Source organism: Myxococcus sp. CA033 (assembly GCF_013336625.1).
Classification (GTDB): Bacteria; Myxococcota; Myxococcia; order Myxococcales; family Myxococcaceae; genus Myxococcus; species Myxococcus llanfairpwllgwyngyllgogerychwyrndrobwllllantysiliogogogochensis.
The window spans coordinates 227,218-270,388 of sequence record NZ_JABUMU010000013.1 but is presented as its reverse complement, the minus strand read 5'-3'; the positions used below and the strand labels follow the sequence as shown (position 1 = coordinate 270,388).

Below are 43,171 nucleotides of genomic sequence, written 5' to 3'. Positions count from 1 at the left end.
GGGAGAACGTGAAGCGCTACGCGAAGTCGAAGGCGGTGACGGAGTACGTGGAGCTCAAGGGCCGCTCGCACTACACCGTGGCGCAGCCGGGCTGGGAGGCCGTCGCGGACCTCGCCCTCAACTGGGCCACCGAGCACGCCACCGTCCGGAGCTGAGTCGTTGTTTCGATATCGCGCAACTGGGGAGGCTCAGGACGACGCGAAGAGCGCGTCCCAGTCCGGGCCACCCAGTCGGGACACGAGCGCCTCCATGTTCGCGCGAGTCGTCTCGGCCAGCACGTAGTCGAACCTGAAGCCACAGGCTCCGAAGTCACAGGGCTCCAGGTCCTGGATTCGAGTCGGGCATCCTCGAGACCCGGTGCAGGTCGACTGGCGCGCGGGACAGAGCGCTCGCTTCGACAGCACCGCCATCCGGAGGAAGGTCTTGAAGTCCTCGGGTGAGCGGAACACCTGGCGGGCCTCGCCGCCCGGCCCTCCGACTCCGGGTGGATGGAAGCCCGCGCCACTCGTCGTGCCGAGCGTGACGAGCACGGACTCCGCCGTCAGTCGCAGCGTCCTCGGCGGAGACGACGGGGGTGTCTTGAAGACACACCGCAGGCCCGACTTCATCGGAGCCGTCTCGTCCTCCACGACTTCCAGATGAGACAGCACGTTGCCTTGTGCCGTGAAGTCCTGCGTCTCCGTCCCGTTTGCATCTTCCAAACGGAGACACCGCTCCTGTGCTTCGAGCCTCGCCTTGAACGCCTCGAAGACTGACACGGCCTGGCGCTTCCGGTGCTCGGCCACTCGCGCGGCATCGGTCCGTGACTGGGGCTCCGTCACCGACACGTCCGCATCGTTCAGCGCGGGCCCCGCCTGAGACTTCCTCGTCGCGGTGTCCTTCTCGAGGAAGCCCACTCGAATCACCTCGTCTGTTTCCTGGTCGTGTGCCGCCTGCGCGGACTTCAACAACTCAGCGATGAGGTGACGCCTTCTCACGGGTATCGCGTCCTCGGAGAGTCGCAGCACGGGCGACGCCGCATCTTCCTCATGCAGCGCGACTCGGTTGGACTGGTTCTTCTTCTCGGGAGGCGCGTCGTCAGAGCGTCTCGGTGCGGGAGAGGACTCCGCTCCCTCCTCGTGCGGTGCGATTCGGAAGTGCGCGTTGTAGAGCCCCGGCGCTATCGCGCTCAGGTGAAGGGACTTCGTTCCCCGCGCGGCCTCTTCCGGAGAGTGGCCTGTCTCCGTGCTGAGGGGGAACATCGCCACGCGCCAGTGCTTGCACTTCGGACAGGACACATCCACGCCCGGAAATGGCCAGTCCCTCGGTGGCACGTGCACGCGGTCCTCCAGCACCGCGTCCACATACGCCTGCGCGTCCTCCAGGTTCTCCTCGCGCAAGCCCTCCGCATCGAGCAGGGGCCGCTCCGCATCCACGAGCAGCGCCGGGTCATAGAGCACGAGCAGCAGGTCCTCGAACCCCGGGGCCACGCCGCGCTCCCGACGCAGTCCCACGAGCTGAAGCGCCAGGGGCGTCGTCCGCGAGAACTCCAGCGCCTCGTCACCCTTCAAGTGGAACCGTCGGTTCCCCGGGTCCGCCTTCCCCTGCCTGCGCAGGCTCGCACTCACGTACTGCCGCAGCAGTCCCACCGCGCAGTCCGTACACTGCGCTTCTCTCAGCGTCGCGTGGTGCGCCTCTCGCTCCGGCGCCGTCGCCACCGCGACCTTCTTCGGAGATTCCGCTTCCGCCCCGCCCCGCCTCTTCGCCGCCTTCGCCGTCATGCCTCAGCTCCCGTGCAACGCTTCGAGCCTTGTCGACGTCTCCGCGTCCAACCGACCCGTGACGGCCAGGCCATTGCGGTGCTGGAAGGCTCGAAGCGCGCTGCGCAGCTCCAGCGTCATCCGCCCCGTCGGCGCCAGCGCGTACCCCAGGTTGATGAGCCGGGCCTCCGCCCCCGCGACACCGTCATCCGGCACGTCGTGCATGGGACGCAGCGTGCCCAGCTCCAGCTCCCACCACTGGTCCTCACACTCCAGCTCGGCACGACTCGCGCTGAGCGGAACACGCTGCACCAGGAGGCCGTTTCCGTCCGTCTCCCCCTCCACCACCCGGGGACCGAACAACAACAGATAAGGCCTGCTCGCGAGCGGTGCGCCCACGTCGTCTCGCAACTCGAGCCGCAGATAGCGGGCACTCGCATTGACAGTGAGAGAGCGCGGCAACCCTTCACAGAGCGGCATCAACGAGGGGCGCGGCTCCGGGATGAACACCGTGTCCCCGGGATAGAGCACGCTCGGATTGGGCCGCTTGCGACGCAGCTCCGCATTGGCCGGATGCTCGTAGACCTGCCGGTAGTCCAGGATTCCGTAGCGCCGTGCGACCAGCAACATGCACTCGCCACGTCGAATGACATGGGTGGTGGACATGGTCTTCCCCCTCGTCGATGAAAGAGCCCCAACTCCCTCACCGTCCAGGAACGCTAGTCGAGGCTCCGCATTTCGCGGCATGCACCTCAGGGCATAGCGGCTTCCCCTTCCTTCCACTCGGCCGTCACCGGTTCGCCGCGCCGCGCCAGAGTGTCCGTCGCGCGCTACTTCTTCGCGTCGCTCAGCCTCGCCGCCTGTGTCAGCAGATAGTTCCGCTCCGGCAGACTCGTGGTGCGCGCCGCGGCCTTCCGGTAGTGCTCCACCGCCGCCTCGTGCTTCCCCGCTCGCTCCAACAGGTGCGCGCGGACCGCATCGAGCCGATGGCTCCCCTCCAGCCGCCCCTCCTCATCCAGCCCCTTCACCAGCACCAACCCCGCCTCCGGCCCCAGCACCATCGCCGTCGCGATGGCGTGGTTGAGCGCCACCACCGGGTTGTCGGACAGGCGCATCAACACGCCGTAGAGCGCCAGCACTTGCGGCCAGTCCGTGTCCTCCGCGCGCGCCGCTTCGTCATGCACGGCCGCGATGGCCGCCTGCACCTGGTACATCCCCAGCGAGCCCTTCGACAGCGTCGCGGAGATGAGCGCGATTCCCTCGGTAATCATCCTCGCGTCCCACAGCGTCCGGTCCTGCACGTCGAGCGGAATCAACTCACCCGCCGCCCCCGTCCTCGCCTTCCGGCGCGCGTCCGTGAGCAGCATCAACGCGAGGAGCCCCGCCACCTCGCCGTCCTCGGGCAGCAGCGTGTGCAACAAGCGCGTCAGGCGAATCGCCTCGCCCGACAGGTCCGTGCGATGCAGCTCCGGACCGGACGTCGCCGTGTAGCCCTCGTTGAAGATGAGGTAGAGCACGTGCAGCACCGTGCCCAATCGCTGCGCGGTCTCTTCCGGCGTGGGCTTCTGGAACGGCACCCCTGAGCTCTTGATGGTCTGCTTGGCGCGGCTGATTCGCTGCGCCATCGTCGATTCGGGGACGAGGAACGCCTTGGCGATTTCGGCCGTCGTCAAGCCGCCCACCGCGCGCAACGTCAGCGCAATCGCGGACGTCGTCGACAGCGCCGGGTGACAGCACATGAACAGCAACACGAGCGCATCGTCCCGCCCCAGCGCCTCGTCGCTGTCCAGCGAGAGCACGAGCTGCAGCTCCGGCGGCACCAGGCTGACGACCAGCTCCTCGCGGTGGCGACGTGCCGCCTCCGCACGCACATGGTCTGTGATGCGCCGCGAGGCGACCTGAATCAGCCACGCGCGCGGGTCGTCCGGCACGCCCTCGCGAGGCCACTGCAGGGCCGCCGCGAGCAGCGCTTCCTGGACCGCGTCCTCCGAGGCTCCGAAGTCTCGAAACCGCCGGATGACCGCGCCCAGCACCCGCGGCGCATGCTCGCGCAGCAGGTGCTCGATTTGGACGTGCTCCGCGACCCCCATCACGCGATGTCGGGAGGGGGACCGCTCATCACCTGCCGCACTTCAATCGACAGGTTGAGCGGCTTGCCACCAGGTCCGGGCGCGGCGGAGGCCTCGGCGGCGATGGCATAGGCGCGCTCGGGGTTCTCCACCTCGACAATCCAGTAGCCCGCGAGGAACTCCTTTGACTCCGGGAACACGCCATCGGTGATGGGCTTGCCATCCGCCCCGGCCCGCACGCTCTTCGCCTGGTCGGGTCCGGCGAGGCCCTCGGCGCCCAGCAGCTCGCCCGAGGCGCCGAGCTTCTTCGCGAAGCCCTTCATGAACGCGATGTGCGCCTGGAGGTCCTTCTGCGGCCAGCTGGCGACCTGGTACGCCCCGCCGGTCGGGGTGTTCATCATGAGCATGTACTTCATGGGTGGCTCCCTCTTTCTCTTGGCACCGCGCCCCTCCATTGGAGCGCGTTCATCGAAATGTCGGAGCCAGGAGCGAGGTCTCGACATCGTCGATGACGATATTCGACCGACCTCCCGGGTCGGCGAACAACCGTGCGCGATTCCACGGGAAATGCGCGGCGCGTCGAAGGCCCACGCGCCGCGCGAGGCGTGGTGATTCAGAGCACCTTGCCGGGGTTGAGGATGCCCAGTGGATCCATCGCCCCCTTGATGCGGCGGTGCAGCCGCAGCCCCTCCTCCCCCAGCTGCCGGCCCAGGAAGGGCTGCTTCAGCGCGCCCACTCCGTGCTCGCCGGTGATGGTGCCGCCCAAATCGAGCGCCGCGCCGAGGATGTCGTCGAACGCCCCGCGCGCCCGCTCCAGCGCCGCCGCGTCCTGGCGGTCGAAGACGACGGTGGGGTGCATGTTCCCATCACCCGCGTGACCGAAGGTGCCGACGAGGACACCCCGGTCGGCGGCGATGCGCTCGACGGCGGCGAACAGCTCCGGGATTCGCGACAGCGGCACGCCCACGTCATCCAGCAGCGTGGCGCCCTGCCGCTCCAGCGCCGGGTACGCGAGGCGGCGCGCGGTGAGGAGCAGCTCCCCCTCGGCTTCATCCGAGGTGTGCATGACGAAGGTCGCCCCGGTGGCCTCGCAGCAGCTCGCCATGGCCTCGATTTCCGCCACGCCCTGCTCGCCGCCCGCGTCCGAGCGCGCGAGGAGGAACGCCGCCGCGTCCACGTCCAGACCCAGGGGTTTGTAGGCCTCCACGGCGCGGCACGTGGCCTGGTCCATCAGCTCCAGCATCGACGGACGCGTGCGCGCCATGATGTCCGTGACGGCCGCGCCCGCGCTCGCGAGCGTGGGGAAGGTGGCCACCAGCGTCGTCGCCTTGGGCGGCTTGGGGCGCAGCTTGAGCGTCGCCTCGGTGATGACGCCCAGCGTGCCTTCCGAGCCGACGAACAGACGCGTCAGGTCATAGCCCGCGACGTTCTTCACCGTGCGCCCGCCTGTGCGCACCAAGGAGCCATCCGCGAGGACGACCTCGAGTCCGAGCACCGCGTCCCCCGTCACGCCGTACTTCACGCAGCACAGTCCGCCCGCGTTGGTGGCGAGGTTGCCGCCCAGGCTGGAGAACTCCCAGCTCGCCGGGTCCGGCGAGTACCAGAGCCCGTGCGCGGCGGCGGCGGCCTTCACCTCCGCGTTCAGCACACCGGGCTGCACGACGGCGAGCATCCCCTTCGCGTCGACCTCCAGCACGCGGTTCATCCGCATCAACGACAGGACGATGCACCCATCGAGCGCGTTCGCTCCGCCAGACAGCCCCGAGCCCGCGCCCCGAGGCACCACGGGGACTCGACGTGCCGAGGCGATGCGCAGCACCGCGCGCACATCCTCCGTGCACGTCGCGCGCACGAGGACCTGGGGCATGCCCGCGGGGGCCCACTCAGCCTGGTCCCTCCGGTGCGCGTCGAGCACGTCCGCGTCCGTGACGAGCGCCTCGGCGGGAAGCACCGCCGCCAACTCTCGCAGCAAGGCTCCGTTCCCACCGGTCGTCATGGGGCAACCTCCTGGAGTGGGGACGTGAGCGCGCGTCCTCGCGAGGCAATCTCGGCACTCATGAGGCTGCCCTCACGGCGATGAGTTGACTGACGCAGCGAGGTTGCCTTCCCACCGGTCGTCATGGGGCAACCGCCTGGCGCGGCGTGGGCGTGAAATCACACGCGCCCTGGCCGCTCATCGCGCGGCCTCCGCCGGCACCGAGACGGACGCGCGGTAGAACCCCACGATGTGCTCGCGCAGCAGCGCCGCCGCGCCCGCCGCGTCACCTCGCTCCACCGCGTCGAGCATCGTCGCGTGCTCATCCGCGAGCCGCTGGAGCACTCCCGGTCCCTCCGTCCCCAACGCGTCGAGCAGGTGCCTCGCCATCGCGTCGCGCAGCGCGAGCATCACCAGGTGCATGGCCCGATTGCCCGACGCCGCCACCAGCTCCACGTGGAAGCGCACGTCGGCCTCATGGAAGGACTCCGCGGTGACACCCGGCCGCCGCATCTCCTCCAGCGCCGCTCTCGCGGCCTCCAGGTGCGTCCGGTCCGCCCGCCGCGCCGCCCGCTCCAGCGCCGCCGCCTCCAATACACACCGCAGGTCGACCAGATCCTCCAGTGACGCCAGCCGCAGCCGCACCACGTGCGTCAGCGCCTCGCTCAGCAGGCCGCTCGCCGCCCGAGCCACCAGCGCCTTCCCCCGCCCCACCACCAACCCCTGCGCCTGGAGCGCCCGGAGCGCCTCGCGCACCGAGGCCCGGCTCACCCCGAACTGCTCCGCCAGCTCCCGCTCCGGGGGCAGCGCGTCCCCAGGCGGCATCCCTCCACTGAGGATGGCCTCCCGAATCCGCTCCGCCACCTGGAGATACAAGGGGTTACGAACCACCGCCTGGAACGTCCGTCCGGAAACCATGACGGACAGACTACCTGATTGACTGATGGTCAGACCAGCGGAGACGATGGAGCGGTCGTTCGTTGAGACCCCAATGGAGGTGACACCCATGGCCAAGGTCCTGATGCTCGCAGGCGACGCGGCGGAGTCCCTGGAGGTGATGTACCCGTACCAGCGACTGCTGGAGGAGGGTTACGAGGTCCACCTCGCGGCCCCGTCGAAGAAGAAGCTCCAGTTCGTGGTGCATGACTTCGTGGACGGCTTCGACACGTACACGGAGAAGCCCGGCTACACGTGGCAGGCGGACCTGGCCTTCTCCGAGGTGAAGCCGGCCGACTATGTCGCGCTCGTCATCCCCGGCGGCCGAGCCCCCGAGTACATCCGCAACGACGCCGATTGTCAGCGCATCGTCCGGCACTTCTTCGACAAGAACCAACCCGTGGCCCACATCTGCCACGGCCCGCTGCTGCTCACCGCGGCCGGCGTCCTCAAGGGCCGCAAGAGCGCCGCGTACCCCGCACTGAAGCTCGACGTGCGGGACGCCGGCGCGGAGTTCATCGACTCCGCCGCCGTCGTCGACGGGAACATGGTCTCCGCCCGCGCCTGGCCGGACCATCCGGCCTGGATGCGCGAGTTCATGAAGATTCTGCGCGCCAAGGCCCCCGCGGCCTGATCCGCCGTCCACGCGTGGCCCCTGAAGCGAAGCCGCCTGGCGGGTAGCGCGTGAAGGCCTCCACAGTGGGGGCCTTCTTTGTTTGAGGAGGGCGGGTGAACCGGACACGGCCGCTCTCTCATCAAGCATCCGTCGTAATTATTTCTTGTCTGAACCGGCTTTTTCTAACGATTTCGACAGAAAATAACGCAGTCATGGGCTAAAGCCCTCGGAACTATCGAGCTCCGCAGTGCGCCTGTCCTGCAATCAAGTGCAGGCAACAGGCCCTCAAACCGAGGAGAGAGGGACAGGAGGGGTCCGCGATGTTGCCGGGAAAAGGCAGCCCCATCGGGTACGCGAAGGTCATCGCGGATCATGATCTCGAGGTGCTACCGCCCCATCAGCTTTCATCCTGCGCGGCGGTCGCGGGCAAGCAAATGCAGAGCAGCGATGGGCGCGAGTTCGTCACCTACCCGAACCCGTACAATCCAGGGCCCGCGATTTGCGACCAACTGGAGTTCGCGCTCAAACACGAAGGCATCTCCCTGGAGATTCTCGCCGCGTTGTTCCGAGCGGTGAAGCAGGGGCCTTTCGAGGACGAGCTGACCTACCACATCCAGGCACGCCCCACGGGGCAGAACACCCGGCGACTGTGGTTCCTCTATGAGTTCCTCACGGAGCGGCGTCTTCCCCTGGAGGATGTGAGCCAGGGCAACTACGTCGAACTGCTCGACCCCAAGCGCTACTACACCGCCCGGCCCATCAACAGCCGGCGACATCGCGTGCGCGACAACCTGCTGGGCGACGTGAACTTCTGTCCCTTGGTGCGGCGAACCTCCGTCCTCCAAGAGTTCGAGGCGAAACAGCTCGCGAGCGAGGCCGTGCGCATCGTGGAGTCCTACGACGAGGACGCGCTCCATCGTGCTGTCGACTACCTCTACACCAAGGAGACCCGCTCCTCTTTCGACATCGAGCGGGAGGAACCCAGCCAGAAGCGCGCCGCGCGGTTTGTCTCCCTCTTGCGTGAGATTCCCTCCTGGGACTCCCTGAGCAAGGCCGCGCTGGTCCAGATGCAGAACGTGATTGTGGAGGACCGCTTCGGGGAGCGGAGTTACCGCGCGGAGCAGAACTATGTGGGTGAGTCCGTCGGCGTGGGACTGCGTCAACACGTCCACTTCGTTCCGCCACAGCCCAAGATGGTCCCCCGACTGATGCGAGGACTGCTCTCCTCATTGGAGCGGATGACGGATTCCGCAGTGGACCCCATCGTTCATGCGGCCGCCATCTCCTTTGGCTTCGTCTTCATCCACCCCTTCGAGGATGGCAACGGACGACTCCATAGACTGCTCATCCACTACATCCTCTCCCGGGCGGAGTTCACTCCCAAGGGGCTCATCTTCCCCATCTCCGCGATCATGTTGCAGAGGCGAGGGCAGTACGACGCCTGCCTTGAGTCCTTCTCCAAACCCCTCATGAAGCTCGTCGACTACACCGTGGACGAGATGGGGCGCCTCTCCGTGAAAGGAAAGACAAGCGGCTTCTACCGCTACGTCGACTTCACGCGCATGGCGGAGGACCTCTACCGGTGGACTGAAGAAACCATCCGCACGGAGTTCCGCGACGAACTGGACTTCATCGTCCGCTACCGTGAAGCCCGCGAAAAGCTCGATGGCATCGTCGAACTGCCGGACACGGCGCGCAATCGCTTCGTCCAGTTCTGCCTCCAGAATGGAGGCCACTTGTCCAAAGGCAAGCGGACCAAATACTTCAGTGCCTTGAGTGACGACGAAGTACGGGCACTGGAGAAGGTCGTTCAGAAACACCTCATGCCTCGCACGAGGACCCGCCCGGGTTGAGCACCTGGTGAAGGTTCGCGTGCACCCCAGAGGGCATCGAGTCACTCCACCCGAACGGCTAGCGCGACTGTCCGTCGTGCTTCTGGCGATGGATGCGGCGGTTGAGCTGGTTCTGCTCGCGCTGGATGCTCGCGCGCTCCCGGACATCGAGGCGGCCGTCATCCGCTCGCGCCGCACGGATGTCCCGCCGGAGCTCGCGGTGCTGGGACTGGAGCCGCACCGCCTCGCGGCCCGTGAGTTCTCCACTCTTCACGCCCTGGACGATGCGCGCCTGCTGGCGCACCTGCCGACGGTCCGCCTTCGCCGCGCTCGCGGGCAGCGCCAACAACAACCCCAGCACCAGCGTCCCCACGGTCCACACGTTCCGCTTCATGGCTCATCTCCAGCGTCAGGCCGGTCAGGCCGGCTCATCGGGTCTGGAGGTACGAACCCGGGTCCCCGCGAAAAGTCGCGGGGCACCTCGGCACGGCCTTGCTCTCACGAGTGCTACCCTCGCCCGCCCCAGCCATGGCCGAGGACTCACCCAGCCCGCCCGCGCGGCGAGATTCGTCATCCGACGACGACCTCCACATCTCCCTCCCCCGACTCCTCGTCATCCGCGTCTGGAGCCTGGGCCTGGAAGGGGTGAACCGGCTGGGGGATTTTCTCGTGCTCGCGTGGCGCCCCCGGCTCCTGCTCGCCTGGCTGCGACTGTGGCTGCGCGAGGTGCTCGTCTCGCCCTACCGCCCGCGTCGCTCCTTCGAGTTGATCCGCGTCCTGCGCGCAAGCCACCAGGACTTCCACGAGCTGATGTACGGCGAGACGCCCGTGCACACCGCGCTGTCGCTCTTCCGGAAAGCCGGGCTGACGAAGGGCTCCCGGCTGGTGGACGTGGGCGCGGGACGCGGGCGGGCCCTGCTCGCCGCGCGCTGGCTGGGCGCGGAGGCCCTGGGCCTCGAACTGCTCGAACAACACGTCGCGCTCGCCTCGGGGCCCCTGGCCAGGACGGGCGCGGTGCTGCGGCAGGCGGACGCCACCCAGGCGGACCTTTCGCTCGGCGACGCCACCCACGTCTTCATCAACTGGACGGCCTTCTCTCCAGACACCCGGGCCCGGCTCGGCACCCGCCTGCTCGCCTGCCGCCCCGGCACCCGCGTCCTCACCGTCACCCGCCCCGTGGAGGCCAAGGGCTTCACCGTCCTCTCCCGCCACCGCGCCCTCTTCACCTGGGGCCTCGAGTCCGTGTGGATTCACGAAGTCCAAGGAGCTGGCACTGCGGGGCCCGGCGCCGCGCTTTGAGATGCAAACACTCCCTCCCCCAGCGTGAGCGCATCCGACGCAACGGTGGCTTCCGCTCGTGACGGCTCCATGCCTAGGCTCGCCGGCTCGATGCCGGTGGGACGGGTGGGCTCCTCCGGCCCCTTCCCCTCACCGAATGAATCAAGTCCCCAGGCCCTCGGGCCCGGGGCACAGAGGAGCAGACTCACATGAAGGCATGGATGGCCGTGGCGATGCTGGCGGTGGTTCCCCTCGTCGGATGCGGTGGTTCGCGCGAGCTGAACCGCGCGAAAGTCGAAGTGAACGTGCTGCGCAAGGACAAGGAGACGCTGAGCGCGGAGAACGAGGCGCTCAAGACGAAGGTCGGCGAGTTGGAGGGTGAGCTGGCCAACGTGTCGAAGGAGCGCGACGAGCTGAAGGTCGCCGCCGAGCAGGCCGCGGCCGCCGCCCCCGCCGCCGTCCCCGCGTCCGGCAAGAAGCGCAAGAAGTAGCCCTGAAGGTGATGCCGATGACCGGGACGCGCACCACGGCGGTCCATGTGCACGAAGGCTGTGACGTGTACGTGGGCCGGGCCTTCCGCGCGTGGGCGAAGCCGAGCCCCACCAACCCCGTGCCCGGTCGTTTCGGCAACCCGTTCAAACCCGGAGGCGTCGGCACTCCGGGCGCCATGCTGAAGAAGTACTTCGTCCCCTGGCTCGGCGCGCTGCCGGAGACCGAGCAGCAGCAGGTCCGCGAAGAGGCCCTGCGTCGCATGGGCCCGGACGTGGACGCGTTCGAGTCCTTCCGCTGGTACCTGGACTTGCGCACCCGTCACGACGCCGCCTGGCGCGAGGACGTGCTCGCGCTGCGGGGCCAGCGGCTGGGCTGCTGGTGCAAGCCCGGCCCTTGTCACGCCGACGTGCTGGTGTCCTGGCTGGACTCGCGGCGCTGACGGCCAGAGGCACTCAGAACAAAGAGCGCAGCCACGCGCGCCAGCCCACCACCGCGCGCACCCGGGCCACCGCGTCGCGATGCGCCCTGCGCGCCAACGCATGCGAGTGGAAGCCCTCCATGCCCTGCTCGGCCATAGCCAACGCAGCGCGCGCCGCGCGGGCCCCCGACTTCCGCGCGGTTTGCACCGTCCTGGCCAGCCCGAGGGCGAGCTTGAGCAGGCCATCCGTGGGCACGTGCGTCACGTCCAGCAGCGCCGCGTCCAACAAGGCTTCGGGGTCATCCCGCAGCGACGTGAAGAAGGCATGCCACACCTTCATGTGCCCGCTCGTGGGCTCCTCCGGCAGCGCCAATCCCAAAGCCAGTGCCGCCTCGGCGTCCTCGCGGCGTCCGTGCTCGTAGCAGGCCACCAGCACGTTCATCATCATCCAGGGACGCAGCTCGTCGGCGGGCTGCTCGCGCCAGTCGCGCAGCCAACGCCATGCCCGCGCCCGGCGCTGCTGCTTCATCAGCGCATAACCCACGGCGCCCCAGGTTCGCGAATGCGAGCGCAGCGGGGTTGCGTACAGGAAGACGAACAGCGCCAGCAGGACGGTGCGCCCCAGCTCACCCAGTCGCTCCACGTACACCGCCAGGGCCTCGACGCCCACGGCGCTCTCCGAGGCCAGCGTGTGCAGTCTTCCCCACACCCTCCAGGTCCACGTCCGCTCCGCGTGCTGGAGACTCCAGGCTCGCGCGAGCACCTCCGAGGTCTCGCCTCCACGCGCCGCCATCGCCGCGTCCACCGCGCGCTCCATCACCGAGCCCCAGCCTCGTGAGCGCATGGCCTCCGTGCAGCGCTCCATCGCCCAGGTGCTGTCCCCCACCACCGCCAACGTCTGCTCCACATGGCGCGCGGCCGCCTTCGCGTCGCCCCGGGCACACGCCAGCCGCACCTCGCGCGCGGCCACCAACACTTCCGGGGCATGTCCCCGCGCCGCCTCCAGCGCCCGCGCCGCCTCGTCCAGCTGGCCCTGCTCCAGTCGCACGTCGAAGAGGTGCGTCGCGGCATAGGCGTAGTCCGGCGCCAGCTCCAGCGCGCGCTCCCATCCGGCGATGGCGCTCTTCAAATCGCCCGCCTTCGCGCGCACGTCGGCCAGCCGCGCGTGCGCCACCGGGTCCTCGGGGCCCAGCTCCACCAGTGCCTCCCGCGCCTTCGTGAGGAGGGCGTCGTCCTCGAGCGACTGCGCCCACTCGCCCAGCGTCTGCCAACCCCAGCCGTAGCGAGGCGCCTCCGCGAGCACGGCCTCCATCGCCGTCACCGCGTCACGCTGCGCGCCCTTCTCGAAGAGCACCCACGCGGCCCGGCCACGCAGCGCCAAGGGAGGCTCGCCGCCGTAGGCCGCCGGAGCGCAGGCCGCCAGCGCATCGTCCAGTCGCCCCGCCTCGACGAGCATCCGTGCCCGCGCGTCGTGCGCGTCATCCATGCGAGGGGAAGACTCCAGCGCTCCGTCGAGCAGCGCCAATCGCTCCTCGCGCGTGGCCTCCCCTGCTTCCTCCAGCAGCTCCGCGAGCGCCAGCCGCGCCATGGGGTCCGGCAGGGGGCCCTCGCAGAGCTCCCGCGCGAAGGCCACCGCGTCCGCCTGCCGCTCCAGTTCCTCCGACCACTCCTGCAGCCGCGCCCAGCCCCACCCGTACGTCGGGTCCAACCGCAGCGATTCGAAGAGGCGCTCCAGCGCCAGGTCATGCTCCTCCGAGCGCCACAGCAGGTCCGCCAGGAACCCCCGCGTCATGCCATCACGCGGATTCTCGCGGCCCACGCGCTCCAGCACCTCGCGCGCCTGGGCCACCTCGCCCACGCGCTCCAGCAGCTCCGACAGCTCGCACGCCGGACGCGTCCAGCCCGGCGAGTGCCGACACGCCGCCTCCAGCGCCTCACGCTCACCCGCGTCGTCCTCGCGTGCCCGGTGGACCAGCGCGCGCTCCAGCCACACCGGCGCCAGCATCGCGAAGCGCGTGGTGGCCTGCTCCGCCACGCGCGCCGCCTCGTCCAGGTCCCGCGCGCGCAGCAACTGACGCAGCCGCGCCACCCACGCCTCCCAGCAGTCGGGGTGGCGCTGGAGCAGGCCCTCCAGACAGGCCCCCAGCTCCTCGGTCGACAGCACGTCGCCCGCCACCTTCTCGAAGGCCAGCACCGAGTCATCGAGCTGCGCCATGCCCTCCAGCGACTCGCGCACGAAGGCCAGCGAGGCTCGCCGCGCCTCGGGCGTCGTCGCCAGTGCCATCAGCGCGTGCATCCCGGGCCGGGAGGGTTGAATCCTCAGGGACTCGCGGTAGGCGACCTCCGCCTCGGCGTTGCGTCCACACGCCTCCAGAATCTGTCCTCGGCAGTAGTGCAGCGACGGGTGGCGCGGCTCCAGCGCCTCCGCGCGCACCAGCTCCTCCAGCGCCTCCTCGCGGCGTCCCTGGTCCGACAACATCGACGCGCGCTCGCGCCGGGCCCACGCGTCCTCCGGGTGCGCGGACAGGAAGGCCTCCAGTGCATCGAAGGCCGCCGACGGCGCGTGCTCCCGAGTCCACGCGACGCGCAGTTGCAGCAGGCCCGCGTGAAGAGGGAAGCGCGCGCACACCGCATCCAGGTGCGCCTTCGCCTCCGGAGCACGGCCCAGGTCGGTGAGCAACCGCACCCGCTCCCGGTGCGCATCCGAGGGCAGCGGCTCGCGTGCGAGCACCTGCTCCCAATGCCCCAGCGACACCGCGAGCTCTCCGCGCGCGGACGAAAGGATGGCGGCGGCACGGTGCCACGCCACGTCCCGCACCCGGCCCTCCGCCGAGCGCAGGTGACGCGACGCCGCCTCCTCGTTGCCCAGGCGCGAGTGCATCTCCGCGGCGAAGAGGGCCAGCTCTCCATCCTCGGGCCGCAGCGAGCACGCCTGCTCCAGCAACTCGAGCGCCTCCAGCGGCCGGCTCAGCTCCTCCAGCGCGCGGCACAGCGTGCGCGCGGGCGCGGCGTTGCGCGCACCGAAGCGCTGGAAGCGGTCCGTCACGAAGTCCAGCGCGCGCGCCGTCTCTCCTCGCGCCTGGGCCGCCACGAAATAGCTCCAGGCATACCCTTCACTCAGCTTCTCCAGGCACGCCGCCGCGCGGTACAGCCGCAGCGCCTGGTCCCGACGGAGCTGGGAGTCACGCAGCTGTGCCAGCGAGCGATACGTGGGCGCGAAGGTGGGGTGCATGCGCAAGGTGCGAGCCAGCAGTCGCTCCGCCTCGGCCTCCTCGCGCGCGTCTGTCATCAGCTCGGCCGCCAGCGCATGCCACAGGATGGGGTGCGCCTTCTTCTCCCGAGCGCGCTCGCGCAGCACGCCAAGCAGCTCCTCGCGGCGGCCCAGTTCGTTCAGGCAGCCCAGCCACGACATCAGGTAGTTGAGGTTGTCGGGGTACGCCTCGCGCAGCCCGCTCAGCGCCGCCAGCGCGTCCAGCGTGCTGTCGTCGTAGCCGGCCAGCGCGCGCTTCGCCTGCCACGTCAGCCGGTGCCCGGGCGCGTCGCGCTCCATCGACTCCAGCACGCCCGTCGCCGCCGTCCGGTCATTCGCCACCAGCGCCGCGTCCATCTGGTGGAGCGCGTCGTACAGCGAGGCCTCCGGCAGCTCCACCGCGTCCAGCCGCGCGGTCTGCGCCACGGGCACCAGCGCCATGCCGCGCGGGCCGCAGGAGGCGTAGTGCGCCAGCGCCTTCTCCGTGTCGAACTCCACGAGGTGGCGCGTGGACGGGTCTCTCACCAGCAGCGTGCCCCGGCGCTCGTCGTAGCCCACCACGGCCTGCAGGTGGCTGTTGCCCGGCTCCTGCGTGGTGAGCGTGAAGGCGATGCCCTGGTCCAGGAGCGCGCGGGCGCTGTCCCAGGTGACGCGGAACTCGCGCACGTGCCAGCCCGTGGTCGCCGCCCAGTGGCGCTCCTGGTACGCGGGCGTCCCGTCGTAGCAGATGGACTCCGCCACCTGCAGGTGCTCCACCGGCACGTCCCACAGCGCCGCCACCGAGGCCAACGTCGCGGGCGCACACGTCTTGTGATGCTGCCGCACGAAGCGCACGGGCAACAGCCGCCGACGGCCCTCCGTGCTCGCCGCCATCCGCTCCGCCACCTGGGCGTGGAAGGGAGAGCCACTCAATTGGGCCAGGTCGATGGCCCGTTGCACATCCCCGCGCAGGTAGGCCGTGTCCGAGCACATGGACATCAGCATCGAGAAGTTCTTCGACTCCAGCCTCGGCGCCAGCAGCAACGCGCGCTCCCAGCTCGCCCAGGCATCGTCGTACAGGCCCAGCTCTTCCTGGAGCCGCGCGAGCTGTCCCGACACCGCCGAGCACTCCAGCCGCTGTGACGCCGTCGACAGCAACTCCAGCGCCTCCGCGTCCTGCCCCAGGTGGGTGAGGAGGCTCCCCGCCGAGTGCACGGCCGGGCGATAGAAGGGGTGCAGCGAGAGCGAATACCGCACCGCCTCGAGCGCCTCTTCACGCCGGTCCTGTTCCTCCAGGAGCGATGCGCGCACCACGTGGACCCAGGGATGTTCGGGGACGAGGGTGAGCGCTTCCTTCACCCAGCGCTCGGCGTCCTCGAAGTCGCGCAGGACGACGAGCGCCTCCGCGCGGGCGAGCAGCAGATCCGCGCGCTGCTCCAGCGAAGCGGACTCCAGGTCCACCGCGCCCTCCAGGAAGTCCAGCACGGCCAGCGGGCCCTTGCGGCGCGCGAGCAGCGCCGAGAAGTAGTAGCGGGCCTCCGCGTGATTCGGCGACTCGCGGAAGGCGCGCGTCCACTGGAGACAGGCCGCGCGCGAGGCGCCGAGCTGGTGCAACAGTCGCCCCGCCAGCACCCGCGCCCGAGGCCCCGTCCACTGCTCCAGGGGCACGCCCGCTTCGGTCAGCCGGTGCGCCTGGACATAGAGGCCCTGCTCGTAGAGGTCCCGCACCCGCGCATACAGGTCGGGCGTCACGGACTCGATGGGCGGATTCGAGAGGAAGAGAGGGGCCGGCGAGAGGACGGAGGACGGAGATGGATCAGGGCGCATCGGCGGGTCAGGACGCCGCGAGGATGACCGCCTGACAGCGACCTCCCAACCCTCCCAGCGCCCTCGACATCCTAGCCCCGTCCGTCATGTCGGGGGGCATGGCCCGACCTGTCGGAAGCCATGTCGGAGGCCCCATCGCCCGAGGATTCCCTGGGAATCCAGGCGCCATCCCACACCCGACGTCACACCGGGATGTCCTTCCACGGCCGGATGGACAGCGAGGCGCGGAACGTCTCGATGATGAGGTTCATCTCCCACGGCGTGCGCGTGTCCTTCAGCGCATCCAGGTACAGACAGCGCCGCGCCACGGGCGTCAAATCGAACGCCCAGTACATGCTCATCAGCGGGTTGATCCACAGCGTGCTGCCCTGGGTGCGCTGCGTGCGATGCACGTCGCCATAGTCCCCCTCCAGCGCCGACACCACGGAGAGCGAGACGATGCTCGGCGAGCGGGACATCTGCTCACAGACGTAGCCCACGGCTTCCTTGTACAGCGCCACCTCCGGCATCGCCTCCAGGAGCGCGGTGACACCCAGGTAGCCACCCTCCTTGCTCAGCGCCGCCACCGCCTCCAGGAAGTGCGCATGGCAGACGCCATGGTGGGTATCCACCCCGAAGCCCAGGCACACCACCAGCTTGTCGCGCACCGGCAGCGCATGCACCGCCCCCAGGCTCGCGATGTCCTCCTGCGGCGTGCCCAGGCCGACCTCGTCCCCGCGCATCAGGATGTCCGTGCCCCCATCCACCAGCACCACCGCATCGAACCCCAGGTGCGCGTGCAGCGTGGCATACGCCTCCCGCAGCGGCGCCATCCCGGTCTGCTCGAAGCAATAGAGGGGCACCTGCTCACCCCGGCGCTCGAACCAGCGCGCCAGCCACCCCTCGGGGAAGTAGTACCCCCGCCCCTCGGTGGAGGCGTCCACCCGGAACACGCCGGGCACCGGCCGCGCACACTCCAGCTCCTCCAGCCGCGTGAAGCTGAGGTTCGCCAGCGTCACCTTCTTCCCCAGCGCGCGCAGCCGGAAGTACAGCGGCAGCCCGCTGAACACGTCGAAGCCACCCCCACCGCCCGCGATGAGCACGTGACGGGCCGACGCGAGCCGCTCCAACAGGGGCGAAGTGAACAAGTCCATGGGGCGAAGTCCTTTCCCGAAGCACCGCCAATACCGCGCTTACGGCGCCATCCCGGCCGCTCCGGTATATAGCGCCGCCATGTCCACCCTCATCCTCAGCGCGAAAGAGCTGCGCGGCCTCTACACCGTCGAGCTCGGCCTGGACGCCGTCGAGCGGGCCTTCCGGGCCCACGGTCGTGGCGAGTCGCTCATGCCTCCCAAGGTGTACCTCTCCCTGCCGCAGTACGACGGCGACTTCCGCGCCATGCCGGCGTTCCTCGACGGCGCCGCGGGCGTGAAGTGGGTCAACGCCCATCCCCAGAACCCCAAGAAGCACGGCCTGCCCACCGTGCGCGCCCTCTACATCCTCAGCGACCCGGACACCGCGTCCCCGCTCGCCATCCTCGACGGCACGCTGCTCACCGCCTGGCGCACCGGCGCCGCTGGCGGCGTCGCATCCAAGTTCCTCGCGAAGCCCAAGCCCCGCACCCTCGGCCTCGTCGGCTGTGGCGTGCAGGCCCGCGTCCTCATCGACGCGCACCGCGCCATCTTCGGCGAGCTGGAGCTGCTCCTGGCCGACGTCTCGGAGGTCTCCGCCAAGGCCCTCCAGGCCGAGAAGGGTGGCCGCGTGGTCAGCCTCCAGGAAGCCTCCGGCGCGGACATCGTCTGCACCTCCACGCCCTCGCGCACCCCCGTGGTGAAGCGCGAGTGGCTCAAGCCCGGCGCGCACATCAACGCGATGGGCGCGGATGCCCCCGGCAAGCAGGAGCTGGATCCGCGCATCCTCACCGAGGGCCGCGTCTTCATCGACGACACCGACCAGGCCCTCCACTCCGGCGAGGTCAACGTCCCCCTGCATGACGGCCTGCTGCGCGCCGAGCAGATCGCCGGCACCCTCGGAGAGGTCGTCGCCGGCAAGAAGCCCGGCCGCGCCGGAGACGAAGTCACCATCTTCGACTCCACCGGCCTCGCGCTCCAGGACGTCGCCCTCGCCCGCGCCCTCTACGACGTCGCGCGGACCCGAGGCGTCGGCCAGACGCTCGACATCGTCGGCGGCTGAGCCTCGACCGACTCACGGCCCCCTGCGCGCGAGCCTCTGCATCCAGGCTCGCTTCCGCGGGCTCGCGGCGCGGGGCGGCTGGGATGACGCCCGGCTCGGGCTGAACACCCGCCCCACCGTCGGCGCCACCCTCGCCTTCGGCCTGGGACAACCCCACCAGACGCCCGAGTCACCCGCCTCCCACGCTCCCGGGTCTTTCACGACCACAGGCGATGCACGGCCCTCTCATAGAGGGTGGGTGTCACTCAAAACCCCGTTATCACTGGGACTGTCCGAATTTCGGCTACTGGACAATTTCAGCAACCTTGCAGTATTTCACGAATACGCGCTGCCTGTGGGGGGGCCACTCACTCTTTGGACACACCCGTTCGGACAGGAACCCTGGAGGGATTCCGGCTCCGGAACGGCACGGCCACGTCCCAGAGCCCCGAAAGGTGTCGCGCACGGCGCCAATGGCTGGCGCCAGCCATCCACCTCTTCGGAGCACCATGTCTTCCCTTGCTACCTCGTCGCGGCGTCCCGCGCGGCGGCCGGCCCTGTTGGGCCTGCTGACGCTCGTCGTCGCCTTCTTGTCCGCGCCCGCGTCGGCGCAGACGCAGACCAACACCCAGTCCACCCAGCGCGCCATCAACTTCCTGAGCGCGGACGTGTCCAACTGGGTCACCGCCAACGGCTGCGCGGCCTGTCACCGCGTGGGCGCCACGACGTTCGGCATCGCCGCGGCGCGCGCCAACGGCTACGACATGAACGTCGTCGCCTCCAACGGCCGGACGAACCAGTTCAACCTGGAGTTCCTCGGCCAGCGCATCAAGAACGAGCAGCTCGCCAACGGCTCGTGGATTCACGAGGGCGCCTCGTTCCGCAACGAGAAGACGTCCTACGCCACGTTCGGCCTGGCCGGGTATGACCAGAACGTCTCCACGCAGTACAGCGCGACGCTGGTGGCCGCGGCCAACTGGGCGCTCGCCACGCAGGAGGCCAGTGGCCGGTGGGCGTCTGACCACGCCAGCTTCCCGGTGGACCACGGCAGCCTGCCCACCACCGCGCGCATCATGACGGGCATCGCCCAGGCGAAGCAGCGCGTGGACCCGGCCAGGGCCGCCGCATACCAGGCCGCGCTGGACCGCTCCGCCGCGTACATCCGGGCCAACCTGGACAACGGCGACACGTCCGCCACCGGCAACGGCATGCCGTACACCTTCCAGGTCGCCTGGGCCGTGGTGGGCCTGAAGGCCGCGGGCCCCGGCCCGGCCAACGCGAACGTCACCGCCATCAACACCCTGGCCAACCGGCTGCTCACCCGCGTCTCGCCCGGCAACCCGGGCTGGGGAGACTTGCCCAACGCCGCCGCCAACGACGTGGCCACCGGCAGCGCCATCTACGCGCTGTGCCTCGCCGGCCGCGAGCCCGCCACGGACCCGCGCGTGCGCAGCAGCATCGAGTGGCTGAAGACGCGCCAGTCCGCCGACGGCAGCTGGCGCACCGGCTCCGCGACGTTCGACATCCCCACCACCTTCGCGTCGCTGGGTCTGTCCTGCTACGGCGACTTCAGCGTGCACGTCACCGTGGTGGGCGCGGCCCGCAAGGAGCTGGTCATCGGCTCGCAGCAGGCACAGCAGGTCACCTTCACGTTCAACGTGAAGAACCACGGCTATCAGGCGGACACCTATACGCTGAGCACCACGGGCGGCCTGCCCGGCTGGACGTCGTTCCCCACGCCCGTCAGCCTGTTCCTGGCTGCGGGTGACGAGAGCACCGTCACCGTCACCGTCACCGCGCCCGCGGGCCTGATTCCCGCGCTCACGTCGGAGTTCACGCTGGTCGCCGCCTCGGGTGGCGCGCCGGGCGTGTCCGGTTCGGCCCGCGTCAACGCGTACACCCCGCCGCTGCCTCCCGTCACCGGCCTGCCCACCGTCACCACCATCCAGGCGCCCGCCGTCAACGCGCACATCACCATTGGCACGGGCAATGTGCTGTCCGCGCGCGTGCGTGACTCGAACAACCTGCCCGTCGTCGGTCCCAACCGCGGCGTCGTCACCTTCTACGTCGCGGGCGTGCCCGTGGGCGGAGACGCGGACGTGGATGGCGATGGACTCTTCACCTTCAACTGGGTGCCGCCCACCGACACGTGGACGGTGACGGGCTCGCAGGACTTCCGCGCGGTGTACTCGGGCGTGGAGCTGGCGCCGCCCCTGGCCAACCTGCTGGGCAGCACCGACGCGCGCACCGTCATCATCGACGCGTTCCCGCATGACACGCCGTCGGTCACCATCGGCAACCCGCCGGCCTTCACGCAGGAGACGACGCTGGACATCTGGGGCTATGCCACGCCGCGCGCGCCCGGCGCCGTCATCACCTACGCCGCCTTCATCATCAACGGCGCGACGACCATCCCCCTCACGCCCGGCAACGGTGGCCTCATCTACACCACCATCACCCTGACCGAAGGCCCCAACATCATCCAGCTCACCGCGCGCGACAGCTTCGGTGGCGTCACCACCAAGCAGGTCAACCTCACGGTGGACCGCGTGCCGCCCGTCCTCACCATCCTGGCGCCCACCAACGGCGCGGCGCTCAGCGGACTGAACGTCACGGTGACGTCGTCGGTTCAGGACCAGACGCCGGTGCGCGTGGAGACGCAGTGGGTGGCCACGTCGCTCCTGGAGTTCGGCAACGGCACGGTGGAGCACACGGTGCCGATGAACTACGGCGACCAGGTCATCCTGGTGCGCGCCACGGACAGCGCCTTCAACGTGACGGAGAAGCTGGTGTTCATCTGGGTGGACCCGGGCTCGCCCGTGGTGAGCACCAACCCGGCGGACAACCAGCTCTACGGCCCGCTGGCGAACAACGCCCTGACGTACACCGTCAACGTCCAGTCGCTCTCCGCGACGACGGTGCGCATCAACGGCGGCGCGCCCATCGCGGTGGGACGCGGCGGCGGAGCGGTGCAGACGACGCTCACCCTCAGCCCGGGCGTCAACAACCTCTCCATCGTCACCCTGAGCGAGACGGGCGTCTCCTCCACCCTCACGCGTCGGGTGAACTACGACGTGCAGGCCCCCACCGCCACGCTGCTCGCGCCCACCACGGGCAGCACCGTCAGCGGCACCATCACCCTGCGCGCTCGCGTCACCGACAACTTCGGCCCGGTGTCCAACATCGGCTTCAGCCGCGACATGTCCGGCATCCGCCAGGGCACGCTCCAGCCGGACGGCAACTGGACGGCGCTGCTCGACACCACGGAGTTGCTGGACGGCGCGCACACCATCGACGTGTGGATGAGCGACGGCGTGGGCAACTCCACCGTCCAGCGCTTCAACTTCTTCGTCGACAACTGATGCACCTCCCCGCGCTCGGGGTGGCCTCGAAGGACGGAGGCCCTCCCGGGCGACGGGGTCGTCGTTTCACCCCCTCAGGCCAACAGGTCGGCCAGCGCCGTGTGGCCCTTCTGACGGGCCCGCGTCCCGTTGGAAGCGCGCATGCACTCCTCGCGCTCCCGGAAACCCGAGGACATTCGCCCGGGTGCGCGTGCTCCGCATCCAGGTTCGCGAGAACCCGAGAACCTCTGGGGACAAGAGGACAGGCGGCCCGCCTCGAGTGATGGGCAGACGAGTCCACGGGCGCGGAGCCTGGACGCCAGGGTGCCTAGGTTGGACACGCGTGGGCCCTCCGCGCGACACCCCGCCAGACCCCGAGGTTGGACCTCCCGGCGTGAACGTCACGCGCAAGTTCCACCACTCCGTCGCGGACTACCTGCGCGACCTCACCCGGGTGGAGAAGCGCTTCTGGGTGCTGGTGGTGGCGGTGGGTCTCATCGCGGGGCTGGGCGCGGTGGGGTTGCTCAAGGTGCTGCGCTTCACCCAGGAGCTCTTCTGGCGGAGCGCATCGGAGGACTTCCTGTCCGGAGTCGCGGCGGCGCCCACGTGGCGGCGTCTGCTCATTCCCGTGCTCGGCGGCGCGCTGGTGACGTTGTTGTCGCTCCTCGTCGGCCAGCCGCTGCGGGGCCATGGCACCGCGGGCATCATCGAGTCCATCTGGGTGCGCTCGGGACGACTGCCCCTGCCGCGCGCGCTGTTGCGCGGGTTCGTCTCCATCCTCGCCGTGGCCATGGGTGCGCCCCTGGGCCGTGAGGGCGCGCTGCTGTCCACGGGCGCGGCGAGCGGCTCGTCGCTCGCCCGGTGGCTCCGGTTGGGTCCGGGACAGGCTCGCCTGCTGGTGGCGTGCGGGGCTTCGGCCGGCATGGCCTCCGCGTACAACGTGCCCATCGGCGCGGCCCTCTTCGGGCTGGAGGTGCTGCTGGGCAGCTTCGCGCTGGAGCTGTTCGGCCCCATCGTCGTCTCCTGCGTGGTGGCCACGCTCGTCTCGCGCCTGCTCATCGCGGACCACCCCAGCTACGTCATCCCCGACTATGCGCTCCTGCACCCGCGCGAGCTGCTCCTGGCGGTGGTGCTGGGCGCGGTGCTCGGCGTCGCCTCCGCGTTCTACGTGCGGGGCGTCAACGTGATGTCGGATTTGCTGGACCGCGCCGCGTCGTGGCTCGCGCCGTTCCTGCCGCTGCTGGCGATGACGTTCGTGGGAATCACAGCGGTGTGGCTGCCCCAGTTGCTGGGAAACGGCTACGACGCGGTGAACTCGGCGCTGCTGGGGCGACTGCCCTTCGCGCTGCTGCTCGTGTTGCCCCTGGCGAAGCTCGCGCTGACGTCGCTGTGCGCGGGCGCGGGGGTGCCAGGCGGACTCTTCACGCCGTCGCTGTTCTACGGCGCGCTGCTGGGCGGCGCCTTCGGGATGATGGCCGAGCGGCTGCTTCCCGGCGGTGCCCCCAGTGGGGCGTATGCGCTGCTGGGCATGGGGGCGGTGCTGGCGGGGACGACGCATGCGTCGGTGTCCGCGGTGCTGCTCATCTTCGAGATGACCGGTGACTATCCGCTGGTGTTGCCGCTGATGCTCAGCGCGGTGGTGGCCGCCGCCGTCAGCCGGCGACTGGAGCCCGAGTCGCTCTACACATCCGTGCTCAACCGTCGCAACGTGCGCATGCCGGCCACCATCCCCCATTGGCTGCGACAGGAGGGCGCGCGGGCGTTGCTGAAGCCCGTGAGCCAGCGCGTATCGCCCTCGGCGCCGTTCCAGGAAGTGGTCGCGTTGCTGCTGGAGGCACCCGCGGGGGAGGACCTCTACGTCACGGATGAAGAGGGCCGGTACCGGGGCATGCTGGTGCTGGATGCACTCAAGGGGCATGTGCCGGACCACGCGCTGCTCCAGGCGACCATCGCCGAGGACGTCATGGACACGCAGGTGCAGCCCATCACACCCGAGCTGTCGCTGGGAGAGGTGGCCTCCCGGTTCGCGCGGACGGCGCTCGAGCGGCTGCCCGTGGTGGACGGCGGCCGTCGGCTGCTCGGAACCATCTCCAAGAGAGACGTGTTGAGCCAGGGTACTTTCTGAGGTCGAGGGCCCCCCGTGGACGAGCCAAAGGGACTGCGCGGACCCGCACGCGCGTGGAGCATCGTCGTGATGTCCCTGCTGTGCATCGTGCTGGGCACCGTGTTGCTGCGCGAGCCCACGCCCGCCGCGCCCCGGAACGCACCCCGCGTCGAGGAGCCCACCGAGGCACCGCCCCCGCTCACGCCCGAGGAGCGCCGCTCCATGTACCGCGCATGGCCCCTGTTCGAGGGCTGGCCGCTGCCCCAGCTTCCGGCCGGCGACCTGGAGCCGGAGCAGCCGTCGCGGCCCGCGCCACGTGAGGACGAGTCACCCGCTCGAAAGACCGGGGAATGACGGAGCCTCGCGAGCCGAAACGAAAGCCGCTCCAACTCCACGCGAGGGAGAAGCAGCTCGCCCGCTCTCCGACCCTGGCGCCGAGCCCAGGGCCTAGGGCTCGTTTCACAATGACTGTCATTCGGGATTCCACGGACTCGATGACACGACTCGTGGATTCCTCTCTCCAGCCCCGGCGCTGACACTCCTTCCTGTTTTCAGACATGCGTCATCCACGCTCTGAGCACGGCGCGACTTCACGTTCCGCCCTCTCGCGCGGAGGGGCGCGGACACTCGTGTGGCTTTGTTTGTGATGAGGCCCGCACGCGCGATGATTCATCTCAGGCGCCAAGGCACCTGGGCGTGAAACACGCGCGGTCCGGCCCATGGGTACACACGTCCGATGCTCTTCCGCGCGCTCTCGCTTCGTCCTGTCTCGTCCGCCTCGCTGGGGCTCGTGCTCATGCTGCTGTTGTCCGTCACGTCGGCGCGCGCGGCCACCAACGCGGAGGCGGCGCAGAAGGCGCTCGACTTCGTCAGCGCGGACGCGGTGGGGTGGTCGGGCATCTTCGGCTGCACCGCCTGTCACCGGCATGGCGCGGCCCTCTACGGCCTGGCCCACGCGGGCGCCTCTGGCTTCGACCTGGAGGCCGTCACGCGCAACGGCCGCACCAACCGCGAGAACATGGAGACGATGGCGCGGGACCTCCAGGCGCAGCAGGAGCCCGACGGCTCGTGGATTCACGAGCGCATCCACTACCGCAACGCGCGCTCCAGCTACTCGGCCTTCGGGCTCGCCGGCTACGACGCGAAGGTGGGCACGCGCTACACGGAGGCGCTGGTGCGCGCGGCCGACTGGGCGGTGAGCACCCAGGAGCTGAGTGGCCGGTGGGTGGAGGACTTCCCCTTCGAGCCCGTGGGTGCCTCCAACATGGGCATCACCGCGCGGCTGATGACCGCCGTGGCCCAGGCTCGCGAGCGCGTGGACCCGGCCAGGGCCGCGCGCTACCAGGAGTCGCTGCAACGCGCCGCCGCGTACATCCGCGCGCACCTGGACGACATGACCGACGGGCCGCTGGAGGACAGCCAGCGCTACACGTTCCAGGTGGCCTGGGCCGCCGTGGGCATGAAGGTCGCCGGCCCTGGTGAGCAGGGCGAGAACACCGCCGCGCTCGACTCGCTGGCCTCGCGACTGCGCGCGACGAGGGCCCTGGGTGATGCACCGGGCTGGGGCAACCTGGACGGCGCACCCGCGGACGAGACGTCCACCAGTCTGGCGCTGTACGCGCTGTGCCTCGCGGGCCGCAAACCGGGCGCGGATGGACGGATGACCCAGGCGCTCGACTGGCTCAAGTCGCGACAGGCCGAGGACGGGAGCTGGGGCGTGGGCACGCGCTATCCGGACATCCCCACCACCTTCGGCGCGCTCGCGCTCGCGTGCTTCGGGGACTACAGCGTCAGCGTCGCCGTGGACGGCGCTCCGAGCAGGCCACTGGAGCAGGACCTGCCGCGAGTCCAGAGCGCCACGTACACGCTCACCGTGCGCAACCATGGCTACAAGGCGGACACGTACACGCTCGACACGCAGGGTGGGCTGACGGGGTGGACGGCGACGATTGACCCCACCACGTTGGAGCTGGGCCCCGACGCCGAGGCCACCGTCACGCTCACCGTGTCCGCGCCTCCGGGGCTCGCGCCGTCCCTCTCGTCGGGCGTCATGGTGGTGGCCGCGTCGGACAGCACGCACGGCGTGAAGGGCTCCGTGCTCGTCACCACGTACACGAATCCGCCGCCGCCCACGCAGGGCCTGCCGACCACCACCACCGTGGAGTCACCCGTGGACGGACAGCTCACGGTGGCGCTGGACAACGTGCTCTCCGCGCGAGTGACAGGTGAGGACGGCTGGGAGGCGCGAGGCCCGGGTCTGGGTGTGGTGAGTTTCATGGTGGCGGGTGTCACCGTGGGCGCGGACAACGACGCGGATGGAGACGGCGTGTACTCGCTCGTGTGGCGACCGCGTGCGACGTGGGACGTGCTGGGGGCCTCAGATGTGCGCGCGGTGTACTCGGGCGTGACGCTCCAGCCGATGCGGGACAACCGACTGGGCAGCTCCTCCTCGCGCGCGGTGGAGATTCTGCCGTCGCCCTATCCGAGGCCCTCGGTGACGCTGTGCGGACTGCCTGGCTTCACGAGTGATACCTCCGTGGGCGTGTGTGGCTTCGTGACGGCCCTGGCCCCGGGTGCCTCCATCGAGTCCGCGGCCTTCCTCCTCCACGGCGAGCGATACCCGGTGGTGCCGGACTTCAGCGGCGGCTTCGTGTGGACCGAGCTTCCGCTGCGCGACGGAGCGAACGTCATCCGGCTGGTCGCCATGGACACGCTGGGCGGACAGGCGAGCCAGGAGGCAACGGTGATGGTGGATGCCACCGCGCCCGAAATCACGGTGCTCTCGCCCGAGGAGGACTCGACGCTGGCGGACGGACAGGTGGAGGTCCGCGTGGTGGTGCGTGACTGGTCGCCGGTGCGCGTGGAGACGAACTGGATTCACGTCACCGACCTTCCCGCGGGCGGTGGCGCGGTGACGCACACGGTGGGGCTCGCTCAGGGGGCGAATGACGTCCTGATTCGCGCGACGGACGCGGTGGGCCATGTGACGGAGCGAGTGGTGCGCGTCTGGGTGGATGCGCAGGCGCCGTGGGTGGCCACGGGACTTCCGGACGGGTGGCTCGTGGGGCCGCAGCCCGATGACGTCCTGGCCTACGACCTCGGCGTGTACGCGGAGTCGGCGACCCAGGTGGAGGTGAGCCCTGGTGGAGGCATGTACTCGTTGCCGCGCGGGGGTGGCGGAGTGCGGGCGCTGCTGCCCCTGAGGCAGGGTGACAACGTGTTCACGCTGACCGTGACGAACGAGGCGGGCCTGCGCACGACGCTCACTCGCACGGTGCGCTACGACAACGCGCCTCCCGTGGCGGAGCTGCTGATTCCCCAGGCGGAGGGGACGTACAGCGGCGTGGTGACGTTGACGGCGAGCGTGACGGACGCGGTCAGCGGCGTGCGGAGCGTGGCCTTCACACGAGACGGCTCGGGCATTCGCGGCGCGACGCTGAACGCGGAGGGCCTGTGGACCGCGGAGCTGGACACGCGCGAGCTGATGGACGGCGCGCACACCGTGGAGGTCTGGCTGGAGGACCCCGCGGGGAACTTCGCCCTCCAGACGTTCCCCCTCTTCACGCACAACGCGCCATAACGCACGAGCACATGGCTAGGGACGGGTCCGAGACAGCCGGCGCATCAGCTCCGAGTGCGCGGGGTGCTCGGACACCAGCGACTCCGGGGTCGGCATCTCCCAGTCGGAGAAGTCGAAGCCCGGGGCCACCGTGCAGCCCACCAGCGAGTACGCGCCCCGAGACTCCCCTGCCTGCAACACGCCCGCGGGGACGACGACTTGAGGCTGCTCGCCCTTCGTCACGTCGCGCCCCAGCACCACTGTCTCCAGCCGTCCGTCCTCGCCCACGAGGTACAGCGCGAGCGGCGCTCCTTCGTAGAAGTGCCACACCTCGTCGGAGGTGACGCTGTGCCAGGCGGCGAAGGTATCCTGCGTCAGCAGGTAGTAGATGGCCGTGCCCGCGGAGCGAGTCCCCCGAGGGGTCTCCACCTTCAGCGCCGCGCGGTACGTCTCCTTGTAGAAACCACCCTCGGGATGCGGCACGAGGCCCAGCCCGCGAATCAGCTCGTCGACCATGGGCGCAGTCTACGCGCCGTCAGCGAGGCAGCGGGGTGGCGACGTAGTCCGTCCCGTTGGCCGCGTGGCATCCATGACAGGTGTCGTGTCCCCGGCCGTAGTAATTGTCGTCGTAGTCCGGCCCGAAGCCCTCGTAGAAGACCCAGGTGTTCTTGCCCGAGCCCTCGGACACCTTCACGTCGAGCGCGTGCCCTCGCACCGTCTTCCCGTCGGACTCGAAGAGCTCCTTCACCGTGATGCTGCCCACCGGGTGCGTGGGGTTCCCCGCCTCCATCGACTGCGCCAGCATCGGGTTGAAGAACACGCGGACCTTGTCCCCGTGGGAGTTCACGGACTTGCGCGGCGCGGGCTCGGCGAGCCACTCCCGGTAGAGCCCCTGCCGCACGAAGGCGGTGATGCCCGCCTCCGACGTGTCCAGTTCCCCGACCACGCCCAGCCCTTCATCCACGGAGGAGGACGGACCACAGGCGGTCAGCAGCAGGAGCACGGCGCACGGCGCGAAGCACAGTCGCACAGGGGGACCTCGTCACGTGATGGCGGGCCATGGGCCCACCCGATGGGTGTCGTTCCCCGCTACGTCGGCGCGCGTCCCGTGGTTACAGCCCGGAGGTGCATGGATTCCAGGAGGGTCCTCCGTCCCCCAAGCGCGAGACCCTACCTGTTCCATCTTCCAACGTGGGGTCACCCTGTTAGGTTGTAACCCAGGAGGTCGTCACCCATTGTTCCAACCCAACCCCCGGGTCCTGTCGATGATTGCCCCCTTCTCCCGCCTCGCGTGCCCTCACCTGGAACGGTCGATGCGTCCGCTGTGCGACGCGTCCGCCAGGAGGACTCTCGCGAGGCACGGATGCACCCACGAGCACACCGCGTCGAGGGATGACGTGGACGCGTCCCTCACGAGGCACGACCGGAGCGCGGGGTCCAGGCGTCTCGGACGCACCACCGTCACGGTGCTCCGGGGGTCGCCATGATGACGGGCCATCCGCTCGCGCTGCGTCCGGGGATGAAGGTGGGCCCCTGGCGTGTCCTCGCTCGGCTCGGCCAGGGCTCCTTCGGCGCGGTGTTCCAGGTGGAGCACGGCGGGCGACTGCATGCGCTCAAGTTCGCGCTGCGCGGGCCGGGCAGTGACGACCTGGACCGCACGGACGCACGGGCCATCCGGGAGCTGGCGTGTCTGCTCCATGCCGTGCACCCCCATGTCGTGCGCGTCTGGGCCCACGGGCGCTGGCCAGATGCGCGGACGGGCTACCACTACGTCGTCCTCGACTACGTGGAGGGCGCCACGCTGGCCGCCTGGGTGAAGCGCGAGGCCCCCTCCGCGCGCCGCGTGGCGCGCCTGTTCTCCCGACTCGCACTGACGCTCCAGGAACTCCACGCGCGCAGCGTCTTCCACCGCGACCTCAAGCCGTCCAACATCCTGGTGCGCGCCATCGATGACTCCCCGGTCCTGGTGGACTTCGGCAGCGCGAACCACGCCGAGTCCCTGCCACTCACCGAAGGTCCCCTCCCTCCAGGCACGCCCCAGTACCGCAGCCCGGAAGCCCTGCGCTTCCACCGCGAGCACCACTCCCAGAAGAGCGCTCGCTATGCCTTCCGCGCCACGGATGACCTCTACGCCCTGGGCGTGACGCTCCACGAGGTCCTCACGGGAACACCCGCCTTCTCGCTCACGCTCCCACGCGAGGTGCTGGCCGAGCACATCGAGACGCGCATGCCGCCACCGGCCTCCACGCTGAACGAGCACGTCCCCCTCGCACTGGAGGCCATCACCCAGCGGCTGCTCCGCAAGCGTCCCGAAGAACGGTTCCCGGATGGCGGCGCGCTGCACGATGCGCTCGAAACGGCGCTGCGCGCGGCGACGCTCGACTGGGACAGGCCCCTGTTCTCACGACCACCTCCCGAGAAGAACGCGACGGACTCCCGACGCGCCCCGGGTGATTCCTCCACCCTTGGCCCCTGGCCCACACCCCTGATCCACAGGCCCCCGAGGAGGCTGACACCTCCAGGAGGCTCCCGTTCCCAGGCGAGGCCCACGTCCTCATCCGGAGGAGGCGCGCGGGCGCATCCCCGGGAGGCCCTGCCCCGCAAGGCACGCCGAGAACTCCGCATCACGCTGAGCCCCTGGATGGTGGGCGCGTGGGTCGTGTTGATCCTCCTGCTGGGGTGGGCGCTCTCGGCCCTGCGCTGCGCACCGGAGGCCGCCCTCTCTGGGACGATGAGCCCCGACAAGGTGCTCGTGGCATCACCCGTCCCGAGGTGAGTCACCCCAGCGGGCACGTCGGTGGATCCTCCGCACGAACCGGTCGGATCCACACGGACTCCAGCGGACCTCCGAACCTCGCGGCCCACGAGCCCAGGACACAGCCCCCGCGCTCACGGCGCCGGGGCCCGGTGCCTCACTTCTTCTTCTGCTGCATCGCCGAGGCGACCAGGTTCATCAGCTTGAGCTGCACCGGGGACAGCTTGCGCAGGTTGCGCATCAGCCGCCGCATCTCCGGCGTGTCATCCTCGCGAGACTTGCTGCCCGCCTTGTCCTTCGCGGGCGGCGGCGCGGCCAGGTCATCACCCAACCCCAGCAGTTGGTGGGGCGGCACATTCAGCACCACGCACAGTCGCCGCAGGTTCTGCACGCTGGGGAGCATGTGACCTCGCTCCAGGCGGCCGTACACCTCCGACGCCATCCCAATCCGCTCCGCCACATCGGCCTGCGTCAGGCCCATCCGCACCCGGGCAGCCCTCGCCGCCGCGCCCAGCATGCTCGCCAGTTCTGTGTCCATGCGTGTGTCAGTCGTCCACGAAAGGAGGGCCCCGCTCCAGGCGCCTCGGAAGCCCCTAGATAACCCTGAAGGTCGGGTACTTTCACCATACCTTCAGCGTTTTTTCAAACGCGCGCCACGCCTCGCGCGCGCCTCTCGCGGCCTCCGCTTCACTCGCACGTCACGGTGATGAAGACGCGCTCTCCGCCACGTCCATCAGCGCGCGGCGTCGCTCCGCCGCGGTGAAGAGCAACGCCAACGGCAACCCGAGGAACACGGCGTGCAACACGATTTGGGGGAACTGCGGCACGTCGAGGAACCACGGGTAGTAGCCCCGCGCGATGAACTGGAAGTCCACCAGCCACACCGCGATGCCGAACAACATTCCCACCGCGGCCTGGAACTCCCAGCGTCCCCGTCCATCCACCGGAAGCATGGCGTCGAGGAACGAATAGAACACGCCCACCAGCGCGGACACCGCCAGGTGGAGGCCCACGCCCACCAGCACCATCGTCCCCATGGGGAAGCCTTCGCCAAAGACTCGAGGCCCCAGCACCATGCCCGCGGACATGCGCACCGGCCGCATGGGACTGTCACCCGCGGCCAGGGCCATCACCACCTCCGCCAACCCCAACACCACGCCCGCGATGACGCCGAACAGCAGCCCGTTCGTGGCAGACCAGGGGGTGTATCTGCGCCGTGCCGCCATGGCTTCTCCTTGTCCGGGGCCACGTGCCTCCCCGTGTGTCGAAACGTGAGCACGCGGGCCGCGAGCGGGCAGCCAGGGCACGACGACGGCTCGGGGTGCCGCCTCCCCCCCGGCCACCCGGGCGGGCTCGTCCTCTTCTCGGGCGAGGGCACGGCGAGGCTGATCCCCCGCCCTCCTTCCGAGCGGAGGACCCCTCGTCACCTGTCGTTTCTTCCGGCCTCTTTTGCTTCCTCCTGTAACTCCTTCAGCTTCGAACCATCTCCCCCGCACCCAGAGGGGAAGAACGGGGTGGATCCGCGCGGGCACGGGATTGGCAAGGGAGTCCCCCTGGAAAGGAACGTCGACGCCAGGACATGCCGCAGCTCCGCCACCGCCCACCCGGACCGCACCGCATCCACTACTCGCCCCAGGCGTGGCGAGAGGTGGGGCGTATGAGCGCGGAGGCCTTCGGGGCGCTGCAGGGCGCGCTGGAGCGGCTGGGGGACACCACGGTGCGGGGTCCGCTGCCCGAAGGCGGCGGCCTGGGTCGACACGTGCTGGCGCACCATGGGCTCGCCCTGGGCTACTCGTGGGACGAGCGCTCGCGCACGTTGACGTTGCTCTCCGTGGAGCGCGAGCCGTGAGCACCGGCCCCCCGCCACTCAGGCGGCGATGGGCAACATGCTGCGCACCGCCTCCAGCAGCTCCTCCACGGAGAAGGGCTTGCGCAGGAGCGCATTGGCGCCGGGTGGAATGTCGGTGGTGACGGCGGTGAGCACCATCACCGGAACGTTTCGCAACCGGGGGATGGTCTGCCGCCGCGCGAGGAACTCATGCCCGTTCATCTCCGGCATCATCAAGTCCAGCAGGATGAGCCGGGGCACGTAGCGCACGTCGGAGAGCTCCTCCATCGCCTCGCGCCCATTGGTCGCGATGGTGACGTCGTAGCCCTCGCTCTCCAGAATCTCCGCGATGGCGGCACGGATGTCGTCCTCGTCCTCCACGACGAGCACGGAGCTGTGCTTCGCGACGCTGGCCATGGTGGACAGCATAGAGGTCCCCTCCCCCTCACGGCGACCCTGGGGGCGAGTCTACGCGGCGAAAGTGGACAGAATCGTGCGCCCGCGCGTCGGGCGCCACGCATCCTGACGGGGAGGACGGGCTCGCTCACGACGCGCGGGAAACACGCGAGGCGCGAGGCGATGTCACGGGTGGAGTGCCAGCGAGGTGTCGCAGCATCGGCCAGGTCGGCCGCCCCCCACGGAAACGTACATTCCCGCACGGGGACCTGCGGCCGAGGGGCCCGGGACTTACCCTCACGCCGTTCCACGCCCTAGCTTGAGGCGCCATGTCCCGCACGACGGACAGCTCGACGACACGACAGCCAGGCAGTGCACCGGGAAGGGCTTGGAAGGCGCGGGCCTGGGCCGAGCTGGAGGCCGCACGCGCCCGCGTGCTGCGCATGCTCGCCGGACTTCCGGAGCACGTGCTGATGAACCAGCACTCGCCGTTGATGTCACCGCTCATCTGGGACGTCGCGCACGTCGCCAACTACGAGGAGCAGTGGCTGCTGCGAGCGCTCGGCGCACCGGCGCTGACGGACCCGGCCTTCGACGCCATCTACGACGCCTTCCAGCACCCCCGGAACACGCGCGCCCTGCTGCCGCTGCTGTCCCCTGAGTCCGCGTTCGCCTACGCCGCGCGCGTGCGTCAAGCCGTGCGCGCGCACCTGTCGGACCACGTGCCCGAGGACAGCGAGGCCCCGCTGCTGGTGGGCGGGTACGTCTTCGGCATGGTGGCGCAGCACGAGCAGCAGCACGCGGAGACGCTCGCCGCCACGCTCCAGTTGATGACGGACGTGGAGTACCGCATCAGCTCGCCGCGTCCGCATCCGAGCCCCGTTCCCATCACCCGCCAGCCCGTCTTCATCCCCGGCGGCACGGTGCGCCTGGGCAGCGAGTCACCGTGGGCGTACGACAACGAGCGGCCCGCGCACGCGCGCGAGGTCGCGCCCTTCCTCATGGATGCGCACCCCGTCACCAACGGGGACTACGTCGCCTTCGTCGAATCGGGGGGCTACGACGACGCGCGCTGGTGGCATCCCAAGGGCTGGGACTTCGTGCGCGCGGAGCAACTGCGCCACCCGCAGTTCTGGCTGCCCCAGCAGGGCGGGCACTGGCTGCGCAGGCGCTTCGGACAGGTGGAGCCGCTGCCCTCGAACGAGCCGGTCCAGCACGTGTGCTGGTACGAAGCGGACGCGTACGCGCGCTGGGCGGGGAAGCGGCTGCCCACGGAAGCCGAATGGGAGACAGCGGCGCGCGGCTCGGACGGCGTCGCGCGCGAGCACCCGTGGGGCGACGACGCGCCCACGCCCGCGCACGCCAACCTGGGCGGTGACGCGTGGGGCCCCGCGCGAGTGGGCAGTCATCCCCAGGGCGTCAGCAGCGAGGGCGTCTGGGGCCTGTTGGGAGATGTCTGGGAATGGACGGCGAGCGACTTCCATCCCTATGCGGGCTTTCGCGCATATCCCTATCGCGAGTACTCGGAGGTGTTCTTCGGCGACGACTACAAGGTGCTTCGAGGCGGGGCCTGGGCGAGCGCGCCCGTGGCGGTACGCAATGGCTTTCGCAACTGGGACTACCCCATCCGGCGGCAGATTTTCGCCGGCTTCCGTTGTGCGTCAGAGGTGAGGTGAATCAATGAGGTCGACAGTGCAGCCGGTGGAGACGACTTCGGGCGAGGGGACGCGGGCCGTCCCCGGGGTGAAGGTGGAGGTGTACGTGAAGCCGGGCGACGCGAAGCGCGCCCTGCGACAGGAAGTGCTCCAGGGGCTGTGCGGCTCGCCCAAGGAGCTGTCACCCCGGTGGCTCTATGACGAGCGGGGCAGCCAGCTCTTCGACGACATCACCCGCCTGCCGGAGTACTACCCCACGCGGCGTGAGCGGGAAATCCTGCTGGCCCATGCAGGAGACGTGGCGAGGCTGAGCGGCGCGACGACGCTCATCGAACTGGGCAGTGGCACCAGCGAGAAGACGCGCCTGCTCCTGGATGCGATGGAGGAGGCGGGACAGCTGTCGCGCTTCGTTCCGTTCGACGTGAGCGAGGCGTTCCTCCGGCGCGCGGCGGCGTCCCTGGCGCGCGAGTACCCGGGCATCACCGTGCACGCGGTGGTGGGCGACTTCGAGCACCACCTGTCGCGCCTGCCCGGAGGCGGACGGCGACTGGTGGCGTTCCTGGGCGGCACCATCGGCAACCTGAAGCCGACCGAGCGAGCGCGCTTCCTGCGCGAGCTGTCCTCGGGCCTGCAACCCGGTGACGGCCTGCTCCTGGGCACCGACCTCATCAAGGACCGCGCGCGGCTGTTCGCCGCCTACAACGACAGCGCCGGGGTGACGGCCGAGTTCAACCGCAACGTGCTGCGCGTGCTCAACCGCGAGCTGGGCGCGGACTTCGACCCGGAGGCGTTCGAGCACGTCGCGCCCTTCGACGAGCACAACGCCTGGGTGGAGATGCGCCTGGTGTCGCAGCGCACGCAGTCCGTCTGGCTGTCCTCCCTGAAGCGCCGGGTGGACTTCGCCGAGGGCGAGGTGCTGCGCACGGAGGTGAGCTGCAAGTTCGAGCAGGCACGCGTCGAGGCGGAGCTGGACGCGGCGGGGCTGGGACTGGCGGCGTGGTGGACGGACGGAGCGGGTGACTTCGCCCTGTCCCTCGCGCTCAAGCGCGGCTGAGTTCCAAGGGCTCGGACCTGGGGTCGGGCATCACCCGGCCACCAGGTCCGGCGTCCTCCGACGACTAACGTCGGGGGTTGCGACGGGACTGCACGCGCACGGGCACGGGCTGCGGCATGGGCCGAGTCCAGGCAAACCACAGCGCGGCGAGGACGGTGACGGCGAGCCCTCCAGCGGCGAACAGCCGCTCCCCCACGGGGCTGAGGTCCACGGTGGCAAGGTGAAGGGGGAGCATTCCGGTGAACGACATGCGGGGAACTCCTTGCGGGGCGCTGCGTGGAGGTCCGGAGGATGGGCTGGGGTGTTGACCCACCACGGGCCGGGGGAACGACAAGGTTAGGGACTCGCGAAAGAATCTGGAAGTCCCCGTGCGACGATGGCGACGCGGCGTGCACGGAAGTGCACCCCTCGTCCCAAGCTCGGAGCCATCCGGTTCATCTTCTCATCCATAATCGGATGGACGCCCGGCGCTCGCTGAATGTTCAGCACCGCGCCACGCCTGCCTGCTCTCGGGCGTCAGACAGGGAGCGCGCCACCAGGTTGGCGCTCCTGGAGCAGCCGCATCAGCTCCACCTTCATGCACCGGTCCTGGACCACGCGGATGCCGGCACGGGCCAGCTTCTCCGCCGCCGCGTCATTGCGGATGCCCAGCTGGAACCACACCGCGCGCGGCTTCTTGGCGAGCAGGTCCGGCACGTGCGCGTCGATGTCCTCCGGGCGACGGAACACCTGCACCAGGTCCACGTCCCCCGGGATGTCCGCCACGGCGGAGTACACGGGCCGGCCGAGGATGGGCTCCTTCTCGCCGTGCACCGACACCGGGACGATGTCGTAGCCGTGTTTCTGGAGGAACGCCGGCACCGAGTACGCCGGCTTGTGCGCCTGCGCCTCCGAGCGGATGCCCAGCACCGCCACCCTCCGCGAGTGCTCCAGCACTTCCCTCACGCCCGCGTCGTCCTCGACGAGATTCGCTCTCCAGTCCATGACCACCTCCTGGAGCCAACCTTGCCATGCTCGCTCCCGGTGACGACCCGTCCGACGCCGAAACGGCGCGTTCGTTCCGCGGAAGGCAACTGGACCCTGGAGGTCCAGTGCTCGGGAGCGCGCGCCTCTTCGTGAGCGGGGACGTGGGCCGGGCCAGGGGCTCGGTGGCTCGGTGGCTCGGTGGCTCGCTCGCGGGGCGAGGAGGCACCGGCCCGTCATCGCAAGGCCGCGCGGCTACTTGGACTGGGAGGACTGGACTTCGATTTCGCGGCACGCCTCGGTGGCCAGCCGGACATCTTCCGGTGAGGCGCCGGGCAGCGTCGCGCAGAGGAACAGGTCGTTGCCCACGCGGCGGGCACCGAAGAGCGCGGGAGCCTGGAGGCCAATGCCACCGTCCGCGAGCTTCGGCGCCATCGTCACGCGCAAGAGCGAGTAGGTGTCCTTGGACTCTTCCTGGTCCAGCGACACCTCGAAGTTCTTCGACTCCTCGCGCACGCGCTCCGCCAGCGCGTCCACGGTGGGCAGTTGCTCACCCTGGCCTCGGCGCAGGTCCACTCGAAGCACCGGGCGGCCGGGCGGGCCCGCCTGGAAGCTGTCGTCGGGAGCGACCTGCGCGGACCAACCGTCCGGCAGTGGAACCTTCACACCGGAACGAGGGGTCTGCGCGGCGCCGTCCGGAGAGAGGGCGCCGGAGTCAGCACCCTCGTCCTTGCAGCCCTTGCAGCCGGACAGCAGCGACAGCGCCAGCACCAGGGCTGGCGCGATGTGCGCGCGCTGACGCACCTTACTTCTTCGACTCGCCGCCAGGAGGAGGAGGACGCGCCGAGGCGGCGTTGCCACCCAGGTTCTCCATCTTCAGCGTGCCCTCGAAGACGACGCCACGGTCCATGGACAGCGACGGCGTCTCTAGATTTCCCTTCACGCGGCCCGGAGTCTTGAGCTCGATGATCTGGGTGGCCTTCACGTTGCCTTCGACCTGACCGTTGATGATGACGGTGCCGGCCTGGATTTCGGCATTGACCTTGGCGCCATCCCCAATGACGAGCACGTCCTTGGTGATGATCTGCCCCTGGAACTTGCCGTCGATGCGGACCTGCCCCTCGAAGGTAAGCTTCCCCTCAAACTCGCTTCCCTTGCCCAGAAGCGTATGAACCTCACCAGAGCGCTGCGACACGGATTCCTCCTCCCGCTTGAACAGGGGCTTGCTGGGTGCTTCGTCTTTCTTCCCGCCAAGGAGCGCCACGCGCTACTCCTTCCTGAGCAGCTTCAACAGCCGGTCCAGGTCATCGTAGGAGAAGAAGTCCACCTCGATGGTGCCCTTTCCGGGGCTTCGTTCGGTCAACCGGACCTTCGTCCCCAAACGACGTTGGAGCTCTTCCACCAAGGACTTCACCTGCGGGCTCTGTTTCGGCGGCGTCTTGCCCGCATCCTTCTTGCCGTGGGTGCGACTCTGCTGGACCAGCCGCTCCGTGTCACGCACGGACAGCTTCTTGTCGGCCACTTGCTTGGCCAGGTTTTGCAGCTCGGGCAGTCGGGGGACGCCCAACAGGGCGCGCGCGTGTCCCATGCTCAACGAGCCGTCCGCCACCATCAGCTTCACGTCCGCGGGCAGCGCGAGCAGGCGCAGCGCGTTGGCCACCGTGGAGCGCTCCTTGCCCACGCGCTGGCTGACCTGTTCCTGCGTGAGGCGGAACTCGTCCGTCAGGCGCTTGTAGCCCTCCGCCTCTTCAATGGGGTTGAGGTCCGCGCGCTGGAGGTTCTCCACGAGGGCCAGCTCGAAGGCCTGGACCTCGGTGACGTCCTTGATGATGGCGGGCACTTCCTTGAGGCCCGCGGCCTGGGAGGCGCGCCACCGGCGCTCACCGGCGATGAGCTTGTAGCCGCCGTCCCCGTCCTTGCGCACGAGGATGGGCTGGAGGATGCCCTGCGTCTTGATGGACTCGGTGAGCTCCTTGAGCTTCTCCTCGTCGAAGTAGCGCCGGGGCTGGTCCTTGTCCCGGTGGATGGCCTCAATCGGGAGCTTGAGGACGCCGGCCTTGAGGGCGGCCTGTTCGGCGGCCTTGCCGGGAGCGGCCTGGGGGATGAGTGCGGAGAGCCCACGACCGAGGGCGCGCTTCTGCGTGTCTGCTTTCACCAAGTCAGGACTCCAGCGCCGCGAGGAGACTCACGACGGGCATGGGCGACGCAAAGGCTCGCGGAGGGCTTCAGGCGACCCGCCGGCGGGGCGTCTTGGGAGTGTCGCGCTTCATCAGTTCGCGGCCGAGGGCGAGGTAGCTCTCGCAGCCCTTGGACTTGATGTCATAGAGGATGATGGGCTTGCCGAAGGACGGGCACTCGGACAGGCGCACGTTGCGCGGGACGACGACCTGGAAGACCTGTTCCTTGAAGTAGCCGCGCACCTCGTCCACGACCTGGTGGGCGATGTTGGCGCGAGCGTCGAACATGGTGAGGAGGATGCCCTCCATCTTCAGGTCGGGGTTGAGGCCCTGCTTCACCAGGTCGATGGTGTGCGTGAGCTGGGAGAGACCCTCGAGCGCGTAGTACTCGCACTGCAGCGGGATGAGGACGGAGTCCGCGGCGGACAGGGCGTTGAGGGTGAGCAGGCCGAGCGAGGGCGGGCAGTCGATGATGATGTAGTCGAACTCGGAGGCCAGGGGGCGCAGGGCGTCGCGGAGGCGGAACTCGCGGTTCTCCAGGTTGACGAGTTCGACTTCGGCGCCGGTGAGGTCGGGCGTGGCGGGGACGACCTGGAGGTAGCGCAGCTCGGTCGGGTGGAAGAGCTCCTTCATGGGGCGGCCATTGAGGAGCGCGTCGTAGATGGTGCCGTGGAGCTTGTCCTGCTTGAGGCCCAGGCCGCTGCCGGCGTTGCCCTGCGGGTCCATGTCAACCAGGAGCGTGCGGCGCTCGGCGGAGGCGAGGCTCGCGGCGAGGTTGATGGCGGTGGTCGTCTTACCCACGCCACCCTTCTGATTGGAGATGCAGATGATTCGACCCACGAGCCCCATCCTCTCTCTTGCCCGGCGAGAGCCGGGCGCCGTGCGTGATGCGGTGCACGACTGCACGCTGATCCGCTGCTAGCACGCGATTCGGTGTTGGATCAAATTCACGGCGCTCCCAGCGTGACGACTCTTTTCGAGGGCTTCCAAGCAAGCCGGAAGGCCTGATTCCGGAGACTTGGAGCACGGTTTCCTACGTCCAGAACCCGGCCGACCGGGCGTTCGCATCCTGGATTCGGGCGGTGTGGGGAGACTGCTCGGATGCCCTCCTTATAAGGGGGCACGCGGGTGACGGGGGTCGGTGTCACCGCTCAAGTCCGTCCGCTCACGCGTTCCATATGGAACGGGCCTGCTCGACTCGCGACCTCCGTGCACCGTTCAAATGGGTTGGGTGACGTGGAAGCGCTGGGCAATCTCGCCGGACGATGAGGCCCACCCAGGCAGCATCGGAAGTGCCGGTTCGTACCGGCTCGCAACCTTCATCGCATGTCCGCCATGAAGCGCACTGCGGTTGCCCTGCGATGGTGCGCACCCTCCATGCGCTGTCACGAGCCCTCGCGTGAGCCACCTCTTCGCCCGTGACTCGTTCGACATGAAGTGCGCTTCGACTGTCTTCCGCGGTGGCAGTTGTTCATCGCTGCGCTGTTGGTCGCCTTCGCATGAGCCGGACCACCATGGCGCTCGTCCGTTCAACATGAAGTCGCCTCGGGGTCATCGGAGGTGACGGCTGTTCATCGCTGCGTTGTTGGTCGCCCTCGCGTGAGTCGGCTCACCACGGCTCTTGTCCGTTCAACACGGCACCGTGCGGCAACCCGATGCATTGTCGGAAGCACCAATATGAACCGGGCCGTCACTGCTCATGCCTGTTCGTCATGAGGTGCGGTTCGGCCACCGTCCGATGCGTCATCATCGAGCGCCCTCGCACGGGCAGGTCCGCCATCTCCATCCATCGCTCGTTGGACTTGAGGCATGGGTCGACCACCGTCCGATGCAGCGCTCCTCAATGCTCATCGGCGAGAGCCTGCGCATGAGCGAGCTCGGCACCTCCATCGCGCGTTCGACCTGAGACGTGGGTCGACCACCGTTCAGTTCATTGAGGCGTCATCATCGAGACCTCCGCATGCGCCACTTCGCCACCTCCATCACCCATCCGGTGTGAAGCGCTGCACGACCCCGTCCGATGCGTCACCACCAAGAGCCTCCGCATGAACCGGTTCGCCACCTCCCCCGCTCATCCGGCGTGAGGCACGGCACGCCCTCCAATGCGTCGCCCGTCGAGGTCTCCTCATCGAGAGCCACCGCGCGAGCCGGTTCGCCCACTCCATCACCCAGCCAACGCGAGGTGCGGTTTGGCCACAGCCCCATGTGGCAACCCTCGCGCCTCATCAACGAGCCTCCGCAGGAACGAGTTCGCTACCGCCAGCCGCCGGTCGACGTGAGGTGTGGTTCGACCACCATCCAGTCCGGCGCCCATCGCTGACTCAGCATCGGAAGCCTCCACGTGAGCGCGCTCACCACTCCCAGCACCCGTTCGACGCGAGGTGCAGTTCGGCCACTGGCCGGTGCGGCGCCCATCGCTGACTCATCATCGGAAGCCTCCACATGAGCGCGCTCACGACTCCCGACAGCCGTTCGACGTGAGGAGTGGCGCGACCACCATCCGGTCCAGCGCCCATCGCTGACTCATCATCGGACGCCTCCACCTGAACGAGTTCGCTACCGCCAGCACCCGTTCGACATGAGGAGTGGCGCGACCACCATCCGGTCCGGAGCCCATCGCTGCCGCATCATCGAAAGCCTCCACATGAACGAGTTCGCTACCGCCAGCACCCGTTCGACATGAGGCATCGCGCGAACACTCTTCGCTGGTTCCAACTGACGCGGCGCGAACCGGCTCGCGACCTCCATCGACCATTCGACATGAAGCGAGGTGCAGCCTCGTTCAGCGATGAGCCCCGCCATCCGAGAGCTTTCAGCGGCGCCGCCTGAACTACCCTACTGGCTCAACGGCCAGTTCGACACGCCATCCGTGCCGCGAGCACCACGCTGGCATGAACCAGCTCCCTCCATCGCCACTCCACATGCGGCGATGCGCGCGGCCGGCGGTGCTTGCCGAAACCCAGCTGCCGTTCGGCACCATCTGGACACGGGGCCGCGGACCGCACCTCCGTTTCACGCGGGCCACGGCGCGCGCGGCATCGAACTGGCCAACTCGCGCCAGACATCCTCCGCATCGATCGATTCAGCGTGAGGCTCTGCTTCGTTCCATCTGGTGCGCGCCGCGACCCTCACTCGATGCCGTGAAGTCATCGAAGCGTTGTCCGGCCTCCAGTGCGCGACCACCGTCCATCACACAGCTCGCTTCACGCTGAAGCCAGCAAGGATGAGCACACGGCATCGCCACAACCGGGGACGGACCCGACACGCGAACCACGTGGAGCCTGGGTCGGCACCCGGCCTCGCGAGTCCTCATCCCCACCCCCAGGACTCAGCGCGGTCACTTCACCTGCTCCGCGTGGAAGGCGACACGCGTTCGTCGCCGCCTCAGCACGCATCACCACCACGGCGTTCCACATGGAACACGGCGGCGGCAACGCGGGCCCAAGTGGCTCACCGTGTTCACACGATGCCCGTTGTCCGCACCCATCGAACACGACACCCGTTCCCGCGTGGGACACGCCACGCTGAAGCGCGCTTCGGATGAACACCCGCGCACCGCATCGGCGCGCGCGTTCCACGTGGAACAGCCTCAAAGGCCACGGCGACATCGGAACTCGCGCGCGACGCGCCGGCACCAGGCATCTGCCTGTCCGCGACATCGGCTCGAAGCGAGGGCACGTTGTCTTCGCGGATGAAGTCCGCCCTTCCGACTCGTGTCCGCGTTCCATGTGGAACACGGCACGAGGGCCTTCAGACCATCGCGAAAGCGCAGCGTGTGAACACCTTCTCATCGGTCTTCAACACCACGTCGATGAGGCCGAGCACCCGTCACCACCCTGGCTGCTTCCGCGTTCCACATGGAACACGGCACCGGCGTTCCACCACTGCTCCGCCCCCATCACCGTTTCACGTGAACCACGGCTCGCTCGCATCAACTGCTCGCGACAGCGTCACGCAGGTCCGCGCCGTTGCGCATCACCAGCCAAGGCCCAACACCACGTCGATGAGGTGAACGGCACGTAGCGCGCGCCACCACGTGAACGGCTTCTGCGTTCCACGTGGAACACGAACCGCTCGCGACAGCGTCATGCAGGACGGCACCGCTGAGCCTCGCTGGGCCAAGGTCCAACACCACGTTGATGAAGTGAACGGCGCGCGGCGCGAACCACCTCGCGAACGGCTTCCGCGTTCCACGTGGAACACGACCCGCGTCGTCTCAACTGCTCGCGACAGCGTCACGCAGGCCAGCGCCGTTGCGCATCATCGGCCAAGGCCCAACACCACGTTGATGAGGTGAAGGGCACGTCGCACGCGCCACCTCGTGAACGGCTTCTGCGTTCCACATGGAACACGGGAGCACGCGGCTCCGCTACCAGCACGACTCCTTGAGACCGGTTCAGGCGTTACCTCGTTCCACGTGGAACACGGCATCGCGTGAGCACGGGTTTCGACCGCTCGTGCGGACCGCTTTCGTGTTCCACGTGGAACACGATTCGCGCCGCATCGACCTCGCATGACCTCACGCATGGCGGCATGCGGACATCATCGAGAACTCGCTCACGACCCTTTCTCGGCGAAGGCATCGACGCATCCCGAGCGCTGTCTCTCCGCCGTTCCACGTGGAACACGAAAGCGCGTGCATGGGCCGCACGGCACCAGCAACTGGACGGTCCACACCAGTCCACGCACCACCGCGTTCCACGTGGAACACGGCACACGTCGCGCATCAGGAAGTGGGTTCGCCATCTGCTCGGTTCGCGGCAACACGTGGTGACGG

Annotated in this window: 35 protein-coding genes; 14 read left to right on the top strand and 21 right to left on the bottom strand. The window is 69.2% G+C overall.

What is annotated here, in order from left to right:
- Positions 1–188 precede the first annotated feature (188 nt).
- From HUA78_RS27745 to HUA78_RS27720, 6 genes are all read right to left on the bottom strand, one after another.
- Entirely contained in the window at positions 189–1,760 is a 1,572-nt protein-coding gene (locus tag HUA78_RS27745; RefSeq protein ID WP_174477499.1) for a hypothetical protein, read from the bottom strand.
- Between the two features lie 3 nt (positions 1,761–1,763).
- The gene (locus tag HUA78_RS27740; protein WP_174456137.1) at positions 1,764–2,405 is read right to left on the bottom strand and encodes a peptidoglycan-binding domain-containing protein; all 642 of its coding nucleotides are present in this window, start codon (positions 2,403–2,405) and stop codon (positions 1,764–1,766) included.
- A 164-nt stretch (positions 2,406–2,569) separates the two neighbouring features.
- On the bottom strand, positions 2,570–3,829 hold the full coding sequence (locus HUA78_RS27735; protein ID WP_174460469.1) for an RNA polymerase sigma factor: 1,260 nt from the start codon (positions 3,827–3,829) through the stop codon (positions 2,570–2,572).
- Positions 3,829–4,224, bottom strand: coding sequence for a YciI family protein (locus HUA78_RS27730; protein ID WP_174477498.1), 396 nt, complete (start codon positions 4,222–4,224; stop codon positions 3,829–3,831). The genes HUA78_RS27735 and HUA78_RS27730 overlap by 1 nt, the downstream gene beginning before the upstream one ends.
- Positions 4,225–4,421: 197 nt before the next feature.
- Positions 4,422–5,804, bottom strand: a complete 1,383-nt coding sequence (locus HUA78_RS27725; protein WP_174456134.1) for an FAD-binding oxidoreductase — start codon at positions 5,802–5,804, stop codon at positions 4,422–4,424.
- A 177-nt stretch (positions 5,805–5,981) separates the two neighbouring features.
- Positions 5,982–6,701, bottom strand: a complete 720-nt coding sequence (locus tag HUA78_RS27720) for a FadR/GntR family transcriptional regulator (protein WP_174456133.1) — start codon at positions 6,699–6,701, stop codon at positions 5,982–5,984.
- Between the two features lie 88 nt (positions 6,702–6,789).
- Here HUA78_RS27720 and HUA78_RS27715 point away from each other — a divergent pair, with 88 nt between their 5' ends.
- Together HUA78_RS27715 and HUA78_RS27710 are read left to right on the top strand one after the other, a co-directional pair.
- Positions 6,790–7,353 carry a DJ-1/PfpI family protein gene (locus HUA78_RS27715; RefSeq protein WP_141642479.1) on the top strand — a complete coding sequence of 188 codons (564 nt, stop codon included), beginning with the start codon at positions 6,790–6,792 and terminating at the stop codon, positions 7,351–7,353.
- A 302-nt stretch (positions 7,354–7,655) separates the two neighbouring features.
- Entirely contained in the window at positions 7,656–9,188 is a 1,533-nt protein-coding gene (locus tag HUA78_RS27710) for a Fic family protein (RefSeq protein WP_174460390.1), read from the top strand.
- Positions 9,189–9,246: 58 nt separating this feature from the next.
- Here the strand turns inward: HUA78_RS27710 and HUA78_RS27705 are convergent, their stop codons facing one another.
- Positions 9,247–9,561: a hypothetical protein gene (locus HUA78_RS27705; RefSeq protein ID WP_174456131.1), complete on the bottom strand. Its 315-nt coding sequence runs from the start codon at positions 9,559–9,561 to the stop codon at positions 9,247–9,249.
- Between the two features lie 134 nt (positions 9,562–9,695).
- Here HUA78_RS27705 and HUA78_RS27700 point away from each other — a divergent pair, with 134 nt between their 5' ends.
- The 3 genes from HUA78_RS27700 to HUA78_RS27690 all read left to right on the top strand — a co-directional run bounded on the left by HUA78_RS27700 (position 9,696) and on the right by HUA78_RS27690 (position 11,376).
- Positions 9,696–10,466 (top strand): class I SAM-dependent methyltransferase, encoded by a 771-nt coding sequence (locus HUA78_RS27700; protein ID WP_174477497.1) that lies wholly within the window; start codon positions 9,696–9,698, stop codon positions 10,464–10,466.
- A 188-nt stretch (positions 10,467–10,654) separates the two neighbouring features.
- Positions 10,655–10,936, top strand: a complete 282-nt coding sequence (locus HUA78_RS27695; RefSeq protein ID WP_141642476.1) for a hypothetical protein — start codon at positions 10,655–10,657, stop codon at positions 10,934–10,936.
- Between the two features lie 17 nt (positions 10,937–10,953).
- A complete protein-coding gene (locus tag HUA78_RS27690; RefSeq protein WP_174456247.1) occupies positions 10,954–11,376 on the top strand; it encodes a DUF4326 domain-containing protein in 423 nt (140 codons plus the stop codon).
- A gap of 13 nt (positions 11,377–11,389) precedes the next feature.
- Here the strand turns inward: HUA78_RS27690 and HUA78_RS27685 are convergent, their stop codons facing one another.
- On the bottom strand, positions 11,390–16,336 hold the full coding sequence (locus HUA78_RS27685; RefSeq protein ID WP_174477496.1) for a tetratricopeptide repeat protein: 4,947 nt from the start codon (positions 16,334–16,336) through the stop codon (positions 11,390–11,392).
- A 257-nt stretch (positions 16,337–16,593) separates the two neighbouring features.
- Positions 16,594–17,544, bottom strand: coding sequence for a DUF1152 domain-containing protein (locus tag HUA78_RS27680; protein ID WP_174477495.1), 951 nt, complete (start codon positions 17,542–17,544; stop codon positions 16,594–16,596).
- A 79-nt stretch (positions 17,545–17,623) separates the two neighbouring features.
- Between HUA78_RS27680 and HUA78_RS27675 the strand changes: the two genes are divergently transcribed.
- From HUA78_RS27675 to HUA78_RS27655, 5 genes are all read left to right on the top strand, one after another.
- Positions 17,624–18,583 (top strand): ornithine cyclodeaminase family protein, encoded by a 960-nt coding sequence (locus HUA78_RS27675; protein ID WP_174456128.1) that lies wholly within the window; start codon positions 17,624–17,626, stop codon positions 18,581–18,583.
- A gap of 488 nt (positions 18,584–19,071) precedes the next feature.
- A complete protein-coding gene (locus HUA78_RS27670; protein WP_174460385.1) occupies positions 19,072–21,924 on the top strand; it encodes an Ig-like domain-containing protein in 2,853 nt (950 codons plus the stop codon).
- Positions 21,925–22,186: 262 nt separating this feature from the next.
- Positions 22,187–24,028, top strand: a complete 1,842-nt coding sequence (locus tag HUA78_RS27665) for a chloride channel protein (RefSeq protein ID WP_174477494.1) — start codon at positions 22,187–22,189, stop codon at positions 24,026–24,028.
- 15 nt (positions 24,029–24,043) lie between these two features.
- Complete coding sequence (locus tag HUA78_RS27660; protein WP_371745673.1) at positions 24,044–24,361, top strand: hypothetical protein; 318 nt, start codon at positions 24,044–24,046, stop codon at positions 24,359–24,361.
- Between the two features lie 382 nt (positions 24,362–24,743).
- Entirely contained in the window at positions 24,744–27,587 is a 2,844-nt protein-coding gene (locus HUA78_RS27655; RefSeq protein WP_174477493.1) for an Ig-like domain-containing protein, read from the top strand.
- Between the two features lie 15 nt (positions 27,588–27,602).
- Here HUA78_RS27655 and HUA78_RS27650 read toward each other — a convergent pair whose 3' ends face one another.
- Positions 27,603–28,082 (bottom strand): cupin domain-containing protein, encoded by a 480-nt coding sequence (locus HUA78_RS27650; protein WP_174460383.1) that lies wholly within the window; start codon positions 28,080–28,082, stop codon positions 27,603–27,605.
- Between the two features lie 19 nt (positions 28,083–28,101).
- A complete protein-coding gene (locus tag HUA78_RS27645; RefSeq protein ID WP_174477492.1) occupies positions 28,102–28,596 on the bottom strand; it encodes a hypothetical protein in 495 nt (164 codons plus the stop codon).
- 453 nt (positions 28,597–29,049) lie between these two features.
- Between HUA78_RS27645 and HUA78_RS27640 the strand changes: the two genes are divergently transcribed.
- Positions 29,050–30,342 (top strand): serine/threonine-protein kinase, encoded by a 1,293-nt coding sequence (locus HUA78_RS27640; RefSeq protein ID WP_174460381.1) that lies wholly within the window; start codon positions 29,050–29,052, stop codon positions 30,340–30,342.
- A 136-nt stretch (positions 30,343–30,478) separates the two neighbouring features.
- Here the strand turns inward: HUA78_RS27640 and HUA78_RS27635 are convergent, their stop codons facing one another.
- Both HUA78_RS27635 and HUA78_RS27630 read right to left on the bottom strand, forming a co-directional pair.
- On the bottom strand, positions 30,479–30,859 hold the full coding sequence (locus HUA78_RS27635) for a helix-turn-helix domain-containing protein (RefSeq protein WP_141642466.1): 381 nt from the start codon (positions 30,857–30,859) through the stop codon (positions 30,479–30,481).
- A 160-nt stretch (positions 30,860–31,019) separates the two neighbouring features.
- The gene (locus HUA78_RS27630) at positions 31,020–31,547 is read right to left on the bottom strand and encodes a hypothetical protein (RefSeq protein WP_141642465.1); all 528 of its coding nucleotides are present in this window, start codon (positions 31,545–31,547) and stop codon (positions 31,020–31,022) included.
- Positions 31,548–31,900: 353 nt separating this feature from the next.
- Here HUA78_RS27630 and HUA78_RS27625 point away from each other — a divergent pair, with 353 nt between their 5' ends.
- Complete coding sequence (locus HUA78_RS27625; protein ID WP_254623924.1) at positions 31,901–32,170, top strand: hypothetical protein; 270 nt, start codon at positions 31,901–31,903, stop codon at positions 32,168–32,170.
- Positions 32,171–32,188: 18 nt separating this feature from the next.
- Here HUA78_RS27625 and HUA78_RS27620 read toward each other — a convergent pair whose 3' ends face one another.
- Positions 32,189–32,578, bottom strand: a complete 390-nt coding sequence (locus HUA78_RS27620) for a response regulator transcription factor (protein ID WP_141642464.1) — start codon at positions 32,576–32,578, stop codon at positions 32,189–32,191.
- 296 nt (positions 32,579–32,874) lie between these two features.
- On the opposite strand from HUA78_RS27620, the gene egtB reads away from it, so the two are divergent.
- Together egtB and egtD are read left to right on the top strand one after the other, a co-directional pair.
- A complete protein-coding gene (egtB, locus tag HUA78_RS27615) occupies positions 32,875–34,221 on the top strand; it encodes an ergothioneine biosynthesis protein EgtB (RefSeq protein WP_141642463.1) in 1,347 nt (448 codons plus the stop codon).
- Between the two features lie 4 nt (positions 34,222–34,225).
- Positions 34,226–35,254: an L-histidine N(alpha)-methyltransferase gene (gene egtD, locus HUA78_RS27610; RefSeq protein ID WP_174477491.1), complete on the top strand. Its 1,029-nt coding sequence runs from the start codon at positions 34,226–34,228 to the stop codon at positions 35,252–35,254.
- 64 nt (positions 35,255–35,318) lie between these two features.
- Here egtD and HUA78_RS27605 read toward each other — a convergent pair whose 3' ends face one another.
- From HUA78_RS27605 to HUA78_RS47310, 7 genes are all read right to left on the bottom strand, one after another.
- Positions 35,319–35,504, bottom strand: a complete 186-nt coding sequence (locus HUA78_RS27605; protein WP_174456120.1) for a hypothetical protein — start codon at positions 35,502–35,504, stop codon at positions 35,319–35,321.
- A gap of 266 nt (positions 35,505–35,770) precedes the next feature.
- The gene (locus tag HUA78_RS27600) at positions 35,771–36,238 is read right to left on the bottom strand and encodes a CoA-binding protein (RefSeq protein WP_174460380.1); all 468 of its coding nucleotides are present in this window, start codon (positions 36,236–36,238) and stop codon (positions 35,771–35,773) included.
- Positions 36,239–36,472: 234 nt separating this feature from the next.
- Positions 36,473–37,021, bottom strand: a complete 549-nt coding sequence (locus tag HUA78_RS27595) for a hypothetical protein (protein ID WP_141642459.1) — start codon at positions 37,019–37,021, stop codon at positions 36,473–36,475.
- A 1-nt stretch (position 37,022) separates the two neighbouring features.
- Positions 37,023–37,481 carry a bactofilin BacM gene (gene bacM, locus HUA78_RS27590; RefSeq protein ID WP_141642458.1) on the bottom strand — a complete coding sequence of 153 codons (459 nt, stop codon included), beginning with the start codon at positions 37,479–37,481 and terminating at the stop codon, positions 37,023–37,025.
- 3 nt (positions 37,482–37,484) lie between these two features.
- Entirely contained in the window at positions 37,485–38,375 is an 891-nt protein-coding gene (locus tag HUA78_RS27585; RefSeq protein ID WP_141642457.1) for a ParB/RepB/Spo0J family partition protein, read from the bottom strand.
- Positions 38,376–38,442: 67 nt separating this feature from the next.
- Complete coding sequence (locus tag HUA78_RS27580; RefSeq protein ID WP_141642456.1) at positions 38,443–39,234, bottom strand: ParA family protein; 792 nt, start codon at positions 39,232–39,234, stop codon at positions 38,443–38,445.
- Positions 39,235–40,084: 850 nt separating this feature from the next.
- Positions 40,085–40,216 (bottom strand): hypothetical protein, encoded by a 132-nt coding sequence (locus tag HUA78_RS47310; protein ID WP_256433640.1) that lies wholly within the window; start codon positions 40,214–40,216, stop codon positions 40,085–40,087.
- Between the last annotated feature and the right edge of the window lie 2,955 nt (positions 40,217–43,171).

What these genes read in the sequence shown, in the direction of transcription:
- HUA78_RS27745 (WP_174477499.1), bottom strand. Translation starts at nt 1,760, where the DNA reads ATGACGGCGAAGGCGGCGAAGAGGCGGGGCGGGGCGGAAGCGGAATCT.
- HUA78_RS27740 (WP_174456137.1), bottom strand. Translation starts at nt 2,405, where the DNA reads ATGTCCACCACCCATGTCATTCGACGTGGCGAGTGCATGTTGCTGGTC.
- HUA78_RS27735 (WP_174460469.1), bottom strand. Translation starts at nt 3,829, where the DNA reads ATGGGGGTCGCGGAGCACGTCCAAATCGAGCACCTGCTGCGCGAGCAT.
- HUA78_RS27730 (WP_174477498.1), bottom strand. Translation starts at nt 4,224, where the DNA reads ATGAAGTACATGCTCATGATGAACACCCCGACCGGCGGGGCGTACCAG.
- HUA78_RS27725 (WP_174456134.1), bottom strand. Translation starts at nt 5,804, where the DNA reads ATGACGACCGGTGGGAACGGAGCCTTGCTGCGAGAGTTGGCGGCGGTG.
- HUA78_RS27720 (WP_174456133.1), bottom strand. Translation starts at nt 6,701, where the DNA reads ATGGTTTCCGGACGGACGTTCCAGGCGGTGGTTCGTAACCCCTTGTAT.
- HUA78_RS27715 (WP_141642479.1), top strand. Translation starts at nt 6,790, where the DNA reads ATGGCCAAGGTCCTGATGCTCGCAGGCGACGCGGCGGAGTCCCTGGAG.
- HUA78_RS27710 (WP_174460390.1), top strand. Translation starts at nt 7,656, where the DNA reads ATGTTGCCGGGAAAAGGCAGCCCCATCGGGTACGCGAAGGTCATCGCG.
- HUA78_RS27705 (WP_174456131.1), bottom strand. Translation starts at nt 9,561, where the DNA reads ATGAAGCGGAACGTGTGGACCGTGGGGACGCTGGTGCTGGGGTTGTTG.
- HUA78_RS27700 (WP_174477497.1), top strand. Translation starts at nt 9,696, where the DNA reads ATGGCCGAGGACTCACCCAGCCCGCCCGCGCGGCGAGATTCGTCATCC.
- HUA78_RS27695 (WP_141642476.1), top strand. Translation starts at nt 10,655, where the DNA reads ATGAAGGCATGGATGGCCGTGGCGATGCTGGCGGTGGTTCCCCTCGTC.
- HUA78_RS27690 (WP_174456247.1), top strand. Translation starts at nt 10,954, where the DNA reads ATGACCGGGACGCGCACCACGGCGGTCCATGTGCACGAAGGCTGTGAC.
- HUA78_RS27680 (WP_174477495.1), bottom strand. Translation starts at nt 17,544, where the DNA reads ATGGACTTGTTCACTTCGCCCCTGTTGGAGCGGCTCGCGTCGGCCCGT.
- HUA78_RS27675 (WP_174456128.1), top strand. Translation starts at nt 17,624, where the DNA reads ATGTCCACCCTCATCCTCAGCGCGAAAGAGCTGCGCGGCCTCTACACC.
- HUA78_RS27670 (WP_174460385.1), top strand. Translation starts at nt 19,072, where the DNA reads ATGTCTTCCCTTGCTACCTCGTCGCGGCGTCCCGCGCGGCGGCCGGCC.
- HUA78_RS27665 (WP_174477494.1), top strand. Translation starts at nt 22,187, where the DNA reads ATGGGCAGACGAGTCCACGGGCGCGGAGCCTGGACGCCAGGGTGCCTA.
- HUA78_RS27655 (WP_174477493.1), top strand. Translation starts at nt 24,744, where the DNA reads ATGCTCTTCCGCGCGCTCTCGCTTCGTCCTGTCTCGTCCGCCTCGCTG.
- HUA78_RS27650 (WP_174460383.1), bottom strand. Translation starts at nt 28,082, where the DNA reads ATGGTCGACGAGCTGATTCGCGGGCTGGGCCTCGTGCCGCATCCCGAG.
- HUA78_RS27640 (WP_174460381.1), top strand. Translation starts at nt 29,050, where the DNA reads ATGATGACGGGCCATCCGCTCGCGCTGCGTCCGGGGATGAAGGTGGGC.
- HUA78_RS27635 (WP_141642466.1), bottom strand. Translation starts at nt 30,859, where the DNA reads ATGGACACAGAACTGGCGAGCATGCTGGGCGCGGCGGCGAGGGCTGCC.
- HUA78_RS27630 (WP_141642465.1), bottom strand. Translation starts at nt 31,547, where the DNA reads ATGGCGGCACGGCGCAGATACACCCCCTGGTCTGCCACGAACGGGCTG.
- HUA78_RS27625 (WP_254623924.1), top strand. Translation starts at nt 31,901, where the DNA reads ATGCCGCAGCTCCGCCACCGCCCACCCGGACCGCACCGCATCCACTAC.
- HUA78_RS27620 (WP_141642464.1), bottom strand. Translation starts at nt 32,578, where the DNA reads ATGCTGTCCACCATGGCCAGCGTCGCGAAGCACAGCTCCGTGCTCGTC.
- egtB (WP_141642463.1), top strand. Translation starts at nt 32,875, where the DNA reads ATGTCCCGCACGACGGACAGCTCGACGACACGACAGCCAGGCAGTGCA.
- egtD (WP_174477491.1), top strand. Translation starts at nt 34,226, where the DNA reads ATGAGGTCGACAGTGCAGCCGGTGGAGACGACTTCGGGCGAGGGGACG.
- HUA78_RS27605 (WP_174456120.1), bottom strand. Translation starts at nt 35,504, where the DNA reads ATGTCGTTCACCGGAATGCTCCCCCTTCACCTTGCCACCGTGGACCTC.
- HUA78_RS27600 (WP_174460380.1), bottom strand. Translation starts at nt 36,238, where the DNA reads ATGGACTGGAGAGCGAATCTCGTCGAGGACGACGCGGGCGTGAGGGAA.